Raw genomic sequence first — 57,671 nt, 5'->3', positions numbered from 1 at the left:
ATCCACTCAAAATCTTTTTCAATATTAGAAGCATTAACTACTAATAGATAATCATTTTCATCCTTTTTGTAAACGATTAAATCATCAACAACTCCGCCATCCAAATAACACATAGCAGTATATTGTGCTTGTCCACTTACTAATTTGGAAATATCATTTGTCATTAATTTTTGTAACAAAGCCTCACTACCTGCACCTGTCACGAAAATTTCTCCCATATGAGAAACGTCAAACAATCCCGCTTTCGTTCTTACTGCTTCATGTTCTTCTTTAATACTAGAGAACTGGACCGGCAATTCCCAACCACCAAAGTCAATTGTCTTCCCCCCGTATGACGCATATACATCAAACAAAGGTGTTCGTTTCAACTGTTCTGACAAAATAATCTCCTCCTAAACTAATTATGTAACAAGAAAGGACAGAGGAACCCCTTTAATCTGGGTTCCTCTGTCCTGATACCTGAAAGTTTACCATTGCTGGCTGTCCTCTTTGGTGGCTTTTCTTGATATTAACAAAAAAGCACTCTCCAGAGATGCGTCCTATACGAGTTCTTTTGCCTGAGAGATTCATAATATTCAATCACTTGCTCCTTCGGCGACGCCTCTAATGTGCGTTCTCTCCCCGTATGCTCATCCGCGATATTAAATTTACTGCCTCTTTTTCTATATCCTAACATTGAACATACTTTATGGCAATACTTTTGAAAAAGTTAATCAAAAAGCGAACGAAAATAATTGAATTGTAAAGTTCATTCGCCTTTTAGTCGATTAACTTGATAACCAGCATATTCTGTTATTTGTTTCAATGTTCGATTTTCCGTAAATATAGTTATGTGTTTAGCTTTTTTATAAAACCTTTTTCGATGCTTATACAACTGTTCTAATTCACCTTTTGTGCTGTTTTGCACAATTGGTCGATTCAAGTCATTCTTAATTCGCATCCATATATCATGGAAAGTAGCATCTAAATACAGAACTAACCCCGTATCTCGCATTATTTGAACGTTTTCCTCATTCATCGCAACCCCGCCACCAGTAGAAATTATACATGACTCGTTACGGAAATTTTGAAGAAATTCCGTTTCTACATTACGGAAATACTCTTCTCCTTCTTGTTCAAATATTTCTGGGATTGTCCTTTTTTGTATTTTGACAATTTCTTTGTCCATGTCATAATAAGGCATTTTTAAGAGATAGCTTAGTCTTCTACCAATAGCGCTCTTTCCACATCCCATAAAACCAATTAAATATACTTTGTACATCATTCACCAACTCACTACATACCAGGATTATTTTTACACTTCTTTTTTCGAACAAAGAAAATCTTCATTAAGTTATCCTTTATTATAGAGAGAGGTATTTCTGATTACAACTGTTATTCGATTTTATTCGCAATGGTTTTTGTCGCATAATCGGTAAATAACCAAAAAAAGCTTATTTTATAAGGGATTTTTTGCATTTCTATTTTTTGAATTGCTGCATCTATATTACTCTTTTCTAATGAATCATATGTTTGATATTTCGATACATAGGCAGATGTAGTTGCAAATATAGATAAACAGACGACGAATAACAAAAGCATGGCTGCAGGTAATAATACACCCCTTTCATTCCGAATGAAATGTAACATAAAACGTCTGCTCCTTTTTTATTCCATTTGCAAATTCTACGGATAATTTCAGTGATTGTCCCTCCAATTTTGTAGTGAAAGACTTCACATGAAGTAGCATCTGTTCATGACCTAATCTATTTTTCTGTTTTCTAATGAGGGTGTCATATAATTCTATATCGTATTCATCACCCGCTTTATGAAAACGAATACCCTTTACACCTTCTTGGACATGTATCTCATCCACATCATTTAAATACCTCTCCACATCATATACAAATAAGCCCCATTCTGTTTCGGTTGGATTTGTTACAGTACTTTCCACTCTAAAAACCAAACCTACAGTCAAAAGAAATATTTGTGAAAAAAGCATGAGAACCGATAATTGCAAAATGGCCTCGAGTAACGTATAGCCTTGCTCATTGTTTCTTTTCAGTAAGCCATTGATACACAACTATTTTTCTCCTCTCTCACTCCTTCGTAATTCACACATAGTTGTTCGTCATTAACAACATAAGAAAAGTTAACTTGATCTATTTGCATGGACCCTATTCCAACGTTCGAATCAACATACTTTTTTACCGCTTCATGCAAGACAATAGATGCCTGATAATCTCTCTTTTTGTCTTCTAATTGAACCGTTAGATGACTTAAAAAAGGAAGTAATGTTCCCCCTATTAAAAAAATAATACTTAAAGTTAAAATTGTTTCCGGCCAAGAGAATCCATCGCTATTCCTCATAATTCATCCTTCCTTGCCCGATATAAAAAAAAACTCTTTTATTCTCTTTTTTTGTCTCAAATCTCATTAAGCCAAATTGAAGAATTGCACCATTTGGATGGTAGGTCAACCCTTTTAACTGACTGTCTCCCGATAGGCGAATAGTTGATGGTAAGTGATTTTCATACAACAAAACATTATTATGCTCTACTTTATATTTGGTCCCTTCTTTATTAAAAGTTAAATACATATAATTCCCTTTAGAAATTGCAATCATTTGCATGCGTTGTACATCTAAATGGAATTGTTTAAAAAACCTTTTTTCTTCCATTTCCTCAAGTCTTGCTATAGAAACAAAAATAACAGATGAGGTAATAATCATCATGATGGATAAAACGACCAGCATTTCAATGAGTGTAAATCCTTTTTCATTTGAACTCGCTTTCATATCTAATCAACCACTATTGAAACTACTCCATTAGTAATCTTTATTTTTTTCCCATTTGGACATTGAGCATCCGCTTCTATATCTCCTGTGGTCGCTAATTCTACTAGAGTAGTTGGATACGAATTATTATCCATCTTATATGTTTGAACTAATCCTTGAACCATTTTCACATATGCAGCGCAGCCCTTATCATCAATTGTTGCAGAATGCTTCGTTACATTTGGAATCGTGATTAGAATCAATACGGATATAATTAACAAGACAATCATCATTTCAATTAGCGTAAACCCTTTTTCGTTTTTCAGATACTTTTTCATATATTCTCTCCTCTTAAACAATATTTATCATGTCGTAAATCGGCAGTAAAATTGCTAAGTATGCGCCAACAATGAATACAGCAATGACTAAAAAAAGTGTTGGCTGAATAACATTTAGAACTTTTGTTAATTTCACTTCAATTCGTTCAGTTAAAAATTCACTATATAGTGTCAGTTCTCTTCCTAAAAACCCACTATTTTCACCATGGATTACGAAGTGATGGAAATCTTCCGTAAAATGATCCAATAACATAACTGATTTTGAAAATGATTCACCATGCACTATTTTTTCTCTCATCTGCGTTGCAATAAATTGGAGTACTTTATGTTCTTTTTGGACGATTATTGCATCAAAAGCTTGTTGCAAAGACATTCCACTTTCTAATAAACCGCCAATTTCTCTGGAAAAAGTTCTAGTTAATGTTAATCGGTTCCAAGAATTAATTACTGGAATTTTTTCATAAATCGACAACCTAATTTGGACGCTTTTTTTCATCAAATAATATCGTGATACAACAATTATTAAAGCTAAAACTAACATGGAAATTAGTAAATAATTGGGTAAGCTTAACAAGAGATTGGACCATACAATTGATCCATCTGAATTGGATTGGTCCCTTGACCCCATCAATGACTCCATATTCGGCATAAAATAGATTTTAAAAATCGTAAATAACACGAAAATAACGATGAATAAAAACACCGGATACATTAATAAACTGTTCATTCTTTTTTGTGCTCTTTCAAAAATAGCAGCTTGTACACTTAACATTTCTAAGGTTTCTTGTAGTCGACCATGAGTAGTCGCAAGATTGATTGGCAGTAATAATCTATTTGGAAACCCTAGTAACTTAAAGACTTCTGTGACACTTTGTCCATTTTTATGCACTTCAGTTATTTTATTCATTACGAAGTCGCTGTTTTTTACGTGAAAGGGAATTAGCATAGATACCGCTTCATAAAAAGTGTAGCCTTCTCGCAATAAATCACTTAACCTTTTCAAAAATGAAGACTGTACATGGGCAGGTATTTTTTCATTTTTACGGGTATTCCAATCATGGATTACTTTGAATAATACCATCTCTAACACCTCTTTCTATCTGATAAGAAAGAGTTAAATTATTGGGCATCAGAAATTTTTTCCCAGTTAAAATCGAATCAAATACTTGAACTAACAATTCATCTGATACGATCTCATAAATGGCCGATAATTCGTCCTGTTTTGCTCCATATACACTTACAAGGCTTTGCGTTACAATACCGCTAACCGTTTGCTTCAATTCGTCGATTGAAACGCCAAGATCCATAAGTCGATACATAGCACCAACTCCATCTTTTGCGTGAATCGTTGACACAACAAGATGACCAGTTAAAGCAGCTTGAATAGCAGCCTTGGCAGTGTCCTCGTCACGAATTTCACCAATCATAATAACATCTGGCGAATGGCGTAAAATGGCCTTTAAACCCGTCGCATATGTCACTCCAGACCGCTCATTTACTTGTATTTGTAATAAATGAGATTGATTGTTTTCTACAGGGTCTTCCAAGGAAATAACATGTCGATGTAAATTTTCCGAACAATATTTAGTTAATGAATACATGGAAGTAGACTTACCGGATCCAGTAGGACCAACAAATAAGATTAAGCCTTGTCGATTATTTGCAAGCTCCACTATTTGGTCAGAGGCAGTTTGAAATAAGGCTAAGGAATGAAGTAGTTTTGCATTATCATGTTGTTGGAGTCGAATAACGAGACTTTCTTTGCCGAAAACAGAAGGTAATGTTGAAACTCGAAATGAGAATTTAAGAGTGTTAAAGATTTGATGGAATGAACCACTTTGTGGTTTACGTTTTTCGCTGATATCAAGAGAGGATAAAAATTTGAAGAATGAAATAATTCTTTCGCCCAGATTCAGGGGAAGCTTCCCTGCCTCAAACATTTGAGAGTTTTTCTTAAAGTAATAAATATAACTCTCTTCATTTGGAATCATGTGCAAATCAGATGCTCCGAAGTTGAGCGCCTTTTTTAACAATTGAAAACATTTTTGTTCTACAACATTTTCTATTTGCTCCATGCATCTTTCCTTTCTCCAGATACAACTTGCGACCGCTCACAACCTGTACAAAAATAGTATACTTGTAATTGAAACATAAATAAAGTGATTTATTGTAATTTTCTTGTTATTTATTATTTTACAAATCCATATTATCTTTTCTAATTTTTCACTATAATAAAAGATAGGATCAGAAATGAGGGATTGGTATGCCAAATACACTAAAACTAACGCATACACTAGCAGATGAAACTAGGTATTCTATTTACCAATATGTGTTACAAGAAGGAAAAGAAGTAACTGTACATGAAATTGCAACTGCATTTAGTATCCATCCAAACGTGGCCCGGATGCATCTCACTAAATTAGCTGATGTTAGTCTCCTTACTTCTGAATTATTAAAGAGTGGAAAAGGTGGTCGCCCCGCTCGAATTTATAAACTTGCAGAAACCCCTATACACTTAAGTTTCCCAAGACAAGAAAGTCAATTACTCCTTCAATGGTTATTAGATATGGTAAATTCTTTTGGTACAGAAGCGATTGAAAAAGGAAAAGAAATAAGTTATCAAAGTGGCTGGAATCAAATTTATAAAAACTCACTGTCTACAACTACTTTTGAAGAAAAAATGAGTCTCCTAACACTTTCCGCCAGCTCCATTGGATATATTCCAGAAATAAAAGAAGATATGCATAAAAAGGTTATTACTTTCTCCATCTACAATTGTCCCTATAAAGAGTATATGAACAAGTATCCAGAACTCATTTGTTCTTTACATGAATCATTTCTTCAAGGACAATTTGATGCACTATTTAAGGATAATGAATTTGTTCAAGTAGAAAGTATGCAAAATAATCATTGTAATAATTGCTTATATCAAATAGAAGTCCTATAATAAGTAGGATATTATACATATTTGTGACAAGTTTTTGATTATTGCATAAAGAAAAATAATATTCGGTTTACATGTGGGAACACTTTCATTTATAATAAGAATGACAATATTTGTGTCGTTGCAAAAGGAGGGACTACAAATGGGCAATATGTATAAAGTGATGGCTTTCTGGACAGGGATTTTTGCAGTTATGTTTTATTTAGGTGATATGTCAGAAGCGTCATTGCTATTTTTAGCAAATACGGGATTATTCCTTCTTTTAGGGTTCTTGAACCTATCTGAACGTATGTATATGTACATCTTCGGGGCTTACTTAATGTTCTTCTTCGCAGGTTTTACATACTATACAACGTTTATGCTTGTACCAGGTGCTGGACATTAATTTCACTGTTTAGTACAAAAAAGCAGCTCAATTTCTTGAGCTGCTTTTTATGTTATCTTCGTCAAATGACGTTCGCAAAGAATTTTAGTTATCAAATACATTCAAAAACCGTTCAAGAATGGATTAGATGTCATTTCATCTTCTATTGTAGTAGCTGCTCCATGACCTGGATAAACAATCGTAGTCTCTGGTAAGCTTAATAACTTAGAATGAATTGATTTAAGTAATTCTGCCTCATTACCACCAACTAAATCAGTACGTCCTACACTATTTTGAAATAGCGTATCCCCAACGAGCGCAAATTCATCCTCTTGAAAATAAAACGTTACGCTCCCAGGTGAATGTCCTGGCGTGTGCAATACTTGACATGAAAAACTTCCAATGTCTAATTTTGACTCTTGTTGTATTAGAACATCGGCCTCTTTCACAACGATTGACGGTATTTCCGCATATTTTCCCGAACCATTTTTGGCGGGATCCATTAACCACTTTTTCTCCGCCGTATGTATATAGACCGGAATTAGATATGTATCTCTCACTTGATCAACCGCACCAATATGATCGAAATGCGCATGTGTCAAAAGGATTGCTAGTGGCTTCATATTCAGTTTCCTAAGCTCTCCTATCAATTTATCCCCATCTCCACCAGGATCAACAATTAAACACTGTTTATCGGTATTCGATACTACATAACAATTCGTTTGAATATACCCTAATGGATATGTACGTACATTTAACAATTAAATCACCTCTTACTTATTCTAATCGAAGTTGAGTCCTTTATTCAATCATTGTCTACTTTTTTTTACTCGACAAAATAGATTATTACAATTACAATAGAAGAGGAATATGCAATCGCGACATTCACTTTTCCGTGTCGAAAGGGGCGTCTTTTATGAACTTATTAATGGTTATTTTTGGACTTGTTACAGTATTAGCTGTAGTCGGTACTTTCCAAGCTTTCAAAGAAAAGAATCTGCTAGGAATTTTATTTAACTTTGGTACTTTTGCTGTTTTTGGCTTCTTTACAGTCATGACAATCTTGAACCAAGGTTTTCCACCAAGCTTACACTAAAACTATAGAAAAAAGCTGCTGTACACTTGTACAACAGCTTTTTCTAATTTAATACGTTAATCCAAGGTTGAATTATTAGCGGCGAGAGTTGAATCCAGTTCTCCATTTGATATCCACCAAGGCAAACTTCTCCGTTCGGCGCACACAGTAAAGGTTGCGACTCAATTTCCCCGTACTCTTGCTTCCCATCAAACGTCACGCTAGAAATAGTACCCGAACTTGTTGTTTCATCCAGGTTTCCAGGTTTTAGTGACTTAATCCCGATTAACTTATCTTGATCTATAAAATCCATGTATGGAACGACCCACTCGGAATAATTACTAATAGCTGCCGAAGTCCAATCAATCGATTCATCTGTCACTTCATTAGATAGACTGTATTGAAATTCATTTGTTTCTTCACTTACTTGTACAACTAGTAAACTATTCCCATTGGTGTGAGCATCGATTACATTAGTAATTCCAGTCTCTTTTAATGTTTTCTCTTTCAAGGAGTAAAGTATTAACTCACCACCATCTAAATTACTCTCAGCCCACCTAAAGACCATCAAATGTTCCTCGTCATACCATTTTACAAACGGATCTTCCACTTCAATCGACTCTAAATTTTGAGTTGTTCCATCATAAATAAACGTATTATATGTCCAATCCTCATAAAAAGTAGTGAACACAATTAAACTAGAATTTTGTGGATGCCAATCCATGTATAGTTCATCCGATTCAAACGTCAAACTATCCAATAACTGACCATTGATATGTATAAGTTGAACTTCTGCTGTAGAGGAATTCCTTGATGTATGTAATAAAATTTTGTCCTTCGTTGGATGAATAGATGCTTGAATAATCGGCTGTTCTGTTGTATATATTTTTCTCCATGAATCTGCAGGGACTGAATACACTTGAACTGTCCATTCACCTTGCTCCACTAGAATGAATGCAATTTCATCATTTGATAACCAACCAATTACACTGTGAAATGCTGATGAGGACATTGAAACGAAAGGTATTGGGGGTAAATCAGTAGTCATGGGTACACTCTCTATATTTTCTGTAAATCCTTCTTTTTCAGCATCTGTAACTATGTCTTCATTTTTTTGTGTTTTTTGACACGCTTGCAAAATAAAGATGCAGAAAATTAGTATTACAACCTTTTTCAATTTACTCCCCCTCTCACATTACAGTATAAGACGCATTACTAACTGAATTGTTTCATCATAAAAGCACAGACGCATAAACGTCTGTGCTTTCATTAATACTACTCTTCTTTTTCTGCTTCTTCAATTAATAAATTACCTGTTTTCAAATCATAAAAACGAAGTAAATCTCCATTGATAATTTGATCAGAATAGCCTAATTCCTGAATTGCACGATCTATATATGGCTGACAACTTTCAACGGCAATTTCTACTCCAGTTGCACTATCATAACATACATTTTTCGTATAAACTAATTCATCTGTCACGAATCCACCGTCACGGAAGACTACAAAATCTTCATGTTCTTCAGAGAACAAATCTGCACCTAATTGCATATCTTTTGACGTATCTATTCCTAAAAGATGTAAAATAGTTGGTCGAACATCAATTTGACCTGCAACTTCTGTTACTTCTTCTCCAACACCACTATTCGGAATATGAACAAATAATGGAACATTTTGAAGTTTTGCAGATTCAAAAGGAGTTATTTCTTTCTCTAAATACTGTGACATTGCATTATTGTGATTTTCAGAAATACCGTAGTGATCTCCGTACATGACAATAATTGAATTATCGTATAAACCTTTTTCTTTTAAATCCTCGAAGAATAACTCTAGTGCCTCATCCATGTAATTTACTGTTTGGAAATATTTATTCAGCGTATTCGAATTCGAATCATATTCCGGAATGTTTTGGTCTTCCACATCCAAAGTAAATGGATAGTGATTCGTTAATGTAATTAGACGAGAATAAAACGGTTGTGGCATTTCAGCCATCAAATCTACTGATTGCTCGAAGAATGGAGCGTCTTTCAGTCCCCAACTTACTGAGTTCTCTTCATTTACTATATAACTATTTTCATCATAATATTTTTGAATATCCAGAGCTTTATACATCATATCTCGATTCCAAAAACTTTTATTGTTCGGATGCAATACATTCGTAAAGTATCCTTCTTCATTTAAGCTTTCTGCCATCGAATGGAATGTATTCCCACTATGTGTAAAGAAAACAGCTCCTCCACCTAATGGATACAGTGAATTTTCTACAAGAAATTCAGAATCGGATGTTTTCCCTAAACCTGTTTGGTGATAAAAATTAGAGAAATAGAATGTATCCTCATCCGCTGTTAAAGAATTCAGAAACGGAGTAATTTCATGTCCATTCATATCATTATTTATTACAAATGATTGCAGTGATTCCAATGAAACAATGATTAAGTTACGATCTTCAGCTAGTCCGAACGTTTTTTCGGTAGGATCTGCCTGGCTAGATCGAACAAAGTTGTTCACTTCCACAAGTTCACTTCCATCAGCAAGTGCTCGTTGTGCATGTGATTTTGATTGAATATATAGATCATACAAATGGTAATTATATGAACCAATATTTTTCACTAACACTTCACGATCAAAACTTCTTGTCAAAAGTTGTGGACGTTCAATTTCAGAAAGCCCTAAATTTAAAAATAACACAGCAGCAGAAAATACAAAATATGATTTTCTAATAGCTGGTTTTACTATAGTGAATTTTTCGCCTACTTTTAACCATTTCAATGCAACGATAATTACGATTACATCCATGAAATAAAAAATATCTGTTAAGAAAATACTTTCCGCTGCAGATGCTCCAAGGTCTCCAAAGTTACTTGTTTGAAATAATACTGGTATCGTAATGAAATCTGTAAAAAATCTGTAAAATACTGCATTTGCATACACTATGATAGAAAGTATAATGCTCGTTAAAACTATATATCTATTTCTAGCCTTTGGTCTTTTGAAAAACAATGATAATCCATAAATCAATAACAGAAAACTTAGTGGGTTAATAAATAATATCACTTGTTGCATTATATTCTCGATTTCCATATCAAAGCTAGTGTGATAAACAACATATGTTTTGATCCATGTCGCCACGATAGCAATAGCAAGAATAGAATGTGTCGGCCAGTTTTTTTTCTTCATGCCTACATCCTCCCCTTTAACTCTTTTATTTATGAGTAAAAGCATCATTTTATATCTTATTCCTTTCTTAACAATAAATCAATATAAATGATATAATTATTTGCTAAAATAGAAGGACGCTTTTATACACTTCATATTTAGACGGTTAAGTATAAAAAAAGTTTCATGAAATAAAAAACAACAGATTTTTGCAATCTGTCGCTTTCCACTACTTGAATTTACTCTTTTCTCCTCTTAAAAGTAGCATGGCTATCTGGAAGTCTTTCACATCAATCATTTGCATTTTATATAATTCCCTTACTTCATCTTCCATTATTTCGAGATCCCCTAGCCGATCTTTTGTATATACAAATATCCCAAAACGTTTTAATAATTGCATAACATCATATAATGAGTTCATCTTATTCCTTCTTCTCGATTGGATTTGCAATGGATCACTTGCTTGTTTGTAATGATTTGATCGACTGGTAAATCAAATGATTCGGGTATTACTTCGTCGCTTAATTGACATTCAAAAGCTAAAGACATCGTATGATTCATATAACTTTTTAAAAAACGATCGTAATAGCCTCCACCATAACCAATTCGATAACCTGATTTATTATAAACAATACCTGGGACTACAAGCAAATCTATATCGGACGGTTGTACAAGACTAGCCTTTAGTGGATTAGGCTCCAATAGCTGCATATACACTACTTCTAACTGTTCAAAGCTCTCAATCATATAAAAGTTCATGGACCGATCTTTCGGACTACATTTGGGGACTACAACAGATTTCCCCATATCCCAAAGCCTTTGTATGATCTCCTTCGTATGTACTTCTGGGAACGTCGATATTGTAAGTCCAATAACAGAGGAATTTTGTACAATATTGTCACGAAAAAAAAGATTCTCTATTTCTGTTGAATACAATTGATATTGCTCTTTACCTAAAATAGATAGTTGATCCTTCATTCGATTTCTAATTTCTTTTTTCGACAAAATTATCCCTCCCATATTTTTATAGAAAAAAACCAAAACCTCGTTTGGTTTTGGTTTAAATGATTATTTAGTTTCTCTATGAAGAGTAGCTTTCTTTTCACGTGAGCAATATTTTTTAAGTTCAAGACGTTCTGGATTGTTACGCTTGTTTTTCTTAGAAATATAGTTGCGCTCTCCGCAATCTGTACAAGCTAATGTAATATTAACGCGCATATTTGTCCCTCCTACTTTTTTACAGGATTAAATATAAAATCTGAGCATGATTTATACGACTAACCTATTATAGCATACAAACACAGAAAATCTACTATTTAATAAAATAAAATTGTAATTTCTTCTTAAGGGATATGTTAGTATAAATAAAAGAAGTAATATAATCGAGGTGAAAGAAATGGACTATTCAATCATTCTTATGCTTATTGGTATCCTAGCAGTTATTCTATCCTTTTTCACAAAAGACTCCAGTAAAAAATTGGAATCCGAAGTAGAAGAATTATCTTTTACATTATACCAAGAAACAAGTGCCATTAAGCGTAGAATAAAATTAGTGGAAGAGGAACTGTTAATAGAAGGAACACCAATTAGTCCTCCCCGAAAAACAAGACCCGTCATTCATGAAATCATAAAAATGCAAGTATTGGAACTCCATAAAAAGGGCTATTCATTACAAGAAATTAGTAAACGTTCATCTCTAAAAATTGAAGACATTAAGTCTGTCATCGGTGGTGAAAAATGATAAAAAAATCTACATTACGCGCTTTTGGCATAGGATTATTCTTGGCAGGTGTAGGTCTTCAACTTCTAAATAACTTTGAAAGTAAAGATTCCAATTCCATAAACTCTGAAGAATCCTTTGAACAAACACAAAAAGAATTAACAGATGTTAAACAACAATTGGCTGACCTCCAAATTGATCTAGAAAATGCACAAAAAGGACCCATACAAGAACCTGCAAAACCAGTACAAGAGGAGCCTCCTACTAACAGCCAAGCAATCACTGTCCTAGAAATAAAAACGGGAATGACATCAAGTGAGATTGGTACTTGGTTAGAAAATGCTGGCATCATAAAACATAAACAAGATTTAGAAGACTATTTAACAGCACAGAATATGACAGCAAGAATTCAAACAGGAACATTCGAAATGAATTCCTCGATGACGATCAAACAAATTGCTGATTCCATTACAAGAAAACCATAAATTTTTTTATTCCTCAAAACAAGAAGAAGCCATCCCGCAATGTTCAGGGGTGGCTTCTTTCAATACAATTAGTTATTTAATTCGTAATGCTTTCCTTTTAACAAGAAGAGTACTCGCTCAGCCATATTTGTCGCATGGTCAGCAGATCTTTCTAAATAACGACACACAAATGACAATTGAGTGATTTGACTTAATTGTTCTGGGTGTTCAACCCCTGAAGCAAGCAGTGTACGAATAGTTTTTCCATACATTTCATCCACTTCATCATCTAATTTCGCAATCTTTCTCGCTTCTTCCATATCCTCATTAACAAAAGCTTCTAAAATTTTTTTAAGCATATGAATTGTTTTATCACGCATCTCATCTAGTAAATGGATTGGTGTGATATGTGCATCTTTTCCTATGCGAATTGTTTCTTTGGCGATACTAACAGCATAATCTCCAATACGTTCCATGTCACCTGCTGCTTTTATAAGAACAATCAATCTTCTTAAATCAGTAGATACTGGTTGTTGTTTTGCTATTAACAAAATAACCTGATCATTAATATCTTCTTCTACACGATTAATATGAATGTCGTTATTAATGATGGATAGTGCACCTTCAATATTATGTGATAATAAGTAATCGATTGAATTATTTAGCGTGTCAATTGCAGTATTACTTAGTTCTAGCAAAAGTGCTTGTACTTTTTGTAAATCTGCATCAAATTTCTCTCTGCCTACCATGTGTTATTAACCCCTTTCATCATCCAAAACGCCCTGATATATAATCTTCTGTACGCTTATCTGCTGGTGTAGAAAAAATGACATCTGTATCGTCAAATTCCACTACTTCTCCATTTAAGAAGAACGCAGTTTTATCTGAAATACGAGCCGCTTGTTGCATATTATGCGTAACAATAATAATAGAGTATTCTTTTTTTAGTTCTTGTATTAACTCTTCTACTTTTAATGTAGATATTGGATCAAGTGCAGATGTAGGTTCATCCATTAAAATAACGTCTGGTTCAATCGCTAAACAACGTGCGATACATATGCGTTGTTGTTGACCACCAGAAAGACTATATGCATTAGTCGTCAAACGATCTTTTACTTCATCCCAAATTGCAGCGCCACGCAAACTTTTTTCTACGATTTCATCTAGAATTTTTTTGTTTTTAATCCCATGAATTCTTGGACCGTATGCAATATTATCATAGATTGATTTTGGAAATGGATTAGGTTTTTGGAATACCATGCCTACTTTTGTACGTAATTCCTCTACACCATAATCTGCATCAAAGATATTACGTTCACGGTATAAAATTTTTCCAGATGTTTTCACAGTTGGTACTAATTCTACCATACGATTCAAAGTTTTAATATATGTAGATTTACCACAACCTGATGGTCCGATAATTGCCGTTACTTCATTTTCTTTAATTTGAAGATTGATATTTTTTAAAGCATGGTGAGTTCCATACCATAAATTTAATTGTTGTGTATCATATACAATACTTGATGATTCTTTATTCAATACTGACCCTTTTTCTAATGTTTGTACCACTGTACTTCCCCCTATTCACAAATTAGCTTAGTACTTTCTTTGGAATTTATTTCTTATAAATATAGCAATGGAGTTCATAATCAATAAAAATGCCATTAATACAAGAATCCCTGCTGAAGCAACAAATTGGAATTCTGCTTGTGGTCGTTTTGCCCAGTCATAAATTTGCATTGGAAGGGCTGTAAACTGACTCAACAAATTCTCAGGTAGGAACTGAATAATTACTGGAATTCCTATTACTACTAATGGTGCTGTTTCTCCTACTGCACGAGAAAGAGCTAAAATAGCACCCGTTAAAATACCTGGTATTGCAGAAGGCAACACTATTTGTGTAATCGTTTGCCATTTTGTTGCACCCATACCATATGAAGCTTCTCGAACATCTTGAGGGACTGCACGTATTGCCTCTTGAGCAGCAACGATAATTACTGGTAAGATCAACAAACTCATTGTAAATCCTGCAGCTAAAATACTATTACCAAGTGATAATGCTCGAACGAAAATCGTTAAACCTAATAACCCGAATACTACGGATGGAACACCTGCTAGATTTGAGATATTCATACGAATAAAATCATTTAGTTTATTTTTCTTTGCATATTCTTCTAAGTAAATGGCTGTACCTACCCCTAAAATGATAGAAACTGGTGCAACTACACACATTAACCAAATAGAACCGATTAATGCTGCTTTTATACCCGCTTTTTCAGGGAAACGCGAACCGAAGTTTTGGAAAAAGTCAGGTGTGATATAACCTATACCCTGAGTAATAATTCGGTAAAAAAGAACAGCTAATACTACTAAAGCAAATAATGTTGCTATGAAAAATATTGTTTTAAATACACGATTTACAATAAGTCGTTTATTCATTCTTTTTATGACTGATTTATGATTAACATAATTCATTTAATATTCCTCCCGATACTTTTTAGAAATAACGTGAGCAATAATGTTCATCACCAATGTAAATAAGAACAATGTAAATCCAACCGAATAGATTGAGTAATAAATCGTCGTTCCATATCCAGCATCACCAGATGAGACTTGAACGATGTAAGCAGTCATGGTTTGAATCGAACCAGTTACGTCTAAATCGAATGACGGAGTAGATCCACCCGCTAGTGATACAATCATCGTTTCGCCAATTGCTCGGGAAACAGCAAGTACTACAGAAGCAATAATTCCAGATAAAGCAGCTGGTAATACTACTTTTAAAGCTACCTCTAATTTTGTTGACCCCATAGCTAGAGCGCCTTCACGAATTGAGCTTGGTACTGCTGACATTGCATCTTCTGATAGAGAAGCAATCATCGGTAAAATCATAATCCCTACTACAATACCGGGACTAAGTGCATTAAATATTTTTAATTCAGGGATGATTTGTTGAAGAAGCGGAGTAACAAATGTTAATGCAAAAAAACCATATACAATTGTTGGTATACCTGCTAATACTTCTAAAATTGGCTTTATAATTCTTCGAACATTATCACTTGCATATTCACTTAAGAAAATGGCAGACCCGATACCAAATGGAACTGCAACAATTACGGCAATAAAAGTAACTTTTAATGTACCAGCTATTAAGGCCAGGATGCCGTATTGTGGTTCCGTGTTAGCGAAAGGAAACCATTCTGTTCCAAATATGAAATCTAATACCGGAATTCTCGAGAAAAATATTACTGTTTCCGTAATTAAAGTTCCAATTATTCCAAATGTAGTTAGTACAGATACAGAGGCAATTAAAAAAAGAATAATAGGAATTAATTTTTCAATTATTTTTTTCCGCTTTTTATTGCTTGCTTTTGCAATAAGCTCTTGAACTGATGGTTGATCAGAACTTTGTTTTTGAGCCATGTGAATCCCCCTTTTACCAAAACGTAAGAAAAGAGTAGCGGAATTGCTACTCATTTCCTTACTTTTTTGTCTTGCCTTTTTGAAATATTATTTTACTGCTTCTAAATCAGCTAATCCTTTTTCATACGCAGCATCTTGAAGTTTTACATATCCAACAGCTTCTGCCATTTCACCAGCATTTTCAAGTGAGAATTTCATGAAATCATAAGCTGCAGGTTTTTCACTAAGAGCTTTGTTGCTAGCATAAACGAATAGTGGACGAGAAAGTGGTGAGTATTCTCCAGATTCGATTGTTTCATTTGTTGGTTCAACTCCACCAATTTTAACTACTTTTAACGTATCTTGGTTTGCTAAGTAATAAGCGTATCCGAAGAATGCTATTGCATTTTTATCACCTTGAACACCTTGTACTAAAACGTTATCATCTTCAGAAAGTGTTGCTTTTTTTACTAAGTCTGCTTCGTCAAGAATTACTTCATCAAAGTAATCATATGTTCCTGAATCAGTACCAGGTGAGTAGAATACGATTTCTTCTGCTGGCCATTCTGGGTTAATGTCTGACCATTTCTTAGTAGTGCCATCTTCTATCCACATTTTTTTAAGATCTTCAACTGTTAAATCTTCAACCCAAGTATTATCTTTACTTACTACGACTGATAAACCATCGTTAGCAATTTGGAATTCTGTATAGGCAATTCCCGCTGCTTCAAGTTCTGCTTTTTCTTCATCTTTAATCGGACGAGAAGCGTTAGAGAAATCTGTTTCTCCAGCGATAAATCTTTCAAATCCTCCACCAGTACCAGAAACACCTACAGTAACTTTCACTGCTTCTTGTACTGCTGCATATTCTTCAACAAGTGCTTCCATTATTGGAGCAACTGTACTAGATCCATCTCCTGAAACGTCTCCTTCAAGAACTGCTTCTGGTTCCTCTGCAGTATCAGTTGTTACTTCTTCAGTTGGTGTTTCTTTTTCAGTAGTTTCTGCATCGTCTCCACAAGCTCCAAGAGCAAGTGCTGATCCTACCATTGTTGTCATCATAAAATATTTCCAGTTTTTCATCAGGTAAATCCCCCTAAAGTTTTGTTTTCTGTTTTTTTCTTACAATCACTACTTTATACGACATTTGTTGAGGCGATATGAATAACTTGTAAATCTTTTGTAAATGCGAATAGATTAGAAAAAAATGGCCATCATAATTTTTCTTATGATGGCCATTAATCTTATAATTATTCTATTTCTTCTTCATCTATTTTATCATTTGTAAATGCTGGTTGAACAGTTGATGTAACTGATGGGTCTGTATTTTTAAGATTTGCATTCTTTTTTTGAATCTCAAAATACTTATCGACAAGTTCTCTCGCTAATGGAGTAGAAAAGTTTGTTTTATAAACAGATTCTAGAGAAGCTTGAGGGATAATTACTGCATAAGCTATTTCTGGATTGTCAAATGGAGAAAAGCCAACATGCGTTAAATTAACTGTTCCGAAGCTTTCACCTAGAGCTGCATCATATGCAGAAGATTGAGCAGTCCCAGTTTTCCCACCTCCACCATGTTCAAAATCACCAAATACTTTACGTGCAGTACCCTGACTACCATAGTATACTCGTTGCATCGAAGTTCTTACTCTTTGAATCTCTTCTTGTGTATTATCAACTGTATTAAGAATATTAGGAGTAAATTCCTTCACTAATCCACCTAACTGAACTCCATCCTCAGATGGCTCTCGAATTTCTTTTACGACATGTGTCTGAATTCGCTTTCCACTATTCGCAATGGTAGCAACGAATTGAGCAAGCTGTAAAGGTGTATACGTATCATACTGTCCTATACTTAAATCCATTAAAGTATACCCTTCTCCTTCTTTTATTTTTCCAGCAACGCCTGAAACTTCCCCTGGCAAATCAATTCCAGTAGGAACTCCTAAACCAACTTGTGCATATCCATTTCTCATTGGTTCAAAAGCATCTAAACTGAGGTCAATTCCTTTTTTATATCGATAAACAGCGCCAGCAATCTCAATCGCAATTTTAAACATGTAAACGTTTGATGATCTTTCAATCGCCTGACTATCTGTTAAGGCTATTCTTCCAGACCTATTAAATACAGAACTTTTTGTTGATGATCCCGCTATATTAAGTGGTTCATCTATTTTTGTTTCTCCAATAGAAACGACACCTTCACGGTAGCCAGTAAGCATTGTAGCCGGTTTGATAGTTGATCCTACTTCATAAGCCGTTGTGAATGTCGCAAAAGCATAATCCACTACTTCTTGTTTACCTGTTTTTTCGTTCTTGACTAGTCTTTTTCCTACTAATGAAAGAACTTCTCCAGTATTAGGATCTAACATAACAAAAAATGCTCTGTCTAAATATTTTGTACCAGCATTTTGCTTATACTCTAATAATCTTTTCCCAACAATTTCTTCCATTGCTAATTGAACTTCACTATCCATTGTTAATACTAAATCTTTACCAGCTTCGCCTTCATAGACTGTTTCGACATCAATCACAAGACCTTTTCCATCCGTAATATTTTTCACAACACTTTTTTGACCTTGAAGAACTTCTTCATACTGCTCTTCGATATAACTTTTTCCTACTCGATCATTTCTGGTATAATCTCTCGAAAGAAAATAGTCTAAACGATCATTCGGTATACCTTCTTTTGGTAATGTGGTTGTACCCAATATTGCTAAAGAAGAAGTTTTAACTCTTCTCCAGTCCGTCGTTGTATTTACACCTGTTAATTCCCCTAAACGCTCTGAAACTCGTGCGAACTCTTCTACTGAAACAGTTTTCCCTGCAATTTCTTCTGCAGTATCATCTGCTGCTGGGATATCTTCCCCTTTAATAATTTGAGGAGAGAGTGCATACCCAGAAGCCATTTTACGATAGATTGCTATAATCTCTAATTCTTCATTATTGAATGAATTTAATTGTTCTTCTGTAATCTTACTTCTTGTTAATTTGTTAATTGCGCTATTTTTCTCTGGCGTTTCTAATTCTTCATTATTGTTAATTTTATCTCGCTCTTTATCTGTTATTAAGTCATTAGCTTCATCAGGATATTTCATCAACCAGTAATCTTGTAAATCACTCTTTGTAATACCTTTTATATCTTTTTTAATCAATACACTTAATGCTTTTGCAACTTCATACATTTCGGTCGACTTAGTTGTTTGCATCTTTGTATACGTAATAGCGCGTTGTGGCTCATTGTCTACCAATACTCTACCTAAACTATCAAAAATTCTACCTCTAGGTACACTAGTATTTACTGCAACCTCTTCCGTACGTTCGAGTACTCTGACATAATCTTCTCCTTGTACAATTTGTAAGTAACCTAATCTTAAGACAAGCATTGTAAACAATAGGAAAATAGAGAAAAACAGAATATTCATACGAAAAGTAATGTTAACTCGTTGCTTTGCTTTTATACTTTGTGCACGTTTTTTTTGGGTTTTTCGCATGGGGTTCACCTGTTTCTATCAAATTCATCTTAGTTTATTAGGACCAAGATTTTGAATCCGGGTTACCGGAAGCATTCACTTTTTAGTATAAAACTAATTTATTTCACTATTTATTAGTGTAACATAAAAAGCACACACTTTTAGACGAAAAAGTGTGTGCTAAAGTTCATTTTTATATTTATTTCAATTGGCGACAAAACGCCCATTCATACTTCTATTATTTCGCTGATTCGAAGCGTTTTGATACTTCATCCCAGTTTACTACATTCCAGAAAGAACCGATGTAGTCAGGACGACGGTTTTGATAGTTTAGATAGTAAGCATGTTCCCAAACATCTAAACCTAATAATGGAGTTTTACCTTCCATGATTGGAGAGTCTTGGTTAGCTGTAGAAGAAACTTCTAATTCTCCATTAGCAACTGATAACCAAGCCCAACCTGAACCAAAGCGAGTTGTAGCTGCTTTAGCAAACTCTTCTTTGAAAGCGTCCAAGCTACCAAATTTAGCATCGATAGCTGTAGCTAATTCACCAGTTGGATTTCCGCCACCGTTTGGTGAAAGGATTTGCCAGAAAAGAGAATGGTTAGCATGTCCGCCACCGTTGTTACGTACTGCTGTACGAATTGCTTCTGGAACAGCATCTAAATTAGCGATTAACTCTTCTACTGATTTACCTTGAAGTTCTGCTTGATCAGCAAGTGCATTGTTTACGTTCGTAATATACGTATTGTGATGTTTAGTGTGATGAATATTCATCGTTTCTTTGTCGATATGTGGTTCTAGTGCGTCGTATGCGTAAGGTAATTCTGGTAATTCATATGCCATTATAGTTTCCTCCTAAAGAAAATTTTAGAAAATTCTTTCCATGTCCTAGCGTAACAAAGAATTAGAAAACGTTCAATTAAAAACGATTAAAATTATAACTTTCATACTTTTGACTGAAACTATACGAAAATAATGAAGACTACTAACATAACCGTTAATATTATTATTTTAACTACAGATGAAGTAAGGAAACCAATTAACGAACCAAATCCAGATTTTATTGCTTGCTTGATCCCTTCTCTAGTTACGATTAACTCCGCTAATACCGCACCAAGGAAAGGACCTATCAATATACCCGCTACTGGAATGATAAATGGACCAAAAATTAATCCAATCGTACTGCCCCATACACCAGCTTTTGTTCCACCAAATTTCTTAACTCCAAAAGCATTTGCGGCCATATCAGCACCAAATAATAATACAACAAACAATAATTGAATAAGCCAAAATAACCACGTTAACTCCGTAAAGGAGAAAAACAACCCGTATACAATATAGCCAATTACCATAAATACGACAGAAGGAATGATTGGATAAAATGTTCCTATATAAGCAACAATAAAACAAGCAATAATGATTATCCAACCAATAATTTCTATCATACACGTTTACCTAAAACTGCATCCGCGATATTTGAAGCATGGTCACCAATACGTTCAAGATTACTTAAAATTTCAACAAAATTGATACCAGCTTGTCCTGTACATCGTCCTTCATTTACACGCAATATATGATTTTTTCTATATTTTCGTTCCATTCGATCAATTATATTTTCTTGTTCTGAAACTGCGCGTGCAAGTTCGTCATCATTTGTATCTAATGCATTAATTGCTTTTTTAACAGTATCAATAGTTATTTCAAACATTTCCGAGACATCTACCAGTGCATCTTCCGTGAGAATGATTTTATTCACTTCTTGATACTCAATTAATTCAATAATATTCTCGAAATGATCACCAATTCTCTCCACATCTCTTACTGTATCCATTAACATATTATGTCTACTAGAGTCTTGTACAGATAAAGGGTGAGCTGAGATTTTCACTAAGTAGTCGGTAATTTTTTGATCTAGATTATTTAAAGCATCTTCTAGTTGATAGGCAATTTCTGCCTCACGTTTATTTTTTGTTTTTAAAAAGGAATAGGTAGTCTCCAACCCTTGTACACTTAATAATCCCATGTTTAAAATCTCTTCTTTCGCTTGACCAATTGCAAGGGACGGCGATTGGTCAATAAAGTTTACATCCAAATGTTTTGGTTTAAACTCTACTATTAAATCATCTCCAGGAATAAACTTCGTAACTACATATGCCCAAGCTCCAATTAAAGGAAATTGAATAATTGTGTTTGCAACATTAAAAGAACCATGTGCAAATGCAATTTGCATTTTACTTTCTAAATCTAAAACTCCAGATATCCACTCTATATATAATGTAAAAGGAATTAACAGTAACATAAATACAACAGTGCCGACAACATTAAATAACACGTGTGCTGCTGCTGCTCGTTTAGCTGTAATAGACGCCCCTAAAGAAGCAAGGACTGCTGTGATTGTCGTCCCAATATTATCACCAAACAAAACTGGTAGTGATCCCGAAAGTGATAGAAGATTTTCAGAGTAGAGTCCTTGTAATATCGCAACTGTTGCACTTGAACTTTGTACAATTAAAGTAAACAGTGTACCTGCGATAACACCTAAAATAGGATGGTCACTCATAGAAAGAGTAAAATCTGTAAATGCTGTCATTTCTCTTAAAGGTTTCATTCCACCACTCATTAGCTCAAGACCTAAGAATAGGCCACCAAATCCAAAAATAACTTCTCCAATATTTTGCACTTTATTCGTTTTGAAAAAGAAGATAAGGAAAGCTCCTACTGCCATAACTGGTAGAGCATACTCTGCGACATCAAATCCAATGATAAAAGCTGTGACTGTTGTTCCAATATTGGCTCCCATAATTACACCAATTGCTTGTCGCAAATTCATAAATCCTGCACTCACCAAACCAACCGTTATAACAGTTGTTCCTGAACTCGATTGAATAAGAACTGTCACGATAACACCAACTAACACACCCATAAAAGGATTTGTTGTATACCGATCTAAAATATCTCTCAATCTATCTCCTGCTGCTTTTTGTAATCCATCTCCCATATACTTAATGGCGAATAGAAAAATACCTAATCCACCAAAAAATTCAAATAGCATCTCTTGCCAATTCAACTCCATTTAATAAGCCAACTCCCGTTTCGACATTTTTCGCACGTCTCCTATTATCATTTGTTTATGAAAGAATTGTAAAGCTATAATACATAATCTTTACAATACCTTAACATTCTAACGTTTTTCTTTTGTTTTTGCACTAAAAATAATGCTAAAATAGGTTGGAAAGGATGGCACTTATAATGAATTTATTCCAACTTTTTAAAGCAAGCTTGCATAGTCCGAAAAAAATAGCCATATTTCGACTAATTTCGATTGGAAAAGTGATGCAATATATATTTATATTTATTTTTCTGTTAACAATCATTTCTTTTGTTCAATTTATCAATGGAATATCTGTTCAACAATCTAGTATGGAAGGATTACTAGAATACTTTGAAGATATCCAGTGGCTACTTTATCCTTTTGCTTTTGTATTTTTATTTGTCTTAAATACGTTATTTAGCTTTATCCGAGTTAGTATTTTTGCTTATATCGGAACATTTATCCTTTATACAATGAAGCGAAGAGGCGATTACCGGCACTTATGGAGAACTGCCCTATTCGCAAGTACTGTATCTATGATCCTCTCTTTAGTAGTTGCTATTTTACAATTGGAAAATGGCTATATTCAAATTACAATCTATGCAATTACATTCGTATATTTAGTGCTGGCATGTAGATTTTATCCTATTAAAAAATAATTCATAAAACCCTTCTTTTCTTCATAAAGTATGAAAAGGAGGGTTTTATATGAAAATATTTGTTGCAACTATCATAATCTTGCTTTCGTTATATATTATAAAAGTAGATTTGTTTGAGGGAACAATTCCTCTTGCTTTTTTTTCAGAAGAAGAATGTATTGAAAACATAGATTTCATACCAGTAGAAATAGTAACAGGAGACACTTTTTACTCATTATTCGCGATGTATCCCGCTAGTCAATCTATCACTTACCAAGAGAGACTAGCAGATTTTTATGAACTAAACCCCCATTTAGTAAATCAAACGATTAAAACTGGGGAACAAGTATTATTGCCAATCTATTCTTTTACAAAAGCTTGCGAAAATGAAAGTTAAGGTTTCACCCTTGTCTTTTCCATCAAAAGACTGATAAAATGAAGAATAGTGATGGCATAAAGCCTCAAGAAGGAGAGAATTTCATGAGTGAATTAATTCATCGTTCCAAAACTCGCGCAGTTCGAGTTGGAGATTTAACAATAGGCGGTAGCAACGAGCTATTTATTCAAAGTATGACGACAACAAAAACACATGATGTGGAAGCTACAGTAGCAGAGATCCTGAGACTAGAAGAGGCTGGTTGTCAAATCGTTCGCGTCGCTTGTCCTGATGAACGTGCTGCCTACTCAATCGGAGAAATTAAGAAACGTATTAATATTCCATTAGTTGTGGATATCCACTTTGACTATAAACTAGCCCTTATTGCAATTGAACAAGGTGCAGATAAAATTCGTATTAACCCGGGTAATATTGGACGTAAAGAAAAAGTTGAAGCTGTAGTGAACGCAGCAAAAGCAAAAGGGATTCCGATTCGTATTGGTGTAAATGCTGGATCTCTAGAAAGAAAAATCCTTGAAAAATACGGCTACCCTACTGCTGAAGGTATGGTAGAAAGTGCTTTACATCATATTAAAATTCTAGAAGATTTAGATTTCCACGATATAATCGTTTCTATGAAAGCATCAGATGTAACTCTTGCTGTAGAAGCATACCGTCTAGCAGCTGCGGCATTTGACTATCCCCTTCATTTGGGAATTACTGAATCAGGAACACTTTTCTCTGGTTCGATTAAAAGCGCTGCAGGACTAGGAACACTTCTAAGTATGGGAATCGGAAACACTATGCGTGTATCTCTCAGTGCAGATCCAGTAGAAGAAATAAAAGTAGCTCGTGAATTATTAAAAGTTTTCGCACTTTCTTCTAACGCAGCTACATTAATTTCTTGCCCTACTTGCGGTCGTATTGAAATCGATTTAATTTCCATTGCAAATGAAGTAGAAGAATATATTTCTCACATTAAAGCACCTATTAAAGTAGCTGTTCTTGGATGTGCTGTAAATGGACCCGGAGAAGCTCGTGAGGCTGACATTGGTATTGCAGGAGCTCGCGGAGAAGGCCTATTATTCCGAAAAGGAAAAACAGTTCGTAAAGTACCAGAAGCAACTATGGTTGAAGAATTAAAAGTAGAAATTGATAAAATTGCTGCAGAATATTTCGAACAACAATTACTTGAAAAAAAAGCACTTGAAAACCAACAAGTGTAAGGAGTAGATGAGATGACGAACGTACGCTTCGGAATAGATATTGATGGGACGGTAACATCCCCCACTTCCTTACTACCACATATAAATAGTGCATTTAAAACAAATTTACAACTAGCTGATATAAAAGAATATGATTTAACGAAAGCATTCGACATTAGTCAAGAAGACTTTTATACTTGGTTCAAAAAATCAGAGCCACATATTTACGCAACTTCACCTATTCAAGCAAATGCTCATGCAGTATTATCCGCTTGGAAAGAGAAGTACGAACTGTTCTTTATCTCTGCTCGTGGAGAAAATGTTCTGGATGTCACGCTAAATTGGTTTAAAGAACAAGAATTACTATATGATCATATTGAATTAATCGGATCACATAACAAAATTGAAACTGCAAAAAGACATGGAGTTCATGTGTTCTTTGAGGATAAGCATGATAATGCAGTAGAAATCCATGAAGAACTAGATATTCCGGTACTATTATTTAACACACCATATAACCAACAACCTGCTCCTAAAGGGGTAATTCGGGTGAACAACTGGTTAGAAGCGAATAAATGGATTGAAAAAGAATTTTCTATTTAAGAAACAAAACCGCTAATGTACCCTTTTTCCACATGCGGTACTTTGTCAAATGACGTTAGTGAAGAATTTAGTCGCCTATAATTTATTTATTTATTTGTCGTGGGACTGTCGGGAAAGTCAGTAAAACTGATTTTTGCGGCAGTCTTTTTTTATGTAGTTTTTCAAGTCACGTTTTCTATTTAACCTTATTTTTCCAATATTCTCTTTGCTGATTTTTTTACTTTCATAGATATTTAGAAGAAAATAAGACTCAAATGCCCCGCAGTTTTGTGGCAAACTCATAAACGCGATCCTAGAAGCGAACCAAAAAACATTGACTTACATGGCTGTGAATCATCAAAAACAAATTAGACATCTATCATTGCTACACGTTAAATATTTCTATTTAATTTATTAGTCATGATTTATAAAATATAGCAAAATGACTATACGACTTATCCGAAAATAAGTGCCAAAAGAGACTTCTCTCCTGTTTTTGTACTTATTTTAAATTATGCCGTATGTGGATTTTGGCCATTTTTGAGGTTTGGGATTATTTTTTGATCGGTTGGTTTTAGGAGCGCTTTCTTTTGTGATCCGGATGTCTAAAATTTTCACTTATATATTCATTTCTCCTCCTTGGCTATACCTCCAGTTAATTATAAATATATTTTAAATCTAAACGAATGAATCAGAGAACCCTCCATTATTGACATAGTATGAAGTATTCCGAATATAGGAGGTGTTACATTATGGGTGAGACTAAAAGTGGATACGGTAACGGATCAGGATTTGCGTTAATTATTGTTTTATTTATTCTTTTGATTATTATTGCCGCGGCTGCCTTCAATTCAGGTGACCACGGTGGTGGATACGGCGGTTATGGTTGCTGACGTAATACTTTAAAAGAGTATATCTGAGACATTTTTTTGTCATATGAATGATATGTGAGCATTTAGATAAAAACAAACACCGCCAAACGAATATTTGGCGGTGTTTTTCAATGACATTGTGGGCAATTTCCATAGATTTCAAACTTATGATTTTCTATTTGATACCCTGGAATAGAATTATGCAACAATTCCATTGGGCAAATGTTAATCTCTTTAATATTTCCACACGAGGTGCAGATAAAATGGTGATGATGATGATCCGTTTCACAATGCATGCGGAAATGTTTCTCCCCTGTTAGCTCAGTCTCTTCTAAAATACCAAGCTCTACAAACGTATTTAAATTACGATAGATCGTATCATAACTCATCCCCGGATGTTCCGCCATCATAACATCTAGAATATCTCGAGGCGTAATATACTTTGTAGTTTGTGAAAAAATATCTAATATTTGCTCCCTTTTATCTGTTTTCTTGAAGCCTTCTTTTTTCAGAATCTCCCACGCTCTATTAATGTTCATTGTATTTGCACCCCTTTAATTCTTATTTTTTTCGTTAATAAAGTAAGAAGTAAGATAATAATAGAAGTAACGACAATGGTTCCACCTGGTGCTATATTTAAGTAAAATGCACTCACTAAGCCTACCAATACTGCAAGTTCACCAAATACTACAGAGTAAATGATTGCTTGCTTAAAACTTTTCGCAATACGCATCGCAGCAGCTACTGGCAAGGTCATTAAAGAAGAAACAAGTAAAATCCCAACAATTCGCATTGATCCCGCTATTACAAGTGCAGTAACAATCATGAATAAAATATGAATCCACTTTGCAGGCAGACCTGATGCTTTCGCGTACTCTTCATCAAAAGATAACACAAAGAACTCTTTAAAAAATAAGCTCAAAAATAAAATCACGATAATTGCAATAGACACAACAATCCATAAATCTTGTCTACTTACAGCAGAAACAGAACCAAATAAATAACTAATAAGATCTGAACTAAACCCTTCAGATACCGATATGAAAATGGCACTAATGCCTAACCCTGCTGACATAATAATCGGAATCGCCAATTCTTCATAATGTTTATACAATCTCCGTAAACGTTCAATAAACAAAGATCCAGTAACAGATGCTACAATCCCTAAATACAATGGATTTAACAAAGCAAGTGCACCAAATGATTGACTTAAATACAAGCTACCAGCGATTCCAGCAAGCGTTACATGGCTCAAAGCATCAGCAATCAAAGAAAGCCTACGAACAACGACAAACACCCCTAAAAGTGGCGCAATCACTCCAATGATTAGTCCAGATGCAAAGGCATTTTGTAAAAATTGATAATTTAATATTGCATCGATCATGATTGCACCTCACTATGATGATCCACTTTCCGAACAGAATGCCCGTACCATGCTTCCAATTGTTTATCACTCATCGAATCCATTTCATTTTTAAACCCATGAAAGTGGATTGTCTGATTCAAACAAGCTACATGACTAATACTTATCGATACTGCATCTACATCATGTGTAACGAGTACAATCGTAATATTATGTTCCCGATTTAAATGCGCTAACATATTATAAAACGAGCGAACATTTTTACTATCTACCCCAACTGTCGGCTCATCTAATATTAAAATTTTAGGATCGCTAATCAATGCCCTTGCGATAAACACACGTTGTTGTTGACCACCAGATAAGTCGCCAATGTTTTTCTCTGCAAACATTTCCATTCCTACAGATTTTAGCGCTTGTTTCACTTGATTGCGCACATTTTTGGGATAACGATGAAATAACCCTACTTTTTTTACTAAACCACTTCGTACAACTTCTGCTACTGTTGCAGGGAATCCAGTATTAAACGAATTAGACTTTTGTGACACATATCCAATAAGTTCTTTTTCTTTGAATTGACTCACCGGCTTTTCAAAAAGAAAAACTTCTCCTTTTGTCGGTTTTATTAATCCCAAAATAATTTTTAACAAAGTTGACTTTCCAGAACCATTTGGACCGATTATTGCTAAAAAATCGCCTTCTTCTATTATTAAATTAATATCTCTCAATGCTACAGTCTGTTCATATTGATAAAAAACATTATGTAAGTTAATTAATTGTTTGGCCATTCTGTTTCCTCTATTCTAATTAATAATCATTACGATTTACAAAAATTAAGTATAGATGAAAACATTCTATGTGTAAATCATTTTAACTTGAAAGGGTGTATTAATGGATATTTCCAAGTTCATTTATCAATTACAAACTAGTTCCATAAAAGAATTTAAAAATATTTTACTAGGTTTTGATATAAAATTATCTGACAAAGAATTAAAAGGCGTCTACCCACTACTTCAAGAAATTTCTCTATCCTGGCTACTCATAGGAGTGCCATTGCCTATTCAACATAAACTTGTAGACATTTTAGGTGAAGATCGGGCTATTGATCTATTTAATCAGTTAAAAGAAAAAGTACCCTCATCTTTTAAAGAAAAATGAGAGTACTTAGAAATATTATATTCGTAATGCATCGATTTCTTCCGGCTTAAAGCTTTCTGAACGAAGCATCTCGATTTCAATTTTATATGGAGCTTGTTTTGTTTTAGCATCGAGTCCAACAAAAGGAGTTTCTAAAATTTTAGGTATATGTAGCAACTGAGGATGATGCACAACATATTGAAGCGCATCAAAACCTATTTCTCCAAAACCAATATTTTCATGACGATCTTTCGCTGCACCACGGATATTTTTACTATCATTAATGTGAAGTACTCTTAAACGATCGAGGCCAATCAATTTATCGAATTCATTTAGTACACCATCAAAATCATTCACTACATCATAACCAGCGTCATGAATATGGCAAGTGTCCATGCAAATAGACAGTCGCTCATTATTAACTACACGATCTATGATTTGTGCTAATTCATCAAATGTACGACCACATTCTGTTCCTTTACCAGCCATTGTTTCTAGAGCAATTTGAACAGGAAAGTCTTGTGTCAGAACTTCATTTAATCCTTCTACAATCCTACTAATTCCCGCATCTACTCCAGCTCCAACATGTGCACCTGGGTGCAATACAATTTGCGTTGCTCCCAGCGCTGCTGTTCTTTCGACTTCTTTTTGCAAGAAATCGACGCCTAAAGTAAATGTCTCTGGCTTCGTTGTATTTCCAAGATTGATAATATAAGGAGCATGTACAACAATATTCGATATTCCATTTTCTTTCATATGTTGTAATCCTGCTTCAATATTTAGTTCATCAATTGGTTTTCTACGAGTATTCTGAGGTGCGCCTGTATAGATCATGAATGTATTTGCACCATAAGAAGCTGCTTCTTTACTTGACCCAAGAAGCATTTCTTTTCCACTCATCGAAACATGAGATCCTAATAACAATGAAACAACCTCCTTACTTTTTACGAGCTTTAATACGACGTTCTCTTTTCTTCACGATATCCATTTCCCACTTCATACCACGTTTATAGCCTGGTTTTACTTTTTTAGGTTTACGAACTTTAGATTTCGCTATCATATCAATTTCACTTTCATTTTTTGTACGGTTTTTACGAGCATGTCTCTCTTTTAACTCAGACCATTCCCCATTAACTACATCTTTATGTTCAAATGGAATACCCATTTTTTCTAAACGGATTAATGCATCTTCATCAGATGGTTCAAATAGTGTAATAGCTGTTCCAGTTAATCCAGCACGAGCAGTTCTTCCTACACGGTGAATGAAAAATTCTAAGTCATCTGGAAGTTCATAGTTTATAACGTGACTTACTCCAGGAATATCAATTCCACGAGCCGCCAAATCAGTCGCTACAATATATTGGTATTCCAACTCATGGATTTGTTTCATCACACGTTTACGTTCTCTCGGAGCTATATCACCATGAACAACCCCTACTTTTATGCCATTTCCTTCTAGGTAATGAGCTACTGAATCAGCATTTTGCTTCGTATTGGCAAAAATGATTGCTAAGTATGGATTAATTCCTTCAATTACATCAAGTAGACGTTTCTTTCTTGATTTACTACGCACTGGCGTAACAATGAAATCAATACCATCTGCTACAGGACGTTTGTGGCCAATCTTAATATGAACTGGTGAGTCCATATATTTTTTCAAGAATGGTTGTAGTTTCTCTGGGATTGTCGCAGAGAATACATACATTTCTAGTTGTTCAGGCATACGTGATGCAAACTGATCAATTTCAGTGATAAAACCAAGATCAAATGCAAGATCTGCTTCATCTACAACTAAAATCTTTGAAGTGTGCACTAGTAATGCTTGTTCAACGGTTAAATCGCGAATTCGACCTGGAGTACCTACTACAATTTGTGGTTGTGTTTTTAACTTTTCAATCGCACGTGCTTTATCTGTACCACCGATGAATAATTTTGTTTGAATATCTGTACCTTCTACTAGCTTGTTCAACTCATTATAAATTTGTGTTGCAAGCTCTCTTGTTGGTGATGTAATAATTGCTTGTACTTCTTTTTTACTAGCATCTATTTTTTCAACAATTGGGATCAAAAAGCTATGCGTTTTACCTGTTCCAGTATGCGCTTGACCAATCGCACTTTTCCCCTTCAAAATTAGCGGAATTATTTCCTTTTGAATTGGTGTTGGTTCTTGAAAGCCTAGTTTATCGATTGCTTCTTGTAAAAAAGGCTTTAAATTATAATCTGTATATTTTGACATCCTACGTCACTCCTTCACATTTCTTTATTGTACCACGATTGTACATAAACTGTATATTTTGCATAGAATAGAAAGACTATTTATATGAAAGGAGAAGAAAATATGCGCTATGAGTCTTTTTATCCATTCTCTCAAACAAGAGCGAACGATTTTTTTGATTTTAATGGTCCGCCAGTTGCAAATCCTCCCCCTCCTCCGCAGAATCCCTTTGGATTTGGCATGCCCACTAGTCCACAAGCTGCACAACCAAATAATATCCTAGGCCGCCTTCAACAAGGAATTCAAAGAGGTTTCCAACAGGAAGGACCTGGTGGTTTTGGTGGTCAAGGAGGACCTGGTGGTGGTTTTGTCGGTCAAGGGGGACCTGGTGCTCCTGGAAGTTTCCAACAAGGACCTGTCGCAAATAAAACAATGTCTTATTTACAAACTGCCGATAAATTTTTAAATACTGCACAACAAATTACGCCAATGGTAAGACAATACGCACCAATGTTTCAAAATGTGCCCGCACTTTGGAAGCTTTACAAAGGCTTCCAATCTATGCCTAATGTACCTGCAGCAGGTGTAAATGTGGCTGCAAATGCTTCTAACGCAGCTGTTTCTGCAGCATCTGTTGCTAGAACAGCTACATCTGCGGTATCAACTGGAGTATCACTACCTAGAATATTCCAACCTCCATTTTAACTTTATCTCGTCGACAAATTTGATTTTTTTGTATTCAACGTAGTGCTCCGTTATAATATGAGTATGCTCATATTGAAAGGGGTACAAAACATGATTGTACAAAAAATTTCGCCTAGAGGATATTGTTATGGTGTAGTAGATGCAATGATAATTGCACGCAATGCTGCCCTAGATACATCCCTTCCACGGCCAATATATATTTTAGGAATGATTGTTCACAATAAACATGTAACAGACGCATTTGAACTAGATGGGATCATTACGTTAGATGGTGAAAATCGTTTAGATATACTTTCCAAAGTAGATACAGGAACCGTCATCTTTACTGCTCATGGTGTATCACCAGAAGTGAAAGAGCTTGCGCGTAAAAAAGGATTAGTATCTATTGATGCAACCTGCCCTGATGTAACTGTTACACATGACTTGATCAAAGAAAAAACTGCACAAGGCTATGACATTATTTACATTGGGAAAAAAGGTCACCCGGAACCAGAAGGAGCTATTGGAGTTGCTCCAGATAAAGTTCACCTTGTACAATCAATTGAAGATGTTGAAAATTTAAACCTGACAACGGACAAATTACTAGTAACCAATCAAACAACGATGTCTCAGTGGGATGTTGTCCACTTAATGGAAAAATTGAAAGAAAAATTCCCGCATGTTGACGTGCATAAAGAAATTTGTTTAGCGACTCAAGTTAGGCAAGAGGCTGTTGCAGAACAAGCAGGCGAAGCAGAACTTCTTATTGTTGTAGGGGATCCCATGAGTAATAACTCTAATAGATTGACACAAGTTTCAGAGGAAATCGCACAGACTCCTTCCTATCGAATCGGGGATGTATCTGAGCTAAAATTGGAATGGCTTGAAAATATTGCTCATGTAGCTGTAACAGCAGGCGCTTCTACTCCTACGCCAATTGTCAAAGAAGTTATTCAGTTTTTGGAAAAATACGATCCAAATAATCCAGAAACTCATGATACGACGAAAAAAGTATTAGCTAGTAAAATTCTACCGAAGATTAAAATTCCTCAACCTGTAGAACGAATTGAACCATATCCAGTAAATTAAGAAATAAAAGCTGCTCTTTCTACGAGCAGCTTTTTTCTATTCTATACAAGTTGAAATGGTTCAGTAGATAGCTCGGATGGGATGAATTGACAGACTAGCTTACTTTTCGAACAAGCTTTTGTCATGTAATCTGCTACTCCAACTTTCATAATCTGCTCCACATGATGACCAGGGTCTATTATAGCTAGATTAATCGCTTCTGCGTCTTGTGCAGTATGGAAATACATATCTCCTGTTATAAGGACGTCAGCACCTGCTCTTTTAGCGATATTAATGTATTTATTGCCATCGCCACCTAGCACTGCTATTTTTTTCACTTCTCGTTGTAAATCTCCTACCACTCTTACAAACGGAACATTTAACTGCTCCTTTACTGTTTGTGCATAAGTAGATAGCATTGTAGGACTAGACAACGTACCAATTCTGCCAATCCCTTTTTCATTCACTTCAATGTCTAAAGTTATTAAGTCATATGCCGGTTCTTCGTAAGGATGTGATGCCAATAATGCTTTTAAAACACGATTCTTCCTAGACACTGGGAATACTACTTCCAACTTATCTTCCTCTACAACCGATAACTCACAAGCCTTACTAATATACGGATTTGCTTTATTCGATGGTTTAAATCTGCCTTCCCCACTTGATGTAAAACTACATGACTCATACTCCCCAATTTGCCCTGCACCAATTTTACTTAAGGCATCTCTTACTTGTTCAGTAGCTTCTTTCGGTGTGAAGACAGCAAGTTTCATCATTTTTTCAGCAGTAGTTTTCTCTAAAATTTCCACATTTTCTAACTTAAGTGCTTCTGCAAGTAAATCATTTACTCCGCCTGTCGCAATATCTAAATTAGTATGCGCAGCATAAACAGCAATATCATGTTTTATACACATTTCAATTAAGCTACCTTGCGGGAGATCTGTTCGCATATTTTTCAATCCACGAAAGATAGGTGGGTGATGTGCAATGATTAGCTCACAGCCATTCTTTACCGCTTCTTCTACGACTTTCGGATTGACATCTAATGTAACAAGTACTTTGGAAACAGGCTTATTTAATGTACCTATTTGAAGTCCTATTGGATCGCCTTCATAGGCAAGCGATTTCGGGGCCCATTTTTCAAAGAGTTCAACTATCTGTTGTCCATTTGTTTGCTTCATCACTCTATCGACTCCTTAACAAGTGAAATTTTTTTCTCCAGTTCGTCTTTCTTTGCTTGAACATCCTCTGTTAATGCCGTCTTATTCAGTTGATCTAAGATTCGTTGCCATTCAAATACATCATTCAACCATTTTTTTCTGAAAACATCCGATTTTTCTCTCATCAGTTGTGGCCCAACTAATAATTCTTGTTCTGTCAGCTCCATTAGCCCTTTTTTCAATACAAGAATCTCATAAATTTTGTCATGTTCTTCTAATATTGCTTCTTGGTCAATTTTCCATTGTTCTTTTATTGCCCATTCACGAATCGCTTTTGCATGTACATTTGGCTGCAAGATTAACGTTTCAGCAGTTGTGAGTTTCTCTTTTCCAGCTTCTAGAATCGAGGCAATGAGTGGACCTCCCATGCCTGCGATTGTAATCGTTTGGACATGATCTTCTTCTTTAATAACTGCTAAACCATTTCCAAAACGTACATCTATGTGTTTATCCAAACCTTCACTTTTTACCTGTTTTCGTGCAGATTCAAATGGTCCTTTTACCACTTCACCAGCAATTGCATGTGTAATGACACCATTATGAACTAAATAACAAGGTAAGTACGCATGATCACTACCAATATCTGCAAGCATTGTATTTTTTTCTACAAAAGATGCAACTTTCATTAAACGTTCCGACAAATTTTTTGCATTCACTATAAACACCTCTTCTTCTACTCATTATAACAAAAAAGAAAAAAGACCTCGATTCTTTTAACAGAATCAAAGATCTTTTTGTTCAAATATTTTCTACTCTAAAGATTTAACCCAAGCGGCCATAGCATCAATGTTCTCTTCTGGTACTAAACCAGCAGGCATTGCGCCTTTACCGTTTGCTAACACGTCTTTTACTTCATCTTCAGAAAGCGCAGTTCCTACTAATGCAGGGAAAGCACCTTGTCCTTCATATGCACTACCGTGACAACCTATACATTTTCCTTGAGCAAACGCTTCAGGATCAAATTCACCAGCTGCTGCTTCTTCACCGCCACCATCAGCAGCTTCTTCAGTTGCAGCAATTTCTTCTTTGTTGATTACTCCATCAACAGATAAGAAGAAAATTAGACCGATACCAAATGCCATGATTAAGATAAATGGAATTATTGGATTCTTTTGCATAATTAACCCTCCCTCATTACAATCTTTTCTAATATAGAATTAGTCAACACTCATATTGTACTGCATTCTAGTGAAAACGAAAAGTCCTATTGAGGAAGTTTTATTTTTTTGTGACAATTTAGACAAAATTTCGAGCCTAAAAAAGGAATAAAGGATAAACTTTAAGCAAATTCCCTTCAAAAGGATTATTTACTATGCACAAGTTTACTAACACCCAATATGTCTTGCAATAACCATACGCTGAACTTCTGATGTTCCTTCGCCAATTTCGAGTAGTTTTGCATCTCTCATATAACGCTCAACTTCATATTCTTTCATGTAACCATAACCGCCATGTATTTGAATTGCTTGATCTGCAACCTCCATCGCGATTTCAGAAGCATAGAGTTTACACATTGAAGCTTCTTTTCCAAATGCTCTTCCTTGGTCTTTTAACCACGCTGCTTTATATACCATTGTTCGAGCTAATTCTATTTTCATCGCCATATCGGCAAGTTTAAATTGTGTGATTTGGAATTCGGAAAGTGTTTTACCAAATTGTTTGCGTTCTTTCGAATATCGAAGTGCACGATCAAAAGCTGCTTGTGCAATCCCTACTGCCATTGCGCCGATGCCAATTCGTCCACCGTCAAGTGTTACTAGGAACTGTTTAAATCCATTTCCACGCTTGCCTAGTAAATTTTCTTGAGGAACTCGTACATTTTCCAAAACAAGTTCTGTTGTATTGGAAGCATTTAATCCCATTTTTTCATAGTTATCAATTACTGTGAATCCTTCTGCGTCAGTTGGAACAATAATTGCAGAAATTTCTTTTTTACCATCTACTACATCCGTGATAGCAGTTATTGCTAAATGTTTTGCATAGCTAGCATTCGTAATAAATGCTTTATTTCCATTAATCACAAAGTCATTTCCATCTTCTTTTGCAGCGGTTTGCGTACCCCCTGCATCCGATCCTGCGTTCGGTTCTGTTAAACCAAAAGCTCCAAAAGATTCCCCTGTACAAACAGGAACTAAGTATTTCTGCTTTTGTTCTTCCGTTCCAAACAAGTTCAGTGGTGCTCCTCCAAGTGAAATATGGGCCGAATACGTAATACCCGTAGAAGCACATGCACGACTTAACTCTTCCGTTACAATCGCAAAACTGACCGTATCAGCTCCTGCTCCGCCGTATTCTTCTGAAAACGGTAAGCCCATCATCCCCATGTCGGCTAACTGTTTAAAGATTTCTTTCGGAAACGCTTTTGTTTTGTCTCGCTCAATAGCCCCTGGAGCGACAACCTCATCAGCAAATTCACGAATTGTTTTACGAATCATTTGTTGTTCCTGTGTCAAATCAAAATTCATTTATTCCATCCCCTTTTCAATGAAAAAACGCTTACATTTCTATTATACTGAAAATATGTAATATTCACAGTTCAATATAAAAACTCTGCTGGTAATTTCCCTTGAAAAAGGAATTTAGCAGCAGAGTTTATTTAAATGAATAGACTTAAAAGTAATACCACTCCAAGACCTACAACGGAGTTTGTGAACAATAAAAGTCCCCATGTTTTAAATGTATCTTTAATCGATAAGTTAAAATACTCTTTAAACAACCAGAAAGAAGCATCATTTACGTGTGTAATTGTATTACTACCGGCAGCAGTTGCTAGAACCATTAACACCGGATTTACGTCAAATGTATGAATCAGTGGACCTACAATTCCAGCTGCAGTAATGGCAGACACAACGCCTGTCCCAGTTGCAATACGAAGAATCGCTGTAATGAGCCACGCCATGATTAATGGAGACACACTTGTATTTTGCATCAATCCAGCGATGAAATCACCAATACCAGTATCTAAAATGATTTGTTTAAATGCACCACCTGAACCTACAATGAAAATAATCATTGCGATTCCTTCAATAGCACCAGAGAAAGAATCCATCACTTCTTTCATTGTTCTACCTCTTTTTATTCCAAAAACATAAATTGCGATTAGAACCGCAAGAATCATACTAATTTCAGCACTACCAAAGAAATTAATAATTTTAGAAAACTGTGATTCTTTATCTACAAAAATATTTATCACTGTAGCAGCCGTAATAATGATTGCTGGTAATAAAGGAATGATTAAACTAATTGCAAAACTAGGCATTTCTTCTTCTGTAAAGTCTTTTGATTTTTTCAATAGTGGCGGAACTGGTAAATCCATATTTCGCAACATTCTCGGTAATATAATACCCGCACAAATAATAGAAGGTACAACTACAACAATACCTAATATATACACCATACCCATATCAGCGCCATATGCATCAACAAGAGCTGTTGGACCAGGTTGTGGAGGGAAAATACTATGTGCCATTGTTGCAGCAGCTACCATTGTCATTCCTAAGCGTAAATAAGAAATTTTCGCTTCCATTGCAATACTAATAACAAGAGGGGCAAGGATAATAAATGCAACTTCATAAAAAACAGAAACTCCAAATATTGTACCTACAATTAAAATCGCCCATTCGACATTTTTCACTCCGAATTTTTTCAGTAAGGTAGAAGCTACACGTTGAGCAGCACCAGAATCAACCATTAGTTTTCCAAGTACAGCACCCATACCGATAATAATGGCCAAACTTCCTAATGTGCTACCAAATCCAGTTTTTATGGATATAACGACTGCATCTAATGTTAACCCATTTAAAATACCTACAAGTATTGCAACAATCAGTAGTGCTAACACACTATTAAGTTTTACCACTATATTCAAATAAAGTAGTAGCGCGACTCCTAGTGCCACCCAAATGATCGGCAAGTATTCGATAATCCAATCCATGCTTATTTCCCCCCAAATATAATATGCTAATACCTCAAATAATCAAACTTTTTTAGCAAGATTCTCTTTCATTTAAGCTTGCTTGTAAGCGATAGACTTTCTTCTCATCCGCACTATCTGCACCTTTTATTTGCTTTAACAATAAATCTACTGCTAGATTTGCCATGTCGATTGCTGGTTGTGAAATAGTCGTAATAGGTGGTGTAAAAAAGCTTGCAAATGATACTTCATCAATACCAATTACAGCAATTTCTGATGGTATTTTCAAATTATGTTGTTTTATATATTTTAGTACGTCTATTAAAACCCTATCATTACCTGCAATTATCGCTTGTGGAGGTTTTCCTTGTTTAAATAACTCATCAAGTGCCTCTTCGATTTGATCTACCTCAGGCGTCTTAATATAGATTGATTGAACTGGTAATTGATGTTGTTCAAGTGCAAGTTTATACCCTTGGATTCGCTCAACACGTGGACTAATGTTTCGAATAATGGATGTGGTAACAATTGCTATACGACTGTAACCGCTTTCTACTAAGCGATCCACCGCTAAAGTAGATGCTTGTATATTATCAAGCATCACGGTAGGTATTTCTAATTCATCAATTGTCCGGTCCATAAAAACAATTGGAAATTCTTTTTTGATCATACTTTTATATAAGTCAATATTGCCACCAGTAGGGAATATAATAATTCCGTCAACTTGCTTCGCCATTAGCATTTCAATATAATTTCTTTCTTTTTCCGGCTCATCATCTGCATTACACACAATAATATGAAAACCGTGTTGATGAAAGTAATTTTCAATCGCACGTATTATTTGAGTAGAAAATGTGTGAAGAATATTTGCAACGATTACTCCCACTGTATAAGTAGACTTTTGTTTCAAACTTCGAGCGACGATATTAGGATGATAATTTAATTCTTTTATTGTTTGTTCAATTTTTTGCCTTGTAGATTCACTCATATACTCATACCGCTTGTTTAAATATTGAGAAACTGTACTTTTAGATACTTTCGCTTGACTTGCTACATCTGCAATTGTAATGTTTTTCATCGATTATTAAACACCAGAGTAAGCCATAAAACCGCCGTCTACAGCCATCACTGTCCCCGTAACAAATGAAGAGTATGATTCATCTATTAAGAATAATAATGCCCCAAGTAAATCTTCTGGTTTACCGAATTTTTTCATCGGTGTAGCTTCCATAATTTTTTGAGAACGAGCAGTATAGTTTCCGTTTTCATCTAACAATAAATCCTTATTTTGTGTTGTTACAAAAAATCCTGGCGCTATTGCATTTACTCTTAGACCTGCTTCTGCAAAGTGAACAGCCATCCACATTGTAAAGTTATTAACGGAAGCTTTAGCCGCACTATATGCAGGAATTTTAGTTAACGGTGCATATGCACTCATAGAAGAAATATTAATAATTGTTGGAGATGCAGCTTTTAATAATTCCTTCCCAAATACTTGACTAGTTAGAAAAGTACCGTTGAAATTCAAAGAAAATACATCTGAAAATCCATTTTCGTCTAAATCAAAAAATGATTTTCCTTCTGCGCCTTCTTCGTATTTTTCAGGTCCGGTAATCGCATCTGCATGATTTCCACCAGCACCATTTATAAGAATGTCTACTTGCCCGAATTTTTCTATAATCTTTGCTTGTGCTTGAATAAGAGATTGTCTATTTAATACGTTTGCTGTGACTGCTATAGCTTGTCCACCATTTGCTTCAATTTTATCTGCAACTATTTGACCTGTTTCAGCTGTTTTGTTCAGAATTGCAATTTTAACTCCGTGACGAGCAAGCTCATACGCCATTTGAGAACATAGTACACCGCCACCGCCGGTAATTACTGCAACCCGGCCTTCTAAATTTTCATGAATCGGTATCATTATACTTCCTCCTTCTTCGTCTCATATGCATCCCATAGACCATGTAAATACATGATGCCTAGAGCACGATCATACAAGCCGTAACCTGGGCGACAAACTTCTCCCCAAATATGACGACCGTGATCTGGTCTAACATATCCTTCGTAGTTCTGTTTATGTAATTCTGCAACTACACCTTTAATATCAATTGAACCATCCGTTGTATAGTGAGATGTTTCCGTAAAGTTTCCATTTTCATAAATTTTCACGTTACGTATATGTGAAAAAGGTGAACGGGAAGCATATTTTTTAGCAATCTGCACCATGTCATTGTCAGGATTGGCTCCCATAGATCCAGTACATAAAGTAAATCCATTGGCAGCTGAATCTGAAATAGCAATTAGTTTTTCATAACTAAATTCTCCCGTAATGATTCTTGGTAATCCAAAAATAGAATACGGTGGATCATCCGGGTGGATAGCCATTTTAATACCAGCAGCTTCAGCTACAGGAAGTATTTCATTTAGGAAGTAGGCTAGGTTTTCCCAAAGTTTTTCTTCATCTACTTCTTTGTAAGCTTCAAATAATTCCCCAATGCGAGCCATTCTTTCTGGTTCCCATCCTGGTAAAGACAAATCAGATGACTCACTAACAGTTTTTACAAGCTCTTGCGGATCTAGATTTTCTACTTTTGTTTTTTCGAAAAACAGAGCTGTAGAACCATCTTCAAGTGGATGGAACATCTCCGTACGTGTCCAGTCAAATATAGGCATGAAATTATAACAAATAACTTTTACACCAAACTCTCCAAGATTTCGGATAGATTCTTTATAATTTTCAATGTATTGATCACGTTCTGCGTTACCTAATTTAATCGATTCATGAACGTTAACACTTTCTACAACATCTGTATGGAAACCAAATGAATTAATATAATCGATTTCTTCTTTAATTTCTTCTTTTTCCCACACAACTCCTGCAGGTTTTTGATGAAGTGCCCACACAATCCCTTTCGTTCCTGGAATTTGCTTAATTTGTTCAAGTGTTACCGTATCATTACCTCGACCATACCAACGAAATGTCATATTCATATGCTTTACCTCCTTTTACTTTGTACTAGCGTTTATATATTTTTTACTAGCTTCTACAACAGCTTCATATCCGCCAGCTGTATAGGCTTTGTTTAAATCACTACCGACGCCAACTGCTACTGCACCCGCTTCTAACCAATCCTGCATATTGCTCACGTTAATACCGCCTGTTGGCATAATTTGGACATGTGGTAAAGGTCCTTTAACGGATTTGATAAAGGAAGGATCAAAGTTATTAGCTGGGAATAATTTCAATACATCACAGCCAGATTCTAATGCTTTGACCATTTCACGAATTGTCATACAGCCCGGTAAATAAGGAATTCCATATCTATTACACACTTTTGCAACTTCTTCACTAAAATGTGGACTTACGACAAACTTAGCTCCGTATAAAATTGCATGGCGTGCTGTTTCAGCATCAAGTACAGTACCTGCCCCTAAAACTGCATCTATGTTTTGAAGTTCTTCAAAAGCTTTTTGTACTTGTGGTGTTGTATATGTTAATTCGATTATGCGGATACCGCCTTCTACGGCAGCTTTCGTCAATTGAATAGCCTCTTCTGCACTATTCCCTCTAATAACCGCTACTACTTTCGATTCCGTTATTTCAGTCAAAATGGAATGTTTTGTCATGATGAAATCTCCTCCTTATCGTTCAATTACTTTTTCGTTGCGAATAAAGGCAAGCACTTCTTGTAACTCAGGAAGCCCTTCATTATCTCCAGAAACGGTTGTAACAAGAGCACCTACACCATTTGCAAATTCTAATCTTTCAAGTGGCTCGTAGCCATGAAGGTAAGCATAAATATAACCTGCGTCAAAACCATCACCTGCTCCAACAGTATCAATTGGATTCACTGCAAAAGCTTCTTTAGAATACCAAGTGTCATTTGTATACACTCTTGCACCATTTCCACCGTCTTTAATAACTAGTTGTGAAATATCAAAACGCTCGGCACATGCTTCTAAGGAATTTACAGAAGACTCTCCCATTATCATGTCAATTTCATCTAAACCAGTGAGTAATATATCTACATACGGGAAAATTTCCATGTAAGCTGTTATTGCTTCTTCAATTGACCAAAGTTTCAATCGAATATTTGGATCAAAAGACACAGGAATGTTTTTTTCTTTCGCAAGCTTCAACACTTGTTTTGTTATTGCTAAATTTTTAGGATCAATTGCTAGAAAAACACCTGTCAAATGAACAAGGTCAACACCTTCTAACATTTCTAATGTGATATCACTAGGCTCCATCGTAAGAATTGGCGATTGATAACGATAATAAAAAGTTTTCCCAGAACCATCTTCACGAATTTCTTTAAAGTTAAGAGATGAAGGATATCCTTCGACAAGTTTCACTTCAGAAACATCTATTCCTTCTCCACGTGCAAAATTATAAATAACTCTTCCAAACTCATCTCCACCTAAACGGCTAACCCATTTAGCATTTAGCCCAAGACGAGCACATCCGATTGCAAAATTTAATTCCGCACCTCCAACTTTTCTTGAAAAAGTGGGTACATATCTTAAAGGTCCAGTAGCAGATGGATTAAATGTTATTAACGCGTCTCCAAGTGTCAAAACACTATAATTGGAAGCCAAATCAATCTACTCCTTTCAATTTAATATTTCATCTAATTTTATGTATAAACCGGTTTAGTAAACCGGTTTATACAAATTATATAGTGAAAGGGTTTTCAATATCAAGTATTATTTATATAAGTATGTAGATTTTCCACAATAAAATACGACAACATTTTCTTTAATGTAAAGAAATCGTTGTCGTATCAAGGCTTTATGAATGTTGATTAAATGATTTATATTAATAAATAAGATAAGATAAATACAATTCCGACTATACCAGAAATACTAAAATAAATAAGTTTTAGAAGCAAACCAGTGAACAACCACATTAAGCAGTTTCCAATAATTAACCCAATCAAAATAGAAGGATATTCCATGAAATAAACATTCCATATTTTAAAGGAAAGTCCTAGAAGTATAAGGGCAGAGAAAACGTAAAGTAATGTTGCCATAAAGGACTTTGTTTTTGCTAGTTTAATAGCTATGTATAAAAACGTGAACACGACAATTCCAGAAATAATAATCGGGACATAAACAGCTGTTGTCATAAATATAAGTGCGGCTAATAAAATAGCTGTAATAATACCAATCATAACGGCCTGGACTATATTTTTCTTTTTCTCTTTTGCAAGAACTGCTTTAGAAGTATTATCTTTTTCTTCTATCTGTTCTCCTTGTGCATATAAAGCCGTTAAAAAATCACAATAATGCTCAGGCAAAAGCTTGTTCTTCTTCCAAAAACCGATTTCATTTAATATTATTTCCTTCTTTTCTAATGACATTACTCGCCCTCATTTCTTTTTCACCAATACTTTTAGTATATCACCTTCAGCCTGCTTAGAAAATCATAAGAAAACCAATCCACGCTGATTTTCGTTTCGAGCGGACGCTTTCCGTGGGGCGTGCGATGAGCATCCTCGCCCTTGAAAACCGCGCTCTGTGGGGTCTCACCTGTCACGCTAATCCCACTGGAGTCGCCGCTCAAAATGAAAATCAGCATAGAGAATATTGGAAACATAAGTTCAAATAGATATAGAAAACAAGACTTGAAAAACTACATAAAAAAGACTGTCCAAAAAATCAGTTTTACTGACTTTTTGGACAGTCCCATGGCAAATAAATAAATCAATTATGGCCGACTAAAACTCTTCACCAACGTCATTTGACAAAGAACCTGATAAATGAGAGAGAGACATCCTTTTAAAGGATGTCTCTCTGACTTCAATTCTATTCTAAAAAGTCTTTTAGACGTTTACTTCTAGATGGATGACGAAGCTTGCGTAATGCTTTCGCCTCGATTTGACGAATACGTTCACGAGTTACGCCAAATACTTTCCCAACTTCTTCGAGTGTTCTTGTACGACCGTCATCTAAACCAAAACGAAGACGAAGAACATTTTCTTCACGATCAGTTAACGTGTCTAACACATCTTCTAATTGTTCTTTTAATAGTTCATAAGCTGCATGATCAGAAGGAGACTGAGCATCTGCATCTTCGATGAAATCGCCTAAATGCGAATCATCCTCTTCCCCAATTGGAGTTTCTAAGGAAACTGGTTCTTGCGCAATTTTTAAGATTTCACGTACTTTTTCAGGAGATAGATCCATTTCTTCTCCAATTTCTTCTGGAGATGGTTCGCGACCTAAATCTTGCAGTAATTGACGTTGAACCCGAATTAGTTTGTTAATCGTTTCCACCATATGCACTGGAATACGAATCGTTCTAGCTTGGTCTGCGATCGCACGAGTGATAGCTTGTCTAATCCACCAAGTAGCATACGTACTGAATTTGAAACCTTTACGGTGATCAAATTTTTCTACCGCTTTAATAAGACCCATATTTCCTTCTTGGATTAAGTCCAAGAAAAGCATTCCACGTCCTACATAACGCTTCGCAATACTCACTACTAATCGAAGGTTTGCTTCGGCTAATCGTTTTCTAGCTTCTTCATCTCCTTGCTCAATTTTTTCAGCAAGTGCAATCTCTTCAGATGCTTTTAATAAGTCTACTCGTCCAATTTCTTTTAAGTACATACGAACTGGATCGTTAATTTTAATACCAGGTGGAACACTTAAATCATTTAAATCGAATGTATCTTCTTTCCCTTTTGTCAATCGATCTAAATCTTCTTCATCGCCATCTTTTCTAGCAAGTTCAATACCTTTACCTTCTAAGTTGTCGATGAATTCTTCGATTTGATCAGATTCTAATTCAAAATGAGCAAGTTTTTCTGCTATATCATGGTATGTTAATTCACCACTTTTTTTACCTATTTCAATTAATTGTTTTTTTGCTTCTGCTAATGATAATTCAATTTCTGCTTCTTTTTCTTTCGTACGTTCAGACTTAGACTTGTCCGCCATAAGAATTCCTCCTTTTGCTACCGGTTTATTTCTCAAAAGTTGCTAGTGATTTTTTTAGCTGAATTGCTTCCTGAGCTAATCGGATAGCTTTTGACATATCAGCCATTTTCTCCGCTTCTTTTGCTTCATGTAATTTTTGTACAATCAGTTGCTCTACCCGGTATTTTCTAATATGACGCAAACAGTCCATGACTTCCTCTGTTTCATGATCTGGATCACGTTCTGAGAGCGCTGCTTCCATAACTATTTTTCTTAATTCTGGATCGTTTACCATTTCCAAAAACCGTTGATAATCTCCATTTGGAAAATCTTCGTAAAAACCTGTTAATCGAACAAATGCAGCCTCATATATATCTCTGATAAAACATTGATCTTCTGACTGATTTCGCGCAATATCAATGACCTGCGGATTATACAACATATGAGATAATAATATTCTTTCAGCCCGTTCATCTGCAGTTGCATTTTTTTTCGGTTTTCTTAATTCTGGATTCATCTGCACAGGAGTACGTTGCTGATGTTTTGATTGCTTTGCTTTGTTTCCCTGCAGTTTACGTAAATGTTGATTTATTGCTTCTTCGGATACATTTGTTTCTTGTGAAAGTTGTCGAACATACAAATCACGTTCTACAGTAGAAGTTCTCTCACTCAGTATTTCCAATATTTCTTGAATATACTGAAGCGTGTCATTCTCATTGTTAAAGTTTTTATCTCTTTTTGACACAATCATCATAAAAGATAAATAGGAATGGGGCTTTTCTATAATTTTAGTCCGAAATGCATCTTCTCCGTACGTTTTAATATAATCATCCGGATCCATCGCGTCTGGTATAATCGCTATTTCTGTCTGGATATGTTGCGCTTGCAATGATCCAGCAGCTCTTTTAGCAGCTTCCATACCCGCCTTATCGCCATCATAACAAAGAGTAACATTTGAAGTAAGACGGTTTATCTTTATGATATGTTGAGACGTCAAAGCCGTTCCCATTGTTGCAACTCCATTTGTTATTCCAGCTTTTGATGCGGCAATTACATCTAAAAATCCTTCAAAGACAACTATATTTTGATGTTTTCTAATTTCTAATCGAGCCTTATCTAAATTGTAAAGTACTTGGCTTTTTTGGAAAATTGGTGATTCCGGACTATTCAAGTATTTAGCATCTTCATCTGATTTTTGAAGAATACGACCTGAGAAAGCTATTACACTTCCACTTTCATCATAAACAGGGAACATGATTCTTCCTCGAAACCGATCAAAATACTTCAATTCATTTTCTTTGCGAATAATAAGCCCAGTTTTCTCAATTTCCTGTAAATCCATACCCTTACGCTCTAATAGGGTTGTAAGTGCCTCCCAACTAGGAAGCGACCAGCCAATTTTATACTTTTCAATAATCTCTTTAGAAAACCCTCTTTCTTCTAAATAATTTAACGCATTTTCTCCTTCTTCTGTATGAAGCAATAAATGATGATAATACTCGCTCGCAAAATGGTGAGCTTGCTTCATGAGAGTTACTTCTTTTGAAACTGGTGCTTTTGTTTCATCACGGCTTGAGGAACTTTCAGCTATCGTTATTCCAATTCGACCGCCAAGCTTGCTAACTGCATCTTGGAATGCCAAATTCTCGATATCCATTAAAAATGTAATAACGTTCCCGCCAGCTCCACACCCGAAGCAATGGAAAATTTGCTTTTCTTGTGTTACTGAAAAAGATGGTGTTTGCTCACCATGAAAAGGACAAAGACCAAAGAAGTTTCTACCTCTTTTCGTAAGTTGAACATATTCACTTATAACATCGACAATATCTGTATTATTTCTAACTTGTTCTATTACTTCTTCTTCTATACGATTTGTCATTGTTTCACCATCTTTACTTGCTATTTATTTTAATTCGAGATAATCGTTAAAATTCCTGCAAGAATCGACAAAATAAATCACAAATTTTTTCAAAGGCTCTTATTTAATATTTTCCACAAATAATAATTATAAAACATTTTCTTTTATTAATCTATACTTAGTTCGATAGACATTAGAAAAAAACCTCTTCACAAACGTGAATCGGTTCTTTTTCGTCCAATTTATTTTTGCTGAATATGATTAATAACAACATTTGCAGTTTCTTCAACTGCTCGGTTTGTTACATCAATGACTTGACAGCCAATTTTTTGAACAACTTGATTAAAGTGCTCTATTTCTTCGTTGATACGTTCTATTCTAGCATAACTAGCATCATGATTTAAACCAATTGCTATTAATCTTTCTTTGCGGATTGTATTTAACTTTTCTGGTGTGATGACTAAACCAAAACATTTAGCTGGATCTACTAAGAAAAGCTCTTCTGGGGGTTTTACTTCCGGAACTAAAGGTACATTCGCAACTTTATATCGCTTATGTGCTAAATACTGTGACAACGGTGTTTTGGAAGTTCTTGAAACACCAACAAGTACGATATCTGCCAGTAATAAGCCTCTCGGATCTCTTCCATCATCGTACTTCACAGCAAATTCAATTGCTTCTATTTTTTTAAAATAATCTTCATCTAACTTACGTACTAACCCTGGTTCTTCCATTGCCTTTTCCCCAAGATTCTGTTCAAGTAAATCAATTACCGGGCCGATTAAATCCACTGATTTCAAATTATATTGTGTGCAGTATTCAACCAAAGCCTCTTTCATATCCGTTCGAACGAGCGTATATAAAATCATGGCATTTTTTTCATGAGCAAGCTCAGTAATCTCTTTTATATGATCTAATGAATCAATATGTGTAAATCTTTTTAGTGTTGTATTTTGAAGACCAGGTCTAAATTGACTTATTGCCGCTTTTGCCACAAGTTCTCCAGTTTCTCCTATAGAATCTGAAACAATAAATAAATTAAGTTTTTTCATAGGTCTCCCCCCTAAAGATCATGGTCATCAGCTAATGACAGAAAAGCACGCGTAATATTTGTCTTTGTAATTCTTGCAATTACCTCAAAACCATTTTCTCTTTCTTCCACAACAGGTAATGAATCAATTTGACGATCCATTAATTTTTTCGCCACATCGATTAATGTATCACCTTTAAAACAGTACGTAATGTTTGGCATTCTCGTCATAATCATATGAACTGGCATTTTATTAAGATCTTGATTTCCAATACTAGTTCGTAAGAAGTCTTTTCTAGAAAGCACTCCAGACAAAATCGAATTTTTATCAACAACAAATAAAGAGCCTACATCCTCTAAAAACATATGACAAATAGCATCATAGACAGTCATACTTTCTTGCACTACAACTGGAATTGATTGAAAATCTTTCACAATCATTTGTGCAATATCATCTGAAATAGCTTGACTTGTCTTTTTACCTGAATAAAAATAACCAACTCGTGGTCTAGCATCTAGAAAACCCGCCATCGTTAATATGGCTAAATCAGGTCTTAGTGTAGATCTTGTTAAATGCAGTCGCTCTGCTATTTGTTCACCTGTAATAGGACCATTTCCTTTTACAATGTCCAAAATTTCGACTTGTCTTTTGTTGAGTTCGATTGGACCCACCGCCTCAAAGTGTTATACTTAATACTCAAATAGTATATACTATTTATCCTATTATTGCGAAGTAAAGATGCTCGTGATACAATAGCTACAAATAATAAAGCGTTGAAGAGCATTATAAGTACTGTAATATTAGCGAGTGGTAGATAGTGAAAGGCCACAATACAGGAAACGGCAGCTTGGAGCTTATGCTTTTAAAGAGGATTGTATTTTACAATCAATCGGGGTGGAACCGCGGGTTTAAAACTCGTCCCCGGGCTATAAATGCCCGGAGACGAGTTTTTTTGTTGTCTCCCTTTAAAAGCAGTCAAAAAAAATGGAGGTTATTACATGACAATTACAATGGAAAACGTAGTTAGTTTAGCGAAACAAAGAGGTTTTGTTTTCCCGGGATCTGAGATTTATGGCGGATTGGCGAACACTTGGGATTACGGTCCACTAGGTGTGGAATTAAAAAACAATATTAAAAAAGCTTGGTGGAAAAAATTTGTACAAGAATCCCCTTATAACGTTGGATTAGATGCTGCAATTCTGATGAATCCAAAAACATGGGTAGCATCAGGTCATATCGGAAACTTTAATGACCCAATGATAGACTGTAAAAAATGTAAGTCTCGTCACCGTGTAGATAAAATTATCGAAGAAGCACTTGATAAAAAAGGAATGGAAATGGTAATAGACGGACTTTCATTTGAAAAAATGGAAGAAATCATGAAAGAACATGCAGTTGTATGTCCAACTTGTGGCGCTTTCGACTATACTGATATTCGTCAATTTAACTTAATGTTCAAAACATTCCAAGGCGTAACAGAGGCTTCAACAAATGAAATTTACCTACGTCCTGAGACTGCTCAAGGAATTTTCGTTAACTATAAAAATGTGCAACGTTCTATGCGTAAAAAAATGCCATTTGGTATCGCACAAGTAGGTAAAAGTTTCCGTAATGAAATTACACCAGGTAACTTTACATTCCGTACAAGAGAATTCGAACAAATGGAATTGGAATTCTTCTGTAAACCTGGTGAAGACATGGAATGGTTTGAATTCTGGCGCAACTATTGTAAAAACTGGTTATTAAACTTAGGTGTTGCTGAAGATAGTATTCGCCTACGTGACCATTCTGAAGATGAGCTTTCACATTACTCTAATGCTACAACAGATATCGAATATAAATTCCCATTCGGTTGGGGCGAACTATGGGGTATTGCAGATAGAACTGACTTTGACCTTAAACAGCATATGGAACATTCTGGAGAAGATTTTAACTATATTGATCCAATTACGAATGAACGTTATGTACCGTATTGTATCGAACCTTCTCTAGGAGCTGACCGTGTAACACTTGCATTCCTATGTGAAGCTTATGATGAAGAGCAATTAGAAGGCGATGACACTCGTACAGTATTACGTTTCCACCCTGCTCTAGCTCCAATTAAAGCTGCAATTTTGCCGCTTTCTAAAAAATTGTCTGAAGGCGCAACATCATTATTCTCAGACTTAAGCAAACACTTTATGGTGGATTATGATGAGTCTCAATCAATTGGTAAACGTTACCGTCGTCAAGATGAAATCGGAACTCCATTCTGTATCACATATGATTTCGATTCAGAGACTGATGGCCAAGTAACAGTTCGTCACCGTGATTCTATGGAACAAACAAGAATGCCGATTGCAGAAGTAAAAGGATATATTGAAGAAAAACTGCAGTTTTAATTAGAAAAGCGGAAGTTACACCATTACCAAAAAAGATCCAAGTTAGAAGAGTTAATGCTCTTCTGAACTTGGATCTTTTTTTGGTGTGAAAAATTCTGGGGTTCTCTCCATTTGATCTAAAAACTTTTGAGACTTCAATTGGATCCCGACTTGTTCACTATAAATCGTGCGAATAATTTTTTTGATAAAAGTTTTCGTCTCTTTTTTAAGCGTTAGTTTCCCTACTTGATCAATCGGAACAGTGTAAAATGTGCGAATTAGCTTAACTTGTGCAGGAGTCAATCTGATTAAATATCGATCAATTGAAAAACATCGATGACATAAGAATCCTATTTGTGCAAAAGAAAAAGCAAATTCCCCGTCCGTTGCTCCGCAATTTACGCATTGGTGCAAAACAGGATATATTCCCGCAGTTGCTAGCATCTTCCACTCGACGAATAGACTAATAGCTTCAGGATCATAGTCATCTGAAATTGCTTGAAGTGCTTGGTGTAAAATGTCAAAAAGATGGGGTTTCGGAGACTCATCATCTATTAGCTTATCTACAAGCTCCATAATAAAACTCGCATAGGCAGTAGTAAATATATCTTCTCGAATTGTTCGCATCGAATCGATAATTTCACCTTGTTGAAGCGTACCCATCCCTCTCCCTTGCTGGATTAAAAAGTATCCATAGGTAAATGGTTGAGAAACCGAGGCTAAACGACTCGTTGGCTTTTTAGCCCCACGAGCCATCGCTGCTCTCTTGCCTAACTCGCGTGAAAAGATCGTAACAATTTTGTCGGACTCTCCATAGGAAGAAGCTCTCAAGACAATCCCTTCTACTTTTTGGAGCAATTGCCTTCCCTTCTTTCTTAACTAACTAGGCGCTTTCGCTTTTCTTAGTACTCGTCGTCTCTGAAGCCGTAGTCTTTCAAGTGGGCTGATTTATTGCGCCAATCTTTTTGTACTTTTACCCATAGCTCTAAATAAACATTCGTTCCAAGTAGCATTTCGATGTCTTTTCGAGCTCTTGTACCAACCTCTTTAAGCAAAGCCCCTTTTTTACCGATAACAATTCCTTTTTGGGAATCTCTTTCTACGATAATCGTTGCTTGGACACGAATCATCTCTTTTTCTGTATCTTCTTCTTTTTTGATATTATCAATTACTACAGCAATTGAATGCGGAATCTCTTCACGTGTTAAATGCAGTACTTTTTCACGAATCAATTCAGAAATGATAAAACGTTCTGGATGATCTGTCACTTGATCTGCTGGGTAATATTGTGGTCCTTCTGGCAAATACTTTTGAACCGTTTCGAGCAGATTATCTACATTATTTCCTTGTAGAGCAGAGATTGGAATTATTTCAGCGAAATCATACTTCCTCTTATATGAATCAATAATTTTTGTTAATTCATCTGGGTGTATTTGGTCAATTTTATTAATCACTAGAAATACAGGTGTTTCGTTGTTTTCAAGCATTTCCATAATATAATCATCAATTTTCCCTCTTGCTTCTGTTGCATTGACCATAAACATAATGACATCCACTTCACGAAGTGTGTTTTTTGCAACTTTTAGCATGAAGTCACCAAGTTTATGCTTAGGTATATGAATACCTGGTGTATCGATAAAGATCATTTGACTTTCTTTTAGCGTTAATACACCTTGTACTTTATTTCGAGTTGTCTGAGGTTTGTCACTCATAATAGCAATTTTTTGTCCTACTACTCGATTCAAAAATGTAGATTTCCCTACATTTGGTCTTCCGATAATTGATATAAACCCTGATTTAAAGCCTTCATTGTTTTGCTGCATAGTCTAAATCCTCCGTTGTAAAAGCTCCTGGTAACAATTCTGAAACCGTTGTTTCTAATACATTTCCTTTTAAATTTGTTAAATACACTGGCATACTTCCATCACAAAATTCCGCGAGCACTTGTCTACAAGCTCCGCACGGGCTGATTGGTCCGTCTGTATCCCCTACTATTGCAATAGCAGTAAATGCTGTTTTTCCTTCTGAAACTGCTTTGAAAATAGCTGTTCGTTCAGCACAATTCGTTAATCCATAAGAAGCATTTTCAATATTACAGCCATGAATAACTTCTCCGTCTTTTGTCAAAAGTGCTGCACCTACTGGAAATTTCGAATACGGAACATATGCTTTTTCTCTTGCAACTTTAGAAGCATCCATTAATATTTCTTTATTCAACTTAGTCACCTCTAATATAAGATTCCCCACCATTTCGGGATAAATATGATTAAACCTACTATAACAGTACAAATAGCGTATACCAAACATGCTCCAGCAGCCAGATCCTTCGCTTGGCGCGCTAACTCATGGAAATCAGGTGACGCTATATCTACTACTCGTTCGATTGAAGCATTTACTAATTCTATCACGAACATACCACATATTAATATCACAATGATTATCCATTCCAACTTTGAGAGTCCAGTTGCTAAAGCAGCTAATAATACAACTACTCCTGCAAGTAAATGAACACGGAAATTTTGTTCACTTTTTATAGCATGTATAACTCCTTTACTTGCATATGAAAAGGACTTAAAAAACTTACGAAAGTTCATGGCCTTCACGTTTCAAACCATACGCTTGTAGTATAGTCTCTTGCAGACCAAACATTTCTTTTTCTTGCGCTTCTGTTCCATGATCATACCCAAGTAAGTGTAAAAACCCATGTACTGCTAGAAAGCAAACTTCTCTTTCAAATGTATGAGCATAAGATTCAGCTTGTTCACTTGCACGCTCTACCGAGATGATAATATCTCCTAATAACGTAGGCAGATCAGCAGCAATAATTTTAATTTCTCCTTCTCCCATTTCTTCCATGGCAAAAGAAATAACATCGGTTGGCACATCTTTATTACGGTATGTTTTATTAATTTCTTGAATTGCATCATTAGTAACAAAGCTAACACTTAGCTCGCTACCCTCTTTTACTGATTGTTGGACAGCGGCAGATTGTAAAACTTTTTCTACAAGTTCCATTAAATCTGTTGTAAGTGTATTTGTTTCATCCATTAAATCTATATCTAGCATTGTAACTGCCCCCATTATTATTATTTTGGATACTCAATCCTTGAATGATAAACACCCTTCATTGTCGTACAAAAACTTTCTTCCATCTTTTTTATTTCCTTAAGTGATAAATCACATTCATCAAATTGCCCATCCTGTAGTTTGTCTTTGATGATGGACTGAATAACTGTATGGATTTTTTCTCCACTAGGCTCTTTCATAGCTCTTACAGCTGCCTCTACACTATCTGCCACTGATATTATCGCATTTTCTTTCATTTGTGGTTTAGGGCCAGGATATCTGAACTCTTCCTCATCCACTGAATCATGCTGTTCTTTCGCTTTATGGTAAAAGAATTTTAACAAGCTCGTTCCGTGATGTTGTTCCGCAATATCCACAATTTCTTTTGGCATCTTATTTTTCCTTAAAATATTAGCTCCTTGAACAGCATGTGCAATGATTATATCGCGACTCGCCTCAGGAGGTAAATTGTCGTGTGGATTGTACCCATTCATTTGATTTTCAATAAAAAATTCAGGACGATTCGTTTTTCCGATGTCATGATAATAACAACCAACTCTAGCCAATAATCCGTTTACTCCTATTGCCTCACATGCAGCTTCAGCTAAGTTAGCAACCATTACACTATGATGATATGTACCTGGAGTTTCCGTTAATATTTTCTTTAAAAGTGGATGATTAGGATTCGATAGTTCAATTAGCCTCATTGTCGACAAAATACCAAATGTTGATTCAAAAAATGGTAAAATTCCAATTGTTAAAGCTCCAGATAATATACCTGCTAAAACTGCCGCGCCAATATAAAAACCGATATCTGTAAATTCATACGTTGTTTTTGTCATTAATAAATAAAATGTAATAAATAATATGTTTACACTCGAAACGATCAAGCTTGAGCGAAGTATTTGAGAATTGTTATTCAATCGTTGAAGTGCGTAAATCCCTGCAATCCCTCCAAAAAGTATATATAAAGAGAATTCCATTTGAAACACAGTTGAATAGCCCTCTTGAAAAACAATTCCAGCATATGCAGCTGAGACAAAACTTGCGATAAAAGCCGCTCGTTCATTCACTAAAATATATACGAGCATCGAAACCATTCCAGCTGGAAATAAAAACCCAATTAATACATCGAAATTATTAGAAACTATTTGTAATACTTTCATCATTAATACAGAAACGATTAAACTAAATGAAACTACGATTAATGCTTTCGAACGATCAATTGTTTTTTCTAGACGAATAGTCGTTTGCACATATATTACCCACATCGTTAACAAAACAAATAGCATAGTACCAATAATAGGTTTAGATGAAGTCTTATTCGTTAGCATACCTAGTAATTCTAATTGTCGATACACTTCACGATCAATAATTTCTCCTTTTTGCACGAGTATTTGCCCTTGTAGAATTCGAGTAGGCTCTACACTTGCTATAGCTTGTTCTATTCTAAGTTTTGTAAGTACTTCATTTTCCAGTTCCGTTTCCACAATACTCATCCGCGCAATTGATGAAAGAACGTTCATGTAATCCTCTGAATGATCAAATCTTTGCACAATCTTTTGTTGCATTTCCATTTTCTTTTCAGATAAATCTTCCGTAAGAATAGGTTCACTTAGTAATGAACTCACAAGTGTCATCAGTATATCTTTTGATTGATTAAGTGTTTCAGAGGTTTGATTTAAAAGCACCGCTAAAGATTCATCACTTAACCGAACATAAGAAGCATTTTCCGTCAGTATTACCATTTCTTTTTTTAATTGATCCAATTTAAAACTTGCTTCGTCTGTGTCATCTTCTCGAACTGTCTTGTCTTTGACCGCAATAACATTATCAAAAATAGATCCAATGATAGCCGCCTGATTATCAGCTGTTTCTTCTTGAAATTCATATACCGGCAGAACATTTTTTTCTACTTTTTCTCGTTCTTCTTTTGTTTTAACGGTATCCTCCGTTGTTTTTACGGAACGGATTGTTTCGGGTGATAATTGAAATAGTTTTATGTCATACTGTTTTTCCTTTACATTGTCAATGATTAAGAAAAACATACAAATTGCTGTTATAAGGATGATTACTAATGGCAGATATTTATGATTACTCCATTCTCTCCATTTTAGTAAAAAAGTTTTCACACTATCTCAACCCCCATATAACTGATTCTATTATTATACCTTATTTTGTAACAAGTTAAAAATAGACCCAAATTAAACATTAGAAAAGCGGAAGCGCCCTTTTTCTATATGGACGTCGCCGGTTCGCTTTGGACGAAACTTATGGTAATAGGATAAACGAGAAAAAGAGGAGAACCCTTTCTACCTAGGTTGTACAATATATGACGTTAGTGAAATAAAAAAATCCTGATCCACGCTGATTTTCGTTCCGAGCGGACGCTTTCCGTGGGGCGTGCGGTGAGCCTCCTCGTCGCGAAAACCGCGCTCCTGTGGGGTCTCACCTGTCACGCTAATCCCACTGGAGTCGCCGCTCGGAACGAAAATCAGCTAAGAGAATATAGGAAACATAAGTTCAACTAGATAGAGAAAACAATATTTGAAAAATTACAAAAAAAGACTGTCCAGAAAATCAGTTGTACTGACTTTCTGGACAGTCCCGTGACAAATAAATAAATTATAGCCTACTAAAGTTCTTCACCAACGTCATTTGACAAAGAACTTCTATCTATTGACAAACACCTTAAGGTGATATTTCAGGCTATCTCCTCTGTTCTACAGTATAATACTCGCTTATTTTTAAAGAAGAAATTCTTGTCTACATAGGATACAACAAGAAATTAAGACACTGTCTATGAATGTCTCTAAAGAATGGAGAAGCATTCATCCAAGTAAGGCGTGACATGATAGCCGAAATTGCATCTTCGGCGTCCTTTTTAGATAGACTTGCGGCTCCTCTCTTCTTAACAAAATCTTCTACACAATGATTACGGTTATTCTTAGAGAGCGGCGGACAGTCATTAGTTACACAATTACTAAAAAGAGGAATGGCTTAAGAAAGCGACTGCGTCACTTTCTTAAGCCATTGTTTTTCTTTTAAGATAAAGTGTAAGCTAAAAAACTGTCCAGAGCGATTTAGAAAAAATCTCACCTACTGTGTTCCATATCGAGGAAATTCTTATACTTTCTTATCTTTTAAGAAAAGCAGTAGTCAAGTATATGACTACTGCGCTTCGTATGCTTGTATAATTTTCGCTACAAGTGGATGACGAACGATATCCCCTTGCTCTAAATATTGAAAATGGATACCGGAAACTTTTTGCAAGATTTTCTCTGTAACAATTAAACCAGATTCCGCACCTCTTGGTAAATCAATCTGAGTTTTATCCCCAGTAATGACCATTTTCGAACCAAATCCAAGACGTGTTAAAAACATTTTCATTTGTGCTTTTGTCGTGTTTTGAGCTTCATCTAATATAATAAATGCATCATCGAGTGTTCTACCTCTCATATAAGCAAGTGGTGCAATTTCAATCGTTCCTCTTTCCATTAATCGATCCGTCTGTTCTGCACCTAGCACGTCGTGTAACGCATCATATAACGGACGTAAATAGGGGTCTACCTTCTCTTTTAAGTCTCCGGGTAGAAACCCTAGACTTTCTCCCGCTTCAACCGCAGGACGTGTTAAAATGATTTTTTTCACATGTGCATTTTTCAATGCCTGTGTAGCCATAACAACAGCTAAATAAGTTTTACCTGTTCCAGCTGGTCCTATTCCAAATGTTAAATCAGAATGCCTAATTCCTTGAATGTATTCACGTTGCCCAATTGTTTTTGCTCGAATAGCTTTTCCTTTTACGTTTCTTGCAATTTCTTCATCGTAGAGTCCAGAGAAATATTCGATTGTACCATTTAAACTCATCTCAATTGCAGATGAGACATCTCGCAGATTGATGTTGATCCCTTTTCGGATAACTGCTAGAAGCTGCTCCATTAATTTATTCGCTTCTAGTACGTTTTCTTCTTCACCAGCGATTCGAATAGATTCTCCTCTAGTAATGAGTTGTACCTTTAGTTCCTCTTCAATAAGCTTTAAATTTTTGTCAGACATACCCAGTAGCATTACTGCTTCTGTTGGATCTTGCAAGTTTATATCGAGTAGTTTTTGTTCGCTCATGCTTCGTCTCCTTGGGGTATAACTTGTGGTATTGCAATATTTTCATTAATCAGAAATAATATCTTCCCTTTCACTTTATCACTTTCGATGGATACATGTAAAACTTTATCTTCTAATATCTGCGTATCAGTTGGTAAATTATTCACAATTTTTTGATATAGCAAAGGAAGTACTAACGTTTCAACTGATTGTTCATTTAAAATGACCGTTTTTTCCTCCTCTCTCTGAATATATCCTGCCTCTAAATACGT

Annotated in this window: 66 protein-coding genes and 1 riboswitch (2 of these 67 running past the window's edge); of the genes, 14 read left to right on the top strand and 52 right to left on the bottom strand. The window is 35.3% G+C overall.

Going from position 1 to position 57,671, the window contains the following annotated elements:
• From gcvT to comGA, 9 genes are all read right to left on the bottom strand, one after another.
• Positions 1-380, bottom strand: partial view of a glycine cleavage system aminomethyltransferase GcvT gene (gene gcvT / locus C7437_RS01705; protein WP_111437920.1) — the start only. It extends 724 nt beyond the left edge of the window; only the first 380 of its 1,104 coding nucleotides appear in the window; the start codon lies at positions 378-380; its stop codon lies off the left edge, out of view.
• 155 nt (positions 381-535) lie between these two features.
• Positions 536-633, bottom strand: a riboswitch (glycine riboswitch).
• A gap of 115 nt (positions 634-748) precedes the next feature.
• Entirely contained in the window at positions 749-1,261 is a 513-nt protein-coding gene (locus tag C7437_RS01700) for a shikimate kinase (RefSeq protein ID WP_111438956.1), read from the bottom strand.
• 113 nt (positions 1,262-1,374) lie between these two features.
• Positions 1,375-1,629: a hypothetical protein gene (locus C7437_RS01695; RefSeq protein WP_111437919.1), complete on the bottom strand. Its 255-nt coding sequence runs from the start codon at positions 1,627-1,629 to the stop codon at positions 1,375-1,377.
• Positions 1,607-2,062, bottom strand: coding sequence for a competence type IV pilus minor pilin ComGF (comGF, locus tag C7437_RS01690; protein WP_111437918.1), 456 nt, complete (start codon positions 2,060-2,062; stop codon positions 1,607-1,609). Before comGF ends, C7437_RS01695 begins: the two co-directional genes overlap by 23 nt.
• Positions 2,041-2,349 (bottom strand): hypothetical protein, encoded by a 309-nt coding sequence (locus tag C7437_RS01685; protein ID WP_111437917.1) that lies wholly within the window; start codon positions 2,347-2,349, stop codon positions 2,041-2,043. The genes comGF and C7437_RS01685 overlap by 22 nt, the downstream gene beginning before the upstream one ends.
• The gene (gene comGD / locus C7437_RS01680) at positions 2,339-2,776 is read right to left on the bottom strand and encodes a competence type IV pilus minor pilin ComGD (protein WP_111437916.1); all 438 of its coding nucleotides are present in this window, start codon (positions 2,774-2,776) and stop codon (positions 2,339-2,341) included. The genes C7437_RS01685 and comGD overlap by 11 nt, the downstream gene beginning before the upstream one ends.
• A 2-nt stretch (positions 2,777-2,778) precedes the next feature.
• Positions 2,779-3,093 (bottom strand): competence type IV pilus major pilin ComGC, encoded by a 315-nt coding sequence (comGC, locus tag C7437_RS01675; protein ID WP_211309969.1) that lies wholly within the window; start codon positions 3,091-3,093, stop codon positions 2,779-2,781.
• Positions 3,094-3,106: 13 nt separating this feature from the next.
• The gene (comGB, locus tag C7437_RS01670; RefSeq protein ID WP_111437915.1) at positions 3,107-4,174 is read right to left on the bottom strand and encodes a competence type IV pilus assembly protein ComGB; all 1,068 of its coding nucleotides are present in this window, start codon (positions 4,172-4,174) and stop codon (positions 3,107-3,109) included.
• Complete coding sequence (gene comGA, locus C7437_RS01665) at positions 4,149-5,168, bottom strand: competence type IV pilus ATPase ComGA (RefSeq protein ID WP_111437914.1); 1,020 nt, start codon at positions 5,166-5,168, stop codon at positions 4,149-4,151. The genes comGB and comGA overlap by 26 nt, the downstream gene beginning before the upstream one ends.
• A 188-nt stretch (positions 5,169-5,356) precedes the next feature.
• On the opposite strand from comGA, the gene C7437_RS01660 reads away from it, so the two are divergent.
• Complete coding sequence (locus C7437_RS01660) at positions 5,357-6,040, top strand: helix-turn-helix transcriptional regulator (protein WP_111437913.1); 684 nt, start codon at positions 5,357-5,359, stop codon at positions 6,038-6,040.
• Positions 6,041-6,179: 139 nt separating this feature from the next.
• Positions 6,180-6,422, top strand: coding sequence for a DUF2626 family protein (locus C7437_RS01655; RefSeq protein WP_111437912.1), 243 nt, complete (start codon positions 6,180-6,182; stop codon positions 6,420-6,422).
• A 101-nt stretch (positions 6,423-6,523) separates the two neighbouring features.
• Here C7437_RS01655 and C7437_RS01650 read toward each other — a convergent pair whose 3' ends face one another.
• The gene (locus C7437_RS01650; protein WP_111437911.1) at positions 6,524-7,162 is read right to left on the bottom strand and encodes an MBL fold metallo-hydrolase; all 639 of its coding nucleotides are present in this window, start codon (positions 7,160-7,162) and stop codon (positions 6,524-6,526) included.
• 155 nt (positions 7,163-7,317) lie between these two features.
• Between C7437_RS01650 and C7437_RS01645 the strand changes: the two genes are divergently transcribed.
• Positions 7,318-7,497, top strand: a complete 180-nt coding sequence (locus C7437_RS01645) for a DUF2759 domain-containing protein (RefSeq protein WP_111437910.1) — start codon at positions 7,318-7,320, stop codon at positions 7,495-7,497.
• A gap of 43 nt (positions 7,498-7,540) precedes the next feature.
• On the opposite strand, the gene C7437_RS01640 is transcribed toward C7437_RS01645, so the two are convergent.
• From C7437_RS01640 to rpmG, 5 genes are all read right to left on the bottom strand, one after another.
• Positions 7,541-8,653, bottom strand: a complete 1,113-nt coding sequence (locus C7437_RS01640) for a YqgU-like beta propeller domain-containing protein (RefSeq protein WP_111437909.1) — start codon at positions 8,651-8,653, stop codon at positions 7,541-7,543.
• 98 nt (positions 8,654-8,751) lie between these two features.
• Positions 8,752-10,653 carry an LTA synthase family protein gene (locus C7437_RS01635; RefSeq protein ID WP_111438954.1) on the bottom strand — a complete coding sequence of 634 codons (1,902 nt, stop codon included), beginning with the start codon at positions 10,651-10,653 and terminating at the stop codon, positions 8,752-8,754.
• Between the two features lie 208 nt (positions 10,654-10,861).
• Positions 10,862-11,053, bottom strand: a complete 192-nt coding sequence (locus tag C7437_RS01630) for a YqgQ family protein (RefSeq protein ID WP_111437908.1) — start codon at positions 11,051-11,053, stop codon at positions 10,862-10,864.
• Positions 11,050-11,637: a 5-formyltetrahydrofolate cyclo-ligase gene (locus tag C7437_RS01625; protein WP_111437907.1), complete on the bottom strand. Its 588-nt coding sequence runs from the start codon at positions 11,635-11,637 to the stop codon at positions 11,050-11,052. The genes C7437_RS01630 and C7437_RS01625 overlap by 4 nt, the downstream gene beginning before the upstream one ends.
• 63 nt (positions 11,638-11,700) lie before the next feature.
• Positions 11,701-11,850: a 50S ribosomal protein L33 gene (gene rpmG, locus C7437_RS01620; RefSeq protein WP_111437906.1), complete on the bottom strand. Its 150-nt coding sequence runs from the start codon at positions 11,848-11,850 to the stop codon at positions 11,701-11,703.
• A gap of 178 nt (positions 11,851-12,028) precedes the next feature.
• Between rpmG and C7437_RS01615 the strand changes: the two genes are divergently transcribed.
• Entirely contained in the window at positions 12,029-12,373 is a 345-nt protein-coding gene (locus tag C7437_RS01615) for a hypothetical protein (RefSeq protein WP_111437905.1), read from the top strand.
• Complete coding sequence (locus tag C7437_RS01610; RefSeq protein WP_111437904.1) at positions 12,370-12,837, top strand: endolytic transglycosylase MltG; 468 nt, start codon at positions 12,370-12,372, stop codon at positions 12,835-12,837. Before C7437_RS01615 ends, C7437_RS01610 begins: the two co-directional genes overlap by 4 nt.
• A gap of 68 nt (positions 12,838-12,905) precedes the next feature.
• Here the strand turns inward: C7437_RS01610 and phoU are convergent, their stop codons facing one another.
• The 9 genes from phoU to C7437_RS01565 all read right to left on the bottom strand — a co-directional run bounded on the left by phoU (position 12,906) and on the right by C7437_RS01565 (position 22,768).
• Positions 12,906-13,565, bottom strand: coding sequence for a phosphate signaling complex protein PhoU (gene phoU / locus C7437_RS01605; protein WP_111437903.1), 660 nt, complete (start codon positions 13,563-13,565; stop codon positions 12,906-12,908).
• Positions 13,566-13,584: 19 nt separating this feature from the next.
• Positions 13,585-14,385 (bottom strand): phosphate ABC transporter ATP-binding protein PstB, encoded by an 801-nt coding sequence (pstB, locus tag C7437_RS01600; protein WP_111437902.1) that lies wholly within the window; start codon positions 14,383-14,385, stop codon positions 13,585-13,587.
• A gap of 27 nt (positions 14,386-14,412) precedes the next feature.
• On the bottom strand, positions 14,413-15,291 hold the full coding sequence (gene pstA / locus C7437_RS01595; RefSeq protein ID WP_111437901.1) for a phosphate ABC transporter permease PstA: 879 nt from the start codon (positions 15,289-15,291) through the stop codon (positions 14,413-14,415).
• The gene (pstC, locus tag C7437_RS01590; RefSeq protein WP_111437900.1) at positions 15,292-16,239 is read right to left on the bottom strand and encodes a phosphate ABC transporter permease subunit PstC; all 948 of its coding nucleotides are present in this window, start codon (positions 16,237-16,239) and stop codon (positions 15,292-15,294) included.
• Between the two features lie 87 nt (positions 16,240-16,326).
• Complete coding sequence (locus C7437_RS01585; RefSeq protein WP_111437899.1) at positions 16,327-17,301, bottom strand: PstS family phosphate ABC transporter substrate-binding protein; 975 nt, start codon at positions 17,299-17,301, stop codon at positions 16,327-16,329.
• Between the two features lie 167 nt (positions 17,302-17,468).
• Complete coding sequence (locus C7437_RS01580; RefSeq protein ID WP_111437898.1) at positions 17,469-19,712, bottom strand: peptidoglycan D,D-transpeptidase FtsI family protein; 2,244 nt, start codon at positions 19,710-19,712, stop codon at positions 17,469-17,471.
• 217 nt (positions 19,713-19,929) lie between these two features.
• Positions 19,930-20,538 (bottom strand): superoxide dismutase, encoded by a 609-nt coding sequence (locus C7437_RS01575; RefSeq protein ID WP_111437897.1) that lies wholly within the window; start codon positions 20,536-20,538, stop codon positions 19,930-19,932.
• A gap of 119 nt (positions 20,539-20,657) precedes the next feature.
• Positions 20,658-21,137: a DUF456 domain-containing protein gene (locus C7437_RS01570; RefSeq protein WP_111438953.1), complete on the bottom strand. Its 480-nt coding sequence runs from the start codon at positions 21,135-21,137 to the stop codon at positions 20,658-20,660.
• Positions 21,137-22,768, bottom strand: a complete 1,632-nt coding sequence (locus C7437_RS01565) for a Na/Pi cotransporter family protein (RefSeq protein WP_111437896.1) — start codon at positions 22,766-22,768, stop codon at positions 21,137-21,139. The genes C7437_RS01570 and C7437_RS01565 overlap by 1 nt, the downstream gene beginning before the upstream one ends.
• Positions 22,769-22,944: 176 nt before the next feature.
• Here C7437_RS01565 and C7437_RS01560 point away from each other — a divergent pair, with 176 nt between their 5' ends.
• The 5 genes from C7437_RS01560 (at position 22,945) to C7437_RS01540 (ending at position 26,480) form a co-directional block, all read left to right on the top strand.
• Positions 22,945-23,445 carry a DUF1189 family protein gene (locus C7437_RS01560; protein WP_111437895.1) on the top strand — a complete coding sequence of 167 codons (501 nt, stop codon included), beginning with the start codon at positions 22,945-22,947 and terminating at the stop codon, positions 23,443-23,445.
• 49 nt (positions 23,446-23,494) lie between these two features.
• Positions 23,495-23,821 carry a hypothetical protein gene (locus C7437_RS01555; RefSeq protein WP_111437894.1) on the top strand — a complete coding sequence of 109 codons (327 nt, stop codon included), beginning with the start codon at positions 23,495-23,497 and terminating at the stop codon, positions 23,819-23,821.
• An 83-nt stretch (positions 23,822-23,904) separates the two neighbouring features.
• On the top strand, positions 23,905-25,026 hold the full coding sequence (gene ispG, locus C7437_RS01550) for a flavodoxin-dependent (E)-4-hydroxy-3-methylbut-2-enyl-diphosphate synthase (protein ID WP_111437893.1): 1,122 nt from the start codon (positions 23,905-23,907) through the stop codon (positions 25,024-25,026).
• A 12-nt stretch (positions 25,027-25,038) separates the two neighbouring features.
• On the top strand, positions 25,039-25,608 hold the full coding sequence (locus C7437_RS01545; RefSeq protein WP_111437892.1) for a hypothetical protein: 570 nt from the start codon (positions 25,039-25,041) through the stop codon (positions 25,606-25,608).
• Positions 25,609-26,339: 731 nt separating this feature from the next.
• Positions 26,340-26,480, top strand: coding sequence for a YjcZ family sporulation protein (locus C7437_RS01540; protein ID WP_111437891.1), 141 nt, complete (start codon positions 26,340-26,342; stop codon positions 26,478-26,480).
• A 107-nt stretch (positions 26,481-26,587) separates the two neighbouring features.
• Here the strand turns inward: C7437_RS01540 and C7437_RS01535 are convergent, their stop codons facing one another.
• Genes C7437_RS01535 through C7437_RS01525 form a run of 3 tightly spaced genes read right to left on the bottom strand, consistent with a single transcriptional unit; the run spans position 26,588 to position 28,607 of the window.
• Positions 26,588-26,998, bottom strand: coding sequence for a Fur family transcriptional regulator (locus C7437_RS01535; RefSeq protein ID WP_111437890.1), 411 nt, complete (start codon positions 26,996-26,998; stop codon positions 26,588-26,590).
• Positions 26,995-27,843 carry a metal ABC transporter permease gene (locus tag C7437_RS01530; protein WP_111437889.1) on the bottom strand — a complete coding sequence of 283 codons (849 nt, stop codon included), beginning with the start codon at positions 27,841-27,843 and terminating at the stop codon, positions 26,995-26,997. Before C7437_RS01530 ends, C7437_RS01535 begins: the two co-directional genes overlap by 4 nt.
• Positions 27,840-28,607: a metal ABC transporter ATP-binding protein gene (locus C7437_RS01525; protein ID WP_111437888.1), complete on the bottom strand. Its 768-nt coding sequence runs from the start codon at positions 28,605-28,607 to the stop codon at positions 27,840-27,842. Before C7437_RS01525 ends, C7437_RS01530 begins: the two co-directional genes overlap by 4 nt.
• A gap of 103 nt (positions 28,608-28,710) precedes the next feature.
• Here C7437_RS01525 and C7437_RS01520 point away from each other — a divergent pair, with 103 nt between their 5' ends.
• Complete coding sequence (locus C7437_RS01520) at positions 28,711-28,977, top strand: hypothetical protein (RefSeq protein ID WP_111437887.1); 267 nt, start codon at positions 28,711-28,713, stop codon at positions 28,975-28,977.
• 15 nt (positions 28,978-28,992) lie between these two features.
• Here the strand turns inward: C7437_RS01520 and C7437_RS01515 are convergent, their stop codons facing one another.
• Together C7437_RS01515 and C7437_RS01510 are read right to left on the bottom strand one after the other, a co-directional pair.
• Entirely contained in the window at positions 28,993-29,880 is an 888-nt protein-coding gene (locus C7437_RS01515) for a deoxyribonuclease IV (protein ID WP_111437886.1), read from the bottom strand.
• 13 nt (positions 29,881-29,893) lie between these two features.
• Complete coding sequence (locus C7437_RS01510; RefSeq protein ID WP_111437885.1) at positions 29,894-31,192, bottom strand: DEAD/DEAH box helicase; 1,299 nt, start codon at positions 31,190-31,192, stop codon at positions 29,894-29,896.
• Positions 31,193-31,294: 102 nt separating this feature from the next.
• Here C7437_RS01510 and vrrA point away from each other — a divergent pair, with 102 nt between their 5' ends.
• On the top strand, positions 31,295-31,876 hold the full coding sequence (vrrA, locus tag C7437_RS01505; protein ID WP_111437884.1) for a VrrA/YqfQ family protein: 582 nt from the start codon (positions 31,295-31,297) through the stop codon (positions 31,874-31,876).
• Positions 31,877-31,966: 90 nt separating this feature from the next.
• On the top strand, positions 31,967-32,944 hold the full coding sequence (locus tag C7437_RS01500; RefSeq protein ID WP_111437883.1) for a 4-hydroxy-3-methylbut-2-enyl diphosphate reductase: 978 nt from the start codon (positions 31,967-31,969) through the stop codon (positions 32,942-32,944).
• Between the two features lie 41 nt (positions 32,945-32,985).
• Here C7437_RS01500 and C7437_RS01495 read toward each other — a convergent pair whose 3' ends face one another.
• The 15 genes from C7437_RS01495 to ccpN form a co-directional block, all read right to left on the bottom strand.
• Positions 32,986-34,104, bottom strand: a complete 1,119-nt coding sequence (locus tag C7437_RS01495; protein ID WP_111437882.1) for a Nif3-like dinuclear metal center hexameric protein — start codon at positions 34,102-34,104, stop codon at positions 32,986-32,988.
• On the bottom strand, positions 34,104-34,799 hold the full coding sequence (locus tag C7437_RS01490) for a tRNA (adenine(22)-N(1))-methyltransferase (protein WP_111437881.1): 696 nt from the start codon (positions 34,797-34,799) through the stop codon (positions 34,104-34,106). The genes C7437_RS01495 and C7437_RS01490 overlap by 1 nt, the downstream gene beginning before the upstream one ends.
• 93 nt (positions 34,800-34,892) lie before the next feature.
• Positions 34,893-35,261 (bottom strand): cytochrome c550, encoded by a 369-nt coding sequence (gene cccA, locus C7437_RS01485; RefSeq protein WP_111437880.1) that lies wholly within the window; start codon positions 35,259-35,261, stop codon positions 34,893-34,895.
• A gap of 207 nt (positions 35,262-35,468) precedes the next feature.
• On the bottom strand, positions 35,469-36,608 hold the full coding sequence (locus C7437_RS01480; protein WP_111437879.1) for an acyl-CoA dehydrogenase family protein: 1,140 nt from the start codon (positions 36,606-36,608) through the stop codon (positions 35,469-35,471).
• A 131-nt stretch (positions 36,609-36,739) separates the two neighbouring features.
• Positions 36,740-38,077: a gluconate:H+ symporter gene (locus tag C7437_RS01475; protein WP_111437878.1), complete on the bottom strand. Its 1,338-nt coding sequence runs from the start codon at positions 38,075-38,077 to the stop codon at positions 36,740-36,742.
• Between the two features lie 52 nt (positions 38,078-38,129).
• Entirely contained in the window at positions 38,130-39,134 is a 1,005-nt protein-coding gene (locus C7437_RS01470) for a LacI family DNA-binding transcriptional regulator (protein ID WP_111437877.1), read from the bottom strand.
• Between the two features lie 6 nt (positions 39,135-39,140).
• Positions 39,141-39,977, bottom strand: coding sequence for an SDR family oxidoreductase (locus tag C7437_RS01465; RefSeq protein WP_111437876.1), 837 nt, complete (start codon positions 39,975-39,977; stop codon positions 39,141-39,143).
• Positions 39,977-41,047, bottom strand: a complete 1,071-nt coding sequence (gene uxuA, locus C7437_RS01460) for a mannonate dehydratase (RefSeq protein WP_111437875.1) — start codon at positions 41,045-41,047, stop codon at positions 39,977-39,979. The genes C7437_RS01465 and uxuA overlap by 1 nt, the downstream gene beginning before the upstream one ends.
• 15 nt (positions 41,048-41,062) lie before the next feature.
• Positions 41,063-41,683: a bifunctional 2-keto-4-hydroxyglutarate aldolase/2-keto-3-deoxy-6-phosphogluconate aldolase gene (locus tag C7437_RS01455; RefSeq protein WP_111437874.1), complete on the bottom strand. Its 621-nt coding sequence runs from the start codon at positions 41,681-41,683 to the stop codon at positions 41,063-41,065.
• A 15-nt stretch (positions 41,684-41,698) separates the two neighbouring features.
• On the bottom strand, positions 41,699-42,655 hold the full coding sequence (locus C7437_RS01450; RefSeq protein ID WP_111437873.1) for a sugar kinase: 957 nt from the start codon (positions 42,653-42,655) through the stop codon (positions 41,699-41,701).
• Between the two features lie 215 nt (positions 42,656-42,870).
• Positions 42,871-43,419 (bottom strand): hypothetical protein, encoded by a 549-nt coding sequence (locus tag C7437_RS01445; protein ID WP_111437872.1) that lies wholly within the window; start codon positions 43,417-43,419, stop codon positions 42,871-42,873.
• 445 nt (positions 43,420-43,864) lie between these two features.
• A complete protein-coding gene (rpoD, locus tag C7437_RS01440; protein ID WP_111437871.1) occupies positions 43,865-45,001 on the bottom strand; it encodes an RNA polymerase sigma factor RpoD in 1,137 nt (378 codons plus the stop codon).
• 25 nt (positions 45,002-45,026) lie between these two features.
• Positions 45,027-46,859, bottom strand: coding sequence for a DNA primase (gene dnaG / locus C7437_RS01435; RefSeq protein ID WP_111437870.1), 1,833 nt, complete (start codon positions 46,857-46,859; stop codon positions 45,027-45,029).
• A gap of 221 nt (positions 46,860-47,080) precedes the next feature.
• A complete protein-coding gene (locus C7437_RS01430) occupies positions 47,081-47,890 on the bottom strand; it encodes a pyruvate, water dikinase regulatory protein (protein WP_111437869.1) in 810 nt (269 codons plus the stop codon).
• An 11-nt stretch (positions 47,891-47,901) separates the two neighbouring features.
• The gene (gene ccpN, locus C7437_RS01425) at positions 47,902-48,540 is read right to left on the bottom strand and encodes a transcriptional regulator CcpN (RefSeq protein ID WP_170122288.1); all 639 of its coding nucleotides are present in this window, start codon (positions 48,538-48,540) and stop codon (positions 47,902-47,904) included.
• Positions 48,541-48,867: 327 nt separating this feature from the next.
• On the opposite strand from ccpN, the gene C7437_RS01420 reads away from it, so the two are divergent.
• Entirely contained in the window at positions 48,868-50,250 is a 1,383-nt protein-coding gene (locus tag C7437_RS01420) for a glycine--tRNA ligase (RefSeq protein ID WP_111437868.1), read from the top strand.
• Between the two features lie 51 nt (positions 50,251-50,301).
• Here C7437_RS01420 and recO read toward each other — a convergent pair whose 3' ends face one another.
• The 8 genes from recO to C7437_RS01380 all read right to left on the bottom strand — a co-directional run.
• Positions 50,302-51,087, bottom strand: coding sequence for a DNA repair protein RecO (gene recO, locus C7437_RS01415; RefSeq protein ID WP_111437867.1), 786 nt, complete (start codon positions 51,085-51,087; stop codon positions 50,302-50,304).
• A 44-nt stretch (positions 51,088-51,131) separates the two neighbouring features.
• Positions 51,132-52,052: a GTPase Era gene (era, locus tag C7437_RS01410; RefSeq protein ID WP_111437866.1), complete on the bottom strand. Its 921-nt coding sequence runs from the start codon at positions 52,050-52,052 to the stop codon at positions 51,132-51,134.
• On the bottom strand, positions 52,036-52,446 hold the full coding sequence (locus C7437_RS01405; protein ID WP_245909177.1) for a cytidine deaminase: 411 nt from the start codon (positions 52,444-52,446) through the stop codon (positions 52,036-52,038). The genes era and C7437_RS01405 overlap by 17 nt, the downstream gene beginning before the upstream one ends.
• An 11-nt stretch (positions 52,447-52,457) precedes the next feature.
• On the bottom strand, positions 52,458-52,823 hold the full coding sequence (locus C7437_RS01400) for a diacylglycerol kinase family protein (protein WP_111437864.1): 366 nt from the start codon (positions 52,821-52,823) through the stop codon (positions 52,458-52,460).
• On the bottom strand, positions 52,810-53,295 hold the full coding sequence (ybeY, locus tag C7437_RS01395; RefSeq protein ID WP_111437863.1) for an rRNA maturation RNase YbeY: 486 nt from the start codon (positions 53,293-53,295) through the stop codon (positions 52,810-52,812). Before ybeY ends, C7437_RS01400 begins: the two co-directional genes overlap by 14 nt.
• Before the next feature lie 20 nt (positions 53,296-53,315).
• On the bottom strand, positions 53,316-55,427 hold the full coding sequence (locus C7437_RS01390; RefSeq protein WP_245909176.1) for an HD family phosphohydrolase: 2,112 nt from the start codon (positions 55,425-55,427) through the stop codon (positions 53,316-53,318).
• Positions 55,428-56,466: 1,039 nt separating this feature from the next.
• Entirely contained in the window at positions 56,467-57,420 is a 954-nt protein-coding gene (locus C7437_RS01385; protein ID WP_111437862.1) for a PhoH family protein, read from the bottom strand.
• Positions 57,417-57,671, bottom strand: the 3' end of a protein-coding gene (locus tag C7437_RS01380) for a sporulation protein YqfD (protein ID WP_111437861.1). The gene runs 852 nt beyond the window's last position; the window shows 255 of its 1,107 coding nt (coding positions 853-1,107); the start codon falls outside the window, past its right edge; its stop codon occupies positions 57,417-57,419. The genes C7437_RS01385 and C7437_RS01380 overlap by 4 nt, the downstream gene beginning before the upstream one ends.

The organism is Psychrobacillus insolitus (genome assembly GCF_003254155.1).
Lineage (GTDB): Bacteria > Bacillota > Bacilli > Bacillales_A > Planococcaceae > Psychrobacillus > Psychrobacillus insolitus.
The sequence above is the reverse complement of the archived record's forward strand: the minus strand, read 5'-3'. Positions and strand labels throughout refer to the sequence as shown.

What these genes read in the sequence shown, in the direction of transcription:
- C7437_RS01700 (WP_111438956.1), bottom strand. Translation starts at nt 1,261, where the DNA reads ATGTACAAAGTATATTTAATTGGTTTTATGGGATGTGGAAAGAGCGCT.
- C7437_RS01695 (WP_111437919.1), bottom strand. Translation starts at nt 1,629, where the DNA reads ATGTTACATTTCATTCGGAATGAAAGGGGTGTATTATTACCTGCAGCC.
- C7437_RS01685 (WP_111437917.1), bottom strand. Translation starts at nt 2,349, where the DNA reads ATGAGGAATAGCGATGGATTCTCTTGGCCGGAAACAATTTTAACTTTA.
- comGD (WP_111437916.1), bottom strand. Translation starts at nt 2,776, where the DNA reads ATGAAAGCGAGTTCAAATGAAAAAGGATTTACACTCATTGAAATGCTG.
- comGC (WP_211309969.1), bottom strand. Translation starts at nt 3,093, where the DNA reads ATGAAAAAGTATCTGAAAAACGAAAAAGGGTTTACGCTAATTGAAATG.
- comGB (WP_111437915.1), bottom strand. Translation starts at nt 4,174, where the DNA reads ATGGTATTATTCAAAGTAATCCATGATTGGAATACCCGTAAAAATGAA.
- comGA (WP_111437914.1), bottom strand. Translation starts at nt 5,168, where the DNA reads ATGGAGCAAATAGAAAATGTTGTAGAACAAAAATGTTTTCAATTGTTA.
- C7437_RS01660 (WP_111437913.1), top strand. Translation starts at nt 5,357, where the DNA reads ATGCCAAATACACTAAAACTAACGCATACACTAGCAGATGAAACTAGG.
- C7437_RS01655 (WP_111437912.1), top strand. Translation starts at nt 6,180, where the DNA reads ATGGGCAATATGTATAAAGTGATGGCTTTCTGGACAGGGATTTTTGCA.
- C7437_RS01645 (WP_111437910.1), top strand. Translation starts at nt 7,318, where the DNA reads ATGAACTTATTAATGGTTATTTTTGGACTTGTTACAGTATTAGCTGTA.
- C7437_RS01635 (WP_111438954.1), bottom strand. Translation starts at nt 10,653, where the DNA reads ATGAAGAAAAAAAACTGGCCGACACATTCTATTCTTGCTATTGCTATC.
- C7437_RS01630 (WP_111437908.1), bottom strand. Translation starts at nt 11,053, where the DNA reads ATGAACTCATTATATGATGTTATGCAATTATTAAAACGTTTTGGGATA.
- rpmG (WP_111437906.1), bottom strand. Translation starts at nt 11,850, where the DNA reads ATGCGCGTTAATATTACATTAGCTTGTACAGATTGCGGAGAGCGCAAC.
- C7437_RS01615 (WP_111437905.1), top strand. Translation starts at nt 12,029, where the DNA reads ATGGACTATTCAATCATTCTTATGCTTATTGGTATCCTAGCAGTTATT.
- C7437_RS01610 (WP_111437904.1), top strand. Translation starts at nt 12,370, where the DNA reads ATGATAAAAAAATCTACATTACGCGCTTTTGGCATAGGATTATTCTTG.
- phoU (WP_111437903.1), bottom strand. Translation starts at nt 13,565, where the DNA reads ATGGTAGGCAGAGAGAAATTTGATGCAGATTTACAAAAAGTACAAGCA.
- pstA (WP_111437901.1), bottom strand. Translation starts at nt 15,291, where the DNA reads ATGAATTATGTTAATCATAAATCAGTCATAAAAAGAATGAATAAACGA.
- pstC (WP_111437900.1), bottom strand. Translation starts at nt 16,239, where the DNA reads ATGGCTCAAAAACAAAGTTCTGATCAACCATCAGTTCAAGAGCTTATT.
- C7437_RS01585 (WP_111437899.1), bottom strand. Translation starts at nt 17,301, where the DNA reads ATGAAAAACTGGAAATATTTTATGATGACAACAATGGTAGGATCAGCA.
- C7437_RS01580 (WP_111437898.1), bottom strand. Translation starts at nt 19,712, where the DNA reads ATGCGAAAAACCCAAAAAAAACGTGCACAAAGTATAAAAGCAAAGCAA.
- C7437_RS01575 (WP_111437897.1), bottom strand. Translation starts at nt 20,538, where the DNA reads ATGGCATATGAATTACCAGAATTACCTTACGCATACGACGCACTAGAA.
- C7437_RS01565 (WP_111437896.1), bottom strand. Translation starts at nt 22,768, where the DNA reads ATGGAGTTGAATTGGCAAGAGATGCTATTTGAATTTTTTGGTGGATTA.
- C7437_RS01560 (WP_111437895.1), top strand. Translation starts at nt 22,945, where the DNA reads ATGAATTTATTCCAACTTTTTAAAGCAAGCTTGCATAGTCCGAAAAAA.
- C7437_RS01555 (WP_111437894.1), top strand. Translation starts at nt 23,495, where the DNA reads ATGAAAATATTTGTTGCAACTATCATAATCTTGCTTTCGTTATATATT.
- ispG (WP_111437893.1), top strand. Translation starts at nt 23,905, where the DNA reads ATGAGTGAATTAATTCATCGTTCCAAAACTCGCGCAGTTCGAGTTGGA.
- C7437_RS01545 (WP_111437892.1), top strand. Translation starts at nt 25,039, where the DNA reads ATGACGAACGTACGCTTCGGAATAGATATTGATGGGACGGTAACATCC.
- C7437_RS01540 (WP_111437891.1), top strand. Translation starts at nt 26,340, where the DNA reads ATGGGTGAGACTAAAAGTGGATACGGTAACGGATCAGGATTTGCGTTA.
- C7437_RS01535 (WP_111437890.1), bottom strand. Translation starts at nt 26,998, where the DNA reads ATGAACATTAATAGAGCGTGGGAGATTCTGAAAAAAGAAGGCTTCAAG.
- C7437_RS01530 (WP_111437889.1), bottom strand. Translation starts at nt 27,843, where the DNA reads ATGATCGATGCAATATTAAATTATCAATTTTTACAAAATGCCTTTGCA.
- C7437_RS01525 (WP_111437888.1), bottom strand. Translation starts at nt 28,607, where the DNA reads ATGGCCAAACAATTAATTAACTTACATAATGTTTTTTATCAATATGAA.
- C7437_RS01520 (WP_111437887.1), top strand. Translation starts at nt 28,711, where the DNA reads ATGGATATTTCCAAGTTCATTTATCAATTACAAACTAGTTCCATAAAA.
- C7437_RS01510 (WP_111437885.1), bottom strand. Translation starts at nt 31,192, where the DNA reads ATGTCAAAATATACAGATTATAATTTAAAGCCTTTTTTACAAGAAGCA.
- vrrA (WP_111437884.1), top strand. Translation starts at nt 31,295, where the DNA reads ATGCGCTATGAGTCTTTTTATCCATTCTCTCAAACAAGAGCGAACGAT.
- C7437_RS01500 (WP_111437883.1), top strand. Translation starts at nt 31,967, where the DNA reads ATGATTGTACAAAAAATTTCGCCTAGAGGATATTGTTATGGTGTAGTA.
- C7437_RS01495 (WP_111437882.1), bottom strand. Translation starts at nt 34,104, where the DNA reads ATGAAGCAAACAAATGGACAACAGATAGTTGAACTCTTTGAAAAATGG.
- cccA (WP_111437880.1), bottom strand. Translation starts at nt 35,261, where the DNA reads ATGCAAAAGAATCCAATAATTCCATTTATCTTAATCATGGCATTTGGT.
- C7437_RS01480 (WP_111437879.1), bottom strand. Translation starts at nt 36,608, where the DNA reads ATGAATTTTGATTTGACACAGGAACAACAAATGATTCGTAAAACAATT.
- C7437_RS01475 (WP_111437878.1), bottom strand. Translation starts at nt 38,077, where the DNA reads ATGGATTGGATTATCGAATACTTGCCGATCATTTGGGTGGCACTAGGA.
- C7437_RS01470 (WP_111437877.1), bottom strand. Translation starts at nt 39,134, where the DNA reads ATGAAAAACATTACAATTGCAGATGTAGCAAGTCAAGCGAAAGTATCT.
- C7437_RS01465 (WP_111437876.1), bottom strand. Translation starts at nt 39,977, where the DNA reads ATGATACCGATTCATGAAAATTTAGAAGGCCGGGTTGCAGTAATTACC.
- uxuA (WP_111437875.1), bottom strand. Translation starts at nt 41,047, where the DNA reads ATGAATATGACATTTCGTTGGTATGGTCGAGGTAATGATACGGTAACA.
- C7437_RS01455 (WP_111437874.1), bottom strand. Translation starts at nt 41,683, where the DNA reads ATGACAAAACATTCCATTTTGACTGAAATAACGGAATCGAAAGTAGTA.
- C7437_RS01445 (WP_111437872.1), bottom strand. Translation starts at nt 43,419, where the DNA reads ATGTCATTAGAAAAGAAGGAAATAATATTAAATGAAATCGGTTTTTGG.
- rpoD (WP_111437871.1), bottom strand. Translation starts at nt 45,001, where the DNA reads ATGGCGGACAAGTCTAAGTCTGAACGTACGAAAGAAAAAGAAGCAGAA.
- dnaG (WP_111437870.1), bottom strand. Translation starts at nt 46,859, where the DNA reads ATGACAAATCGTATAGAAGAAGAAGTAATAGAACAAGTTAGAAATAAT.
- C7437_RS01430 (WP_111437869.1), bottom strand. Translation starts at nt 47,890, where the DNA reads ATGAAAAAACTTAATTTATTTATTGTTTCAGATTCTATAGGAGAAACT.
- C7437_RS01420 (WP_111437868.1), top strand. Translation starts at nt 48,868, where the DNA reads ATGACAATTACAATGGAAAACGTAGTTAGTTTAGCGAAACAAAGAGGT.
- era (WP_111437866.1), bottom strand. Translation starts at nt 52,052, where the DNA reads ATGCAGCAAAACAATGAAGGCTTTAAATCAGGGTTTATATCAATTATC.
- C7437_RS01400 (WP_111437864.1), bottom strand. Translation starts at nt 52,823, where the DNA reads ATGAACTTTCGTAAGTTTTTTAAGTCCTTTTCATATGCAAGTAAAGGA.
- ybeY (WP_111437863.1), bottom strand. Translation starts at nt 53,295, where the DNA reads ATGCTAGATATAGATTTAATGGATGAAACAAATACACTTACAACAGAT.
- C7437_RS01385 (WP_111437862.1), bottom strand. Translation starts at nt 57,420, where the DNA reads ATGAGCGAACAAAAACTACTCGATATAAACTTGCAAGATCCAACAGAA.